At 65.2% G+C, this 54,161-nt stretch carries 61 protein-coding genes and 1 riboswitch (1 of these 62 running past the window's edge); of the genes, 29 read left to right on the top strand and 32 right to left on the bottom strand.

Going from position 1 to position 54,161, the window contains the following annotated elements; genetic code table 11:
• Nucleotides 1–434 carry the 3' portion of a DUF3455 domain-containing protein gene (locus AX729_RS20740; protein ID WP_061026221.1) on the top strand. The gene continues 70 nt to the left of window position 1, outside the view, so only the last 434 of its 504 coding nucleotides appear in the window; the start codon falls outside the window, past its left edge; it ends in the stop codon at nt 432–434.
• 175 nt (nt 435–609) lie between these two features.
• On the opposite strand, the gene AX729_RS20735 is transcribed toward AX729_RS20740, so the two are convergent.
• Nucleotides 610–1,839 (bottom strand): cyclic nucleotide-gated ion channel, encoded by a 1,230-nt coding sequence (locus AX729_RS20735; protein ID WP_061026220.1) that lies wholly within the window; start codon nt 1,837–1,839, stop codon nt 610–612.
• A gap of 6 nt (nt 1,840–1,845) precedes the next feature.
• Entirely contained in the window at nt 1,846–4,524 is a 2,679-nt protein-coding gene (gene alaS, locus AX729_RS20730; RefSeq protein WP_061026238.1) for an alanine--tRNA ligase, read from the bottom strand.
• 221 nt (nt 4,525–4,745) lie between these two features.
• Nucleotides 4,746–4,836: riboswitch (glycine riboswitch) on the top strand.
• A 146-nt stretch (nt 4,837–4,982) separates the two neighbouring features.
• Here alaS and gcvT point away from each other — a divergent pair.
• The 3 genes from gcvT to gcvP all read left to right on the top strand — a co-directional run bounded on the left by gcvT (nt 4,983) and on the right by gcvP (nt 9,540).
• Nucleotides 4,983–6,131, top strand: coding sequence for a glycine cleavage system aminomethyltransferase GcvT (gcvT, locus tag AX729_RS20725; RefSeq protein ID WP_061026219.1), 1,149 nt, complete (start codon nt 4,983–4,985; stop codon nt 6,129–6,131).
• 10 nt (nt 6,132–6,141) lie between these two features.
• Nucleotides 6,142–6,510 (top strand): glycine cleavage system protein GcvH, encoded by a 369-nt coding sequence (gene gcvH, locus AX729_RS20720; RefSeq protein WP_061026218.1) that lies wholly within the window; start codon nt 6,142–6,144, stop codon nt 6,508–6,510.
• Between the two features lie 162 nt (nt 6,511–6,672).
• The gene (gcvP, locus tag AX729_RS20715) at nt 6,673–9,540 is read left to right on the top strand and encodes an aminomethyl-transferring glycine dehydrogenase (RefSeq protein WP_061026237.1); all 2,868 of its coding nucleotides are present in this window, start codon (nt 6,673–6,675) and stop codon (nt 9,538–9,540) included.
• A gap of 89 nt (nt 9,541–9,629) precedes the next feature.
• Here the strand turns inward: gcvP and AX729_RS20710 are convergent, their stop codons facing one another.
• On the bottom strand, nt 9,630–10,634 hold the full coding sequence (locus tag AX729_RS20710) for a hypothetical protein (protein ID WP_061026217.1): 1,005 nt from the start codon (nt 10,632–10,634) through the stop codon (nt 9,630–9,632).
• 102 nt (nt 10,635–10,736) lie between these two features.
• A complete protein-coding gene (gene recA / locus AX729_RS20705; protein ID WP_061026216.1) occupies nt 10,737–11,825 on the bottom strand; it encodes a recombinase RecA in 1,089 nt (362 codons plus the stop codon).
• Nucleotides 11,826–12,235: 410 nt separating this feature from the next.
• Between recA and AX729_RS20700 the strand changes: the two genes are divergently transcribed.
• Both AX729_RS20700 and AX729_RS39795 read left to right on the top strand, forming a co-directional pair.
• Nucleotides 12,236–12,436, top strand: coding sequence for a hypothetical protein (locus tag AX729_RS20700; RefSeq protein WP_061026236.1), 201 nt, complete (start codon nt 12,236–12,238; stop codon nt 12,434–12,436).
• A 159-nt stretch (nt 12,437–12,595) separates the two neighbouring features.
• Nucleotides 12,596–12,760 carry a hypothetical protein gene (locus tag AX729_RS39795; RefSeq protein ID WP_061026215.1) on the top strand — a complete coding sequence of 55 codons (165 nt, stop codon included), beginning with the start codon at nt 12,596–12,598 and terminating at the stop codon, nt 12,758–12,760.
• A gap of 583 nt (nt 12,761–13,343) precedes the next feature.
• Here AX729_RS39795 and AX729_RS20690 read toward each other — a convergent pair.
• Complete coding sequence (locus AX729_RS20690) at nt 13,344–13,580, bottom strand: DUF2798 domain-containing protein (RefSeq protein WP_061026235.1); 237 nt, start codon at nt 13,578–13,580, stop codon at nt 13,344–13,346.
• 227 nt (nt 13,581–13,807) lie between these two features.
• Between AX729_RS20690 and AX729_RS20685 the strand changes: the two genes are divergently transcribed.
• The gene (locus AX729_RS20685) at nt 13,808–14,041 is read left to right on the top strand and encodes a DUF6894 family protein (protein WP_061026214.1); all 234 of its coding nucleotides are present in this window, start codon (nt 13,808–13,810) and stop codon (nt 14,039–14,041) included.
• A 41-nt stretch (nt 14,042–14,082) separates the two neighbouring features.
• On the opposite strand, the gene AX729_RS20680 is transcribed toward AX729_RS20685, so the two are convergent.
• Both AX729_RS20680 and AX729_RS20675 read right to left on the bottom strand, forming a co-directional pair.
• On the bottom strand, nt 14,083–14,337 hold the full coding sequence (locus AX729_RS20680; protein ID WP_061026213.1) for a hypothetical protein: 255 nt from the start codon (nt 14,335–14,337) through the stop codon (nt 14,083–14,085).
• A 107-nt stretch (nt 14,338–14,444) separates the two neighbouring features.
• The gene (locus AX729_RS20675) at nt 14,445–14,741 is read right to left on the bottom strand and encodes a hypothetical protein (protein WP_061026234.1); all 297 of its coding nucleotides are present in this window, start codon (nt 14,739–14,741) and stop codon (nt 14,445–14,447) included.
• Nucleotides 14,742–15,123: 382 nt separating this feature from the next.
• Between AX729_RS20675 and AX729_RS20665 the strand changes: the two genes are divergently transcribed.
• Nucleotides 15,124–15,588 (top strand): PaaI family thioesterase, encoded by a 465-nt coding sequence (locus tag AX729_RS20665; RefSeq protein WP_061026212.1) that lies wholly within the window; start codon nt 15,124–15,126, stop codon nt 15,586–15,588.
• A gap of 115 nt (nt 15,589–15,703) precedes the next feature.
• On the opposite strand, the gene AX729_RS20660 is transcribed toward AX729_RS20665, so the two are convergent.
• Nucleotides 15,704–15,997: an HdeA family protein gene (locus AX729_RS20660; RefSeq protein ID WP_061026233.1), complete on the bottom strand. Its 294-nt coding sequence runs from the start codon at nt 15,995–15,997 to the stop codon at nt 15,704–15,706.
• 181 nt (nt 15,998–16,178) lie between these two features.
• Between AX729_RS20660 and AX729_RS20655 the strand changes: the two genes are divergently transcribed.
• Nucleotides 16,179–16,421: a PilZ domain-containing protein gene (locus AX729_RS20655; protein ID WP_061026211.1), complete on the top strand. Its 243-nt coding sequence runs from the start codon at nt 16,179–16,181 to the stop codon at nt 16,419–16,421.
• A gap of 44 nt (nt 16,422–16,465) precedes the next feature.
• Here the strand turns inward: AX729_RS20655 and AX729_RS20650 are convergent, their stop codons facing one another.
• Nucleotides 16,466–18,502 (bottom strand): pyrroloquinoline quinone-dependent dehydrogenase, encoded by a 2,037-nt coding sequence (locus AX729_RS20650; RefSeq protein WP_061026210.1) that lies wholly within the window; start codon nt 18,500–18,502, stop codon nt 16,466–16,468.
• 10 nt (nt 18,503–18,512) lie between these two features.
• Entirely contained in the window at nt 18,513–18,737 is a 225-nt protein-coding gene (locus AX729_RS20645) for a hypothetical protein (protein WP_061026209.1), read from the bottom strand.
• Nucleotides 18,738–18,892: 155 nt separating this feature from the next.
• Between AX729_RS20645 and AX729_RS20640 the strand changes: the two genes are divergently transcribed.
• On the top strand, nt 18,893–19,297 hold the full coding sequence (locus AX729_RS20640) for a hypothetical protein (RefSeq protein ID WP_061026232.1): 405 nt from the start codon (nt 18,893–18,895) through the stop codon (nt 19,295–19,297).
• A gap of 97 nt (nt 19,298–19,394) precedes the next feature.
• Complete coding sequence (locus AX729_RS20635; RefSeq protein ID WP_061026208.1) at nt 19,395–19,727, top strand: hypothetical protein; 333 nt, start codon at nt 19,395–19,397, stop codon at nt 19,725–19,727.
• A gap of 76 nt (nt 19,728–19,803) precedes the next feature.
• On the opposite strand, the gene AX729_RS20630 is transcribed toward AX729_RS20635, so the two are convergent.
• The 4 genes from AX729_RS20630 to AX729_RS20615 all read right to left on the bottom strand — a co-directional run bounded on the left by AX729_RS20630 (nt 19,804) and on the right by AX729_RS20615 (nt 24,813).
• Nucleotides 19,804–20,160, bottom strand: coding sequence for a carboxymuconolactone decarboxylase family protein (locus AX729_RS20630; RefSeq protein WP_061026207.1), 357 nt, complete (start codon nt 20,158–20,160; stop codon nt 19,804–19,806).
• A gap of 23 nt (nt 20,161–20,183) precedes the next feature.
• Nucleotides 20,184–23,393, bottom strand: coding sequence for an efflux RND transporter permease subunit (locus tag AX729_RS20625; RefSeq protein ID WP_061026206.1), 3,210 nt, complete (start codon nt 23,391–23,393; stop codon nt 20,184–20,186).
• Nucleotides 23,390–24,394, bottom strand: coding sequence for an efflux RND transporter periplasmic adaptor subunit (locus tag AX729_RS20620; RefSeq protein WP_082770490.1), 1,005 nt, complete (start codon nt 24,392–24,394; stop codon nt 23,390–23,392). Before AX729_RS20620 ends, AX729_RS20625 begins: the two co-directional genes overlap by 4 nt.
• 119 nt (nt 24,395–24,513) lie before the next feature.
• Nucleotides 24,514–24,813: an ArsR/SmtB family transcription factor gene (locus AX729_RS20615; RefSeq protein ID WP_197433638.1), complete on the bottom strand. Its 300-nt coding sequence runs from the start codon at nt 24,811–24,813 to the stop codon at nt 24,514–24,516.
• 115 nt (nt 24,814–24,928) lie between these two features.
• Between AX729_RS20615 and AX729_RS20610 the strand changes: the two genes are divergently transcribed.
• Genes AX729_RS20610 through ccoG form a run of 4 tightly spaced genes read left to right on the top strand, consistent with a single transcriptional unit; the run spans nt 24,929 to nt 28,360 of the window.
• Nucleotides 24,929–26,215, top strand: coding sequence for an NAD(P)/FAD-dependent oxidoreductase (locus AX729_RS20610; protein WP_061026204.1), 1,287 nt, complete (start codon nt 24,929–24,931; stop codon nt 26,213–26,215).
• Nucleotides 26,212–26,655 carry a thioredoxin TrxC gene (trxC, locus tag AX729_RS20605; RefSeq protein ID WP_061026203.1) on the top strand — a complete coding sequence of 148 codons (444 nt, stop codon included), beginning with the start codon at nt 26,212–26,214 and terminating at the stop codon, nt 26,653–26,655. The genes AX729_RS20610 and trxC overlap by 4 nt, the downstream gene beginning before the upstream one ends.
• 25 nt (nt 26,656–26,680) lie before the next feature.
• The gene (locus AX729_RS20600) at nt 26,681–26,884 is read left to right on the top strand and encodes a YgaP family membrane protein (RefSeq protein WP_061026202.1); all 204 of its coding nucleotides are present in this window, start codon (nt 26,681–26,683) and stop codon (nt 26,882–26,884) included.
• A gap of 36 nt (nt 26,885–26,920) precedes the next feature.
• On the top strand, nt 26,921–28,360 hold the full coding sequence (gene ccoG, locus AX729_RS20595) for a cytochrome c oxidase accessory protein CcoG (RefSeq protein WP_061026201.1): 1,440 nt from the start codon (nt 26,921–26,923) through the stop codon (nt 28,358–28,360).
• Between the two features lie 88 nt (nt 28,361–28,448).
• Here the strand turns inward: ccoG and AX729_RS20590 are convergent, their stop codons facing one another.
• Nucleotides 28,449–29,312, bottom strand: a complete 864-nt coding sequence (locus AX729_RS20590) for a transglutaminase-like domain-containing protein (protein ID WP_061026200.1) — start codon at nt 29,310–29,312, stop codon at nt 28,449–28,451.
• 179 nt (nt 29,313–29,491) lie between these two features.
• Between AX729_RS20590 and AX729_RS20585 the strand changes: the two genes are divergently transcribed.
• Together AX729_RS20585 and AX729_RS20580 are read left to right on the top strand one after the other, a co-directional pair.
• Nucleotides 29,492–30,430, top strand: coding sequence for a transglutaminase family protein (locus AX729_RS20585; protein ID WP_063817270.1), 939 nt, complete (start codon nt 29,492–29,494; stop codon nt 30,428–30,430).
• A 108-nt stretch (nt 30,431–30,538) separates the two neighbouring features.
• Nucleotides 30,539–31,708, top strand: a complete 1,170-nt coding sequence (locus tag AX729_RS20580; protein WP_061026199.1) for a GNAT family N-acetyltransferase — start codon at nt 30,539–30,541, stop codon at nt 31,706–31,708.
• Nucleotides 31,709–31,713: 5 nt separating this feature from the next.
• Here the strand turns inward: AX729_RS20580 and AX729_RS20575 are convergent, their stop codons facing one another.
• Together AX729_RS20575 and AX729_RS20570 are read right to left on the bottom strand one after the other, a co-directional pair.
• Nucleotides 31,714–32,379 carry a DsbA family oxidoreductase gene (locus tag AX729_RS20575; RefSeq protein ID WP_061026198.1) on the bottom strand — a complete coding sequence of 222 codons (666 nt, stop codon included), beginning with the start codon at nt 32,377–32,379 and terminating at the stop codon, nt 31,714–31,716.
• Nucleotides 32,380–32,448: 69 nt separating this feature from the next.
• The gene (locus tag AX729_RS20570; protein ID WP_061026197.1) at nt 32,449–33,270 is read right to left on the bottom strand and encodes a helix-turn-helix domain-containing protein; all 822 of its coding nucleotides are present in this window, start codon (nt 33,268–33,270) and stop codon (nt 32,449–32,451) included.
• 101 nt (nt 33,271–33,371) lie between these two features.
• Between AX729_RS20570 and AX729_RS20565 the strand changes: the two genes are divergently transcribed.
• Nucleotides 33,372–33,602 (top strand): hypothetical protein, encoded by a 231-nt coding sequence (locus tag AX729_RS20565; RefSeq protein ID WP_061026196.1) that lies wholly within the window; start codon nt 33,372–33,374, stop codon nt 33,600–33,602.
• Between the two features lie 37 nt (nt 33,603–33,639).
• Nucleotides 33,640–34,038 (top strand): hypothetical protein, encoded by a 399-nt coding sequence (locus AX729_RS20560; RefSeq protein ID WP_061026195.1) that lies wholly within the window; start codon nt 33,640–33,642, stop codon nt 34,036–34,038.
• Nucleotides 34,039–34,181: 143 nt separating this feature from the next.
• Here AX729_RS20560 and AX729_RS20555 read toward each other — a convergent pair whose 3' ends face one another.
• Nucleotides 34,182–34,748, bottom strand: coding sequence for an SET domain-containing protein (locus AX729_RS20555; protein ID WP_061026230.1), 567 nt, complete (start codon nt 34,746–34,748; stop codon nt 34,182–34,184).
• 162 nt (nt 34,749–34,910) lie between these two features.
• Here AX729_RS20555 and AX729_RS20550 point away from each other — a divergent pair, with 162 nt between their 5' ends.
• Nucleotides 34,911–35,516 carry a hypothetical protein gene (locus tag AX729_RS20550; RefSeq protein ID WP_061026194.1) on the top strand — a complete coding sequence of 202 codons (606 nt, stop codon included), beginning with the start codon at nt 34,911–34,913 and terminating at the stop codon, nt 35,514–35,516.
• Here the strand turns inward: AX729_RS20550 and AX729_RS39790 are convergent.
• Entirely contained in the window at nt 35,513–36,130 is a 618-nt protein-coding gene (locus AX729_RS39790; RefSeq protein WP_156457094.1) for a DUF6321 domain-containing protein, read from the bottom strand. The two genes, AX729_RS20550 and AX729_RS39790, sit on opposite strands and share 4 nt — an antisense overlap.
• 45 nt (nt 36,131–36,175) lie before the next feature.
• Nucleotides 36,176–36,913: a TetR/AcrR family transcriptional regulator gene (locus AX729_RS20535; protein ID WP_061026193.1), complete on the bottom strand. Its 738-nt coding sequence runs from the start codon at nt 36,911–36,913 to the stop codon at nt 36,176–36,178.
• A 106-nt stretch (nt 36,914–37,019) separates the two neighbouring features.
• Between AX729_RS20535 and AX729_RS20530 the strand changes: the two genes are divergently transcribed.
• From AX729_RS20530 to AX729_RS20505, 6 genes are all read left to right on the top strand, one after another.
• A complete protein-coding gene (locus AX729_RS20530; protein ID WP_061026192.1) occupies nt 37,020–38,417 on the top strand; it encodes a carotenoid oxygenase family protein in 1,398 nt (465 codons plus the stop codon).
• Nucleotides 38,418–38,495: 78 nt separating this feature from the next.
• Nucleotides 38,496–38,759, top strand: a complete 264-nt coding sequence (locus AX729_RS20525) for a hypothetical protein (protein WP_061026191.1) — start codon at nt 38,496–38,498, stop codon at nt 38,757–38,759.
• Between the two features lie 76 nt (nt 38,760–38,835).
• Nucleotides 38,836–39,399, top strand: a complete 564-nt coding sequence (locus tag AX729_RS20520) for a DUF3159 domain-containing protein (protein ID WP_061026190.1) — start codon at nt 38,836–38,838, stop codon at nt 39,397–39,399.
• Between the two features lie 22 nt (nt 39,400–39,421).
• Nucleotides 39,422–39,976, top strand: a complete 555-nt coding sequence (locus AX729_RS20515; RefSeq protein WP_061026189.1) for an inner membrane-spanning protein YciB — start codon at nt 39,422–39,424, stop codon at nt 39,974–39,976.
• A gap of 105 nt (nt 39,977–40,081) precedes the next feature.
• Nucleotides 40,082–40,378 carry a hypothetical protein gene (locus AX729_RS20510; RefSeq protein ID WP_061026188.1) on the top strand — a complete coding sequence of 99 codons (297 nt, stop codon included), beginning with the start codon at nt 40,082–40,084 and terminating at the stop codon, nt 40,376–40,378.
• Nucleotides 40,379–40,397: 19 nt separating this feature from the next.
• Entirely contained in the window at nt 40,398–41,318 is a 921-nt protein-coding gene (locus AX729_RS20505; protein ID WP_061026187.1) for an SH3 domain-containing protein, read from the top strand.
• A 154-nt stretch (nt 41,319–41,472) separates the two neighbouring features.
• Here AX729_RS20505 and AX729_RS20500 read toward each other — a convergent pair whose 3' ends face one another.
• The 3 genes from AX729_RS20500 to AX729_RS20490 all read right to left on the bottom strand — a co-directional run bounded on the left by AX729_RS20500 (nt 41,473) and on the right by AX729_RS20490 (nt 43,772).
• On the bottom strand, nt 41,473–43,128 hold the full coding sequence (locus tag AX729_RS20500) for a fumarate hydratase (RefSeq protein WP_061026186.1): 1,656 nt from the start codon (nt 43,126–43,128) through the stop codon (nt 41,473–41,475).
• 158 nt (nt 43,129–43,286) lie between these two features.
• Nucleotides 43,287–43,556: a type II toxin-antitoxin system RelE/ParE family toxin gene (locus AX729_RS20495; protein WP_061026185.1), complete on the bottom strand. Its 270-nt coding sequence runs from the start codon at nt 43,554–43,556 to the stop codon at nt 43,287–43,289.
• Between the two features lie 6 nt (nt 43,557–43,562).
• Nucleotides 43,563–43,772 carry a hypothetical protein gene (locus AX729_RS20490; RefSeq protein ID WP_245325295.1) on the bottom strand — a complete coding sequence of 70 codons (210 nt, stop codon included), beginning with the start codon at nt 43,770–43,772 and terminating at the stop codon, nt 43,563–43,565.
• Nucleotides 43,773–43,906: 134 nt separating this feature from the next.
• Between AX729_RS20490 and AX729_RS20485 the strand changes: the two genes are divergently transcribed.
• Nucleotides 43,907–44,380 carry a hypothetical protein gene (locus tag AX729_RS20485; RefSeq protein WP_061026183.1) on the top strand — a complete coding sequence of 158 codons (474 nt, stop codon included), beginning with the start codon at nt 43,907–43,909 and terminating at the stop codon, nt 44,378–44,380.
• Between the two features lie 181 nt (nt 44,381–44,561).
• On the top strand, nt 44,562–44,735 hold the full coding sequence (locus tag AX729_RS40555; protein WP_197433637.1) for a hypothetical protein: 174 nt from the start codon (nt 44,562–44,564) through the stop codon (nt 44,733–44,735).
• 193 nt (nt 44,736–44,928) lie between these two features.
• On the opposite strand, the gene AX729_RS20480 is transcribed toward AX729_RS40555, so the two are convergent.
• The 9 genes from AX729_RS20480 to flgB all read right to left on the bottom strand — a co-directional run bounded on the left by AX729_RS20480 (nt 44,929) and on the right by flgB (nt 53,346).
• Nucleotides 44,929–45,636 (bottom strand): glutathione S-transferase, encoded by a 708-nt coding sequence (locus AX729_RS20480; RefSeq protein WP_061026182.1) that lies wholly within the window; start codon nt 45,634–45,636, stop codon nt 44,929–44,931.
• Between the two features lie 245 nt (nt 45,637–45,881).
• Entirely contained in the window at nt 45,882–46,901 is a 1,020-nt protein-coding gene (locus AX729_RS20475; RefSeq protein ID WP_061026181.1) for a Tim44 domain-containing protein, read from the bottom strand.
• Between the two features lie 200 nt (nt 46,902–47,101).
• On the bottom strand, nt 47,102–49,681 hold the full coding sequence (cckA, locus tag AX729_RS20470; RefSeq protein ID WP_061026180.1) for a cell cycle histidine kinase CckA: 2,580 nt from the start codon (nt 49,679–49,681) through the stop codon (nt 47,102–47,104).
• A gap of 154 nt (nt 49,682–49,835) precedes the next feature.
• Nucleotides 49,836–50,915: a flagellar biosynthesis protein FlhB gene (gene flhB / locus AX729_RS20465; protein WP_061026179.1), complete on the bottom strand. Its 1,080-nt coding sequence runs from the start codon at nt 50,913–50,915 to the stop codon at nt 49,836–49,838.
• 13 nt (nt 50,916–50,928) lie between these two features.
• Complete coding sequence (gene fliR / locus AX729_RS20460; protein ID WP_061026178.1) at nt 50,929–51,699, bottom strand: flagellar biosynthetic protein FliR; 771 nt, start codon at nt 51,697–51,699, stop codon at nt 50,929–50,931.
• 14 nt (nt 51,700–51,713) lie between these two features.
• The gene (gene fliQ, locus AX729_RS20455) at nt 51,714–51,977 is read right to left on the bottom strand and encodes a flagellar biosynthesis protein FliQ (protein WP_011088555.1); all 264 of its coding nucleotides are present in this window, start codon (nt 51,975–51,977) and stop codon (nt 51,714–51,716) included.
• Between the two features lie 177 nt (nt 51,978–52,154).
• Nucleotides 52,155–52,463, bottom strand: a complete 309-nt coding sequence (fliE, locus tag AX729_RS20450) for a flagellar hook-basal body complex protein FliE (RefSeq protein ID WP_061026177.1) — start codon at nt 52,461–52,463, stop codon at nt 52,155–52,157.
• A 16-nt stretch (nt 52,464–52,479) separates the two neighbouring features.
• Nucleotides 52,480–52,905, bottom strand: a complete 426-nt coding sequence (gene flgC, locus AX729_RS20445) for a flagellar basal body rod protein FlgC (protein WP_061026176.1) — start codon at nt 52,903–52,905, stop codon at nt 52,480–52,482.
• Nucleotides 52,906–52,941: 36 nt separating this feature from the next.
• Nucleotides 52,942–53,346 (bottom strand): flagellar basal body rod protein FlgB, encoded by a 405-nt coding sequence (gene flgB / locus AX729_RS20440; protein ID WP_061026175.1) that lies wholly within the window; start codon nt 53,344–53,346, stop codon nt 52,942–52,944.
• A 352-nt stretch (nt 53,347–53,698) separates the two neighbouring features.
• On the opposite strand from flgB, the gene AX729_RS20435 reads away from it, so the two are divergent.
• Nucleotides 53,699–54,161 (top strand): flagellar biosynthetic protein FliO (locus tag AX729_RS20435; protein ID WP_197433636.1); only part of this gene is annotated, 463 nt, incomplete at its 3' end.

Below are 54,161 nucleotides of genomic sequence, written 5' to 3'. Positions count from 1 at the left end.
ACCCACTCCCCGACGCCATCGCCGCGCCCGGCGAGACCGTGGTGCTCAGCGTCCACGCCGAGGGCGCACAGGTTTACGAATGCAAGGCGACCGCCGACGGCAAGCTCGCCTGGGCCTTTCGCGAGCCGATCGCCACCCTGCTCTCCGAGGGCAAGACCATCGGCCGGCACTATGCCGGCCCGAACTGGGAGCATGCCGATGGCAGCGCGGTGGTCGGCAAGGCCATCGGCAACGCGCCGGGCGCAACCCCAGCCGACATCCCCTGGCTGAAGCTGGAGGTGACCTCCCGCCGCGGCAGCGGCGTGCTGACGCCCGTCACCACGGTCCAGCGCATCAACACCCATGGCGGCAAGCTCGACGGCGCTTGTGACAAGGCCGGCGAATTCAGGAGCGCGCCTTACTCGGCGGACTACGTTTTCCTGAAGAAGGGCTGAGACCGACGCTCTTCATGGTGATCGAACGCTTCCAGGACCGGGATCCAATTCCGGTCTACCGGCGGGTGCGCGCTGAGGGCGTCAAGCTTCCGGATGGGCTCAATATCTCGGCAGCTGGATCGAGCCCAAGGAGACGCGCGAGGTCGTGGCGCCCTTCCTCGACCAGGCGTGACGGCTACGCGCCGGGTCTCTCTTCCTTCTCCGCCTGCGCCAGTTCGGCGAGCGCGAGATCGCCGGTGTCGGCGAGCCTGGCCTTGGCGGTGGTATGGACGTGGTCGGCGAGCGTCGGCATGCGCTCGATCAGCGCGTGGAAATCCTGGGCGTCGAGCACCAGCAGCCGCGTCTTGCGCGTCGCCGTCACCGTGCCGCTGCGCTTGGTCTTGTGCAGCAGCGCGATCTCGCCGAAGAAGGTGCCGTCGGCGAGCCGCACGTGCTGGTTCGGCAACGCGATCTCGACCTCGCCGGCGGTGATGAAGTACATCGACGAGGCGGCATCGCCGCGCCGCACCAATATCTCGCCCTGCTCGATGGTGCGGGCCCGCAACAGGCGCATGATGTCGGCGATCTCCGCGGCAGACAGATGCGAGAACAGCGGCACCCGCGCCAGCATGCCCCAAGTGACGACGAAGTCGCGCCGCTTCACCTCTTCCGCGAATGCGGTGGAGATGATCGCGACCGGCAGCGCGATCATGGCAAAGCCGGCGATGATAGCGAAAGTGGAGACGAACTTGCCGAGCGGCGTCACCGGCACGACGTCGCCATAGCCGACGGTGCCGAGCGTGACGATCGCCCACCACATCGCCTGCGGAATGGTGCCGAGCTTGTCCGGCTGCACGTCGCGCTCGATGGCGTAGAGCAGCGAGGCGAAGGTCAGGACCGCGCCGATCAGGATGACGATGCAGCCGATCAGCGCCCGCCGCTCGGCATGCACGGCGGCGAGCAGCGAGCGCATCGCCGGCGAATAGCGGATCAGCTTGAAGAACGGCAGCACGCCGAGCGCGGCCAGCGTCGCATGCCCGCCGGTGGCGAGCACGATCGCCGCGGGCAGGAACGCCATGAGATCGATGATGCCGAGCGCGGAGAAGGCGTAGCCGAGCCGGTCGGCCAGTGCTGAGCCCCTGCGCTGGGTGTGCCCCGCCACCGTCCACAGCCGCGCCGCATATTCCAGCGCGAACACGATCACGGACAGAGTGGTGATGCCTGCGAACAGCGTCCCGAACTGCGCATCGAGCTCCGGCACCGAGGCGAGGATCATCGCGGCGACGTTGAGCACGATGACCCCGATGATCAGCTGGATGAAGCGCGACCCGATCGAATAGGCCAGCGGATCGTGCTCCAGCAAATCGTAGAGGCGATCCCGAAAGCCGGGATCGCGAAGCCCACGTCCGCGCGGAACGGGGGCCATCGGGTCTTAAGCGCCTGCCATCGCTTTTTCGATCGCCGCCAGTGCCTCGGACGCCTTGGCGCCGTCGGGGCCGCCGGCCTGCGCCATGTCGGGCCGGCCGCCGCCGCCCTTGCCGCCGAGCGTTTCGGAGGCGATGCGGACGAGGTTCACGGCGTTGAAGCGCGCGGTGAGGTCCTGCGTGACGCCGACCACGACGCCGGCCTTGCCGTCCTCGGTGACGCCGACGATGGCGACGACACCCGATCCGATCTGCTTCTTGCCGTCGTCGGCAAGGCTCTTGAGATCCTTCATCTCGATGCCCTCGACCGCGCGCGCCATCAGCTTGACGTCGCCGACCTCGCGCACGCCGGACGCTGCGCCGTTGCCGGCGGACGCACCGCCGCCCATCGCCAGCTTCTTGCGGGCGTCGGAGAGCTCGCGCTCGAGCTTCTTGCGCTCCTCCATCAGCGCGGCGATGCGGGCCGGCACGTCGTCGATCGAGGTGCGCAGCTCGTTCGCCGCGGTCTTCGCCAGCGTCATGGTCTCGTTGGCGTGCTTGCGCGCATAATTGCCGGTGAGCGCCTCGATGCGGCGCACGCCGGAGGCCACCGCGCTCTCGCTCGTCAGCGTGATCAGGCCGATATCGCCGGTACGCTTCACATGCGTGCCGCCGCAGAGCTCGACCGACCAGCCGAGCGCGTTGGCGCCGCGCTCGCGCGCGGTCCTGCCCATCGAGACGACGCGGACCTCGTCGCCGTATTTCTCGCCGAACAGCGCGCGCGCCCCCGCCTCACGGGCCTCGTCGACGCCCATGACGCGGGTGGTGACCTCGTCGTTCTCCAGCACCACGTCGTTGGCGATGTCCTCGACGCGGGCGAGCTCCTCCGCCGTGATCGGCTTCGGATGCACGAAGTCGAAGCGCAGACGGTCGGGCGCGACCATCGAGCCGCGCTGGGCGATATGGTCGCCGAGCACTTGGCGCAGCGCCTCGTGGATGAGGTGGGTCGCCGAGTGATGGGCGCGGATCGAGGAGCGCCGCGAATGATCCACCTCGAGCTGCAGCGCGGTGCCGAGCTTGATTTCGCCGCTCTCCACCGTGCCGACATGGACGAAGAGATCGCCGAGCTTCTTCTGCGTGTCGGTGACGCGGAACTTGATGCCGCCCTCACCCGTCAGCACACCGGTGTCGCCGACCTGGCCGCCGGACTCCGCATAGAACGGCGTCTGGTTGAGCACGATCGCGCCGGTCTCGCCGGCCTTGAGGCTGGCAACTTCGTGGCCGTCCTTCACCAGCGCGGACACCACGCCTTCGGCGCTCTCGGTCTCGTAGCCCAGGAATTCAGTCGCACCCAGCTTCTCGCGCAGCGGGAACCAGATCGCCTCGGAAGCCGCCTCGCCCGAGCCCTTCCAGGACTCGCGCGCCTTCACTTTCTGGCGCTCCATCGCATCCGTGAACGCCGCCTGGTCGACGCCGATGCCGCGCGACTTCAGCGCGTCCTGCGTCAGGTCCAGCGGGAAGCCGTAGGTGTCGTAGAGCGTGAAGGCGACGTCGCCGTCGAACATGTCGCCCTTCTTCAGGCCGGCCGACTTCTCGTCGAGGATCGCGAGGCCGCGCGACAGCGTCTTGCGGAAGCGGGTCTCCTCCAGCCGCAGCGTCTCCTCGATCAGCTTCTCCGCGCGCATCAGCTCGGGATAGGCCTGGCCCATCTCGCGGACCAGCGCCCAGACCAGCCGGTGCATCAGCGGCTCCTTCGCGCCCAGCAGCTGCGCATGGCGCATGGCGCGGCGCATGATCCGACGCAGCACATAGCCGCGGCCCTCGTTCGAGGGCAGCACGCCGTCGGAGACGAGGAAGGCCGAGGAGCGCAGATGGTCGGCGATGACGCGGAACGAGGCCACGGTCTGCTCGTTCGGCCCGGTGCCGAGCGCGGACGCCGTCGCATCGATCAGGTTCTTGAACAGGTCGGTCTCGAACACGCTCTCGACACCCTGGAGGATGCAGGCCATGCGCTCCAGGCCCATGCCGGTGTCGATCGAGGGACGCGGCAACGGCTGGCGCTCCTCCTTCGTCACCTGCTCGAACTGCATGAACACGAGATTCCAGAATTCGAGGAAGCGGTCGCCATCCTCCTCCGGCGAGCCCGGAGGCCCGCCCCAGATGTGCTCGCCGCGGTCGATGAAGATCTCCGAGCATGGGCCGCAAGGGCCGGTGTCGCCCATCGCCCAGAAATTGTCCGAGGTCGGGATGCGGATGATGCGGTCTTCGGAGAAGCCGGCGATCTTCTTCCACAGGCCCGCCGCCTCGTCGTCGGTGTGGTAGACCGTGACGAGCAGCTTGTCCTTCTTCAGCCCGAACTCGCTCGTGATCAGCTTCCAGGCGAGCTCGATCGCGCGCTCCTTGAAGTAGTCGCCGAACGAGAAATTGCCGAGCATCTCGAAGAAGGTGAGATGGCGCGCGGTGTAGCCGACATTGTCGAGGTCGTTGTGCTTGCCGCCGGCGCGCACGCATTTCTGCGACGTGGTGGCGCGCTGATAGGGCCGCTTCTCCACGCCGGTGAAGACGTTCTTGAACTGCACCATGCCGGCATTGGTGAACATCAAGGTGGGATCGTTGCGCGGCACCAATGGCGAGGACGGCACGATCTCGTGGCCGTTCTCGGCAAAGAAGTTCAGAAAGGTCGACCTGATCTCGTTGACGCCGCTCATGTTCATCCAATCGGGTGTGCTTGGGCCCGCTTCTCGCCGTCCAAACCGGACGTTAAGGCTGATATCTGCGGGCCAAAGCGCTTTTAGACAAGGCCAGCTTCGCTGTCCAGAAACTGTGCAGAGAGATCAGAGGGTTGCCATATCGGCGCAATCCCGTTGATAGGACGAGCGGACTCGTTGACAGGCTTGGCTGGCCTGTGGTCTGTACCCATCTGTATCGTACGGCCACGTCGGGAGAGACCGGCTTTGCTAAGCCGGCGCCGAAGGAGCAACCGCCCCGGAAACTCTCAGGCAAAAGGACCGCGTGGCTTTGACAGCATCTGGAAAGAGGCGCCGACGGGCCTAAGAACCCGGATGGCGTCCGCCGACGGGATAATACTCTCAGGCACAGCGACAGATGGGGCTTCGACTGGTTGGCTCGGGGAATCGTCCCCGGGGAACCGCCGAGGGACCCTGTGATGTCAGTACCCGACGACCAAAAATCTCTCCGACATACCCCGCTCCACGCCCTGCATGTGTCCCTTGGCGGCAAGATGGTGCCGTTCGCGGGCTATGACATGCCCGTGCAGTACCCCGCGGGCGTGCTGAAGGAGCACCTCCATACGCGAGCCGCGGCCGGCCTGTTCGACGTCTCCCATATGGGGCAGCTCGCGCTGCGGCCGAAATCGGGCAAGGTCGAGGACGCTGCCCGCGCGCTGGAACGGCTGGTCCCGCAGGACATCGTGGCGATCGCGTCGGGACGGCAGCGCTACGCCCAGTTCACCAATGCGGAAGGCGGGATTCTCGACGATCTCATGGTCGCCAATTTCGGCGATCACCTTTTCCTGGTCGTCAACGCCGCCTGCAAGGACGCGGACGAGGCGCATCTGCGCGCGAATCTGTCCGACGACTGCGTCATCGATTCTCTTGCCGACCGCGCGCTGATCGCGCTGCAGGGCCCGAAGGCGGAAACGGCGCTGGCGAAATTGTGTGCAGAGGCGCCATCCATGACATTCATGGATGCCGGGCCGCATGAGGTGGCCGGCATCAAATGCTTCGTCTCACGCTCCGGCTATACCGGCGAGGACGGATTCGAGATCTCCGTTCCCGCGGCGGATGCCGAAAGGCTCACCAGGACGCTGCTCGAAAACCCGGACGTGCTGCCGATCGGCCTGGGCGCCCGCGACAGCCTGCGGCTGGAAGCCGGGCTTTGCCTGTACGGCCACGACATCGACACCGCGACCACGCCGGTCGAGGCCGCGCTGGAATGGTCGGTGCAGAAGAGCCGCCGCAGCGGCGGGATGCGCGCCGGCGGTTTTCCCGGCGCCGAGAAGATTCTTGCGCATTTCGACAAGGGCGCGTCCCGCCGCCGCGTCGGCCTGCGTGCCGAAGGCCGCGCGCCGGTGCGCGAGGGCGCGCTGCTGTTTGAGGATCAGGCCGGAGGCGCGCCGATCGGAAAGGTCACCTCGGGCGGTTTCGGCCCGAGCCTGAACGCGCCGGTCGCGATGGGCTACGTGCCGTTGAGCCTGAGCGCGCTCGGCAGCAAGCTCTTCGCCGAGGTGCGCGGCCAACGCCTGCCGCTCGCAGTCGCCGCCATGCCCTTCGTGAAAAACACCTACAAACGCTGAGGACAAGACAATGACCACGACGCTGTACACCTCCGACCATGAATGGCTCGCCATCGACGGTGACGTCGCCACCGTCGGCATCACCGATTACGCCCAGCAGCAGCTCGGCGACGTCGTGTTCGTCGAATTGCCCAAGGTCGGCCGGAGCTTGAAGAAGGCCGAAGCCGCCGCCGTCGTGGAATCGGTGAAGGCCGCCTCCGACGTCTACGCGCCTGTCACGGGCGAAGTGCTCGAGGCCAACGAGGCGCTCGCCGCCGAGCCGGCGCTGGTCAATTCGGATGCGCAGGGTGCGGCGTGGTTCTTCAAGATCAAGATTGCCGACAAGAGCGAACTCGGCGGCCTCATGGATGAAGCTGCCTACAAGGCGCATACGGCGTGAGATGAAGCAGACCCAAGCGATCGTCATGCCCCGCGAAGGCGGGGCATCCAGCAGCCACCGGCAGCACGGATTGAACCGGGAAGCCGCGGCGTACTGGATCGGCCGCCTTCGCGGACGATGACGACGGCGACGACGACAGATGACCTGAAGCGAGGACCCATGATGACCGCGCACCGCAAATCCAACGGCGACACCGCCGCCTCTTTCGTCCGCCGCCACATCGGGCCCTCGGCACGCGATGTCACCGCAATGCTCGAAACCGTCGGCGCGAAAAGCGTCGACGCGCTCATGACGGAGACGCTGCCGGCGTCGATCCGGCAGGCCGCCCCGCTCGATCTCGGCAAGCCGCTCAGCGAGACCGAGGCGATCGCGCATATGGCCGATCTCGCGCGTCAGAACCAGGTCTTCACCTCGCTGATAGGGCAAGGTTATTCCGGCACGATCCTGCCCGCGGTGATCCAGCGCAACATCCTCGAGAACCCGGCCTGGTACACGGCTTACACGCCCTATCAGCCCGAGATCAGCCAGGGCCGGCTGGAGGCGCTGCTCAACTTCCAGACCATGATCTGCGACCTCACCGGGCTCGACGTCGCCAACGCCTCGCTGCTCGATGAAGCCACCGCCGCCGCCGAAGCCATGGCGCTCGCGGAGCGGCACTCGCAGGTCAAGGCGAAGGCCTTCTTCGTCGACAAGGACGTCCATCCGCAGACGCTGGCGGTGATGCGCACCCGCGCCGAGCCGCTGGGCTGGGAGCTGATCGTCGGCGATCCCCTGACCGATCTCGACAAGAGCGACGTGCTCGGCGCCCTGCTGCAATATCCGGGCTCTTCTGGCGCATTGCGCGACCTCAGGCCCGCGATTGCCGCGCTGAAGGCCAAGGGCGCGCTCGCGATCGTCGCGGCCGACCTGCTGGCGCTGACCCTGCTCGCCTCGCCCGGCGAGCTCGGCGCCGACATCGCGATCGGATCGGCGCAGCGCTTCGGCGTTCCCATGGGTTATGGCGGGCCGCACGCGGCCTACATGGCGGTGCGCGATGCGCTGAAGCGTTCGCTGCCAGGCCGCATCGTCGGCCTCTCCGTCGACTCCCGTGGGATGCCGGCCTATCGCCTTGCGCTGCAGACCCGCGAGCAGCACATCCGCCGCGAGAAGGCGACCTCCAACATCTGCACCGCGCAGGTGCTGCTCGCCGTGATCGCCTCGATGTATGCGGTCTATCACGGCCCCGAGGGGCTCTCGCAGATCGCGCGCGTCGTCCACCGCCGCACCGCCGTTCTCGCGAGCGGCCTGCGCAAGCTCGGCTTTGCGCCGCAGTCCGAAAACTTCTTCGACACGCTCAGCATCGATGCCGGGGCCAAGCGCGCCGAGATCGTCGCGCGCGCCGCGGCCGAAAAGATCAATCTCGGCGTCAGCGACCGCGGCTTGCGTATCGCACTCGACGAGACCACGACGTCTGCGACGGTGGAAGCGGTCTGGCGCGCCTTCGGCGGCACGCTCGCCTATGCCGAAATCGACGCCGAGACGCGCGAGGCGCTGCCGGAGGCGCTGAAGCGCACCACTGCGTTCCTCACCCACCCGGTGTTCCACGCGCATCGCTCGGAGACCGAGATGCTGCGCTACATGCGCAAGCTCAGCGATCGCGACCTCGCGCTCGACCGCGCCATGATCCCGCTCGGCTCCTGCACCATGAAGCTGAACGCGACCACCGAGATGATGCCGCTGACCTGGCCGGAATTCGCCTCGCTGCATCCGTTCGTCCCGCGCGAGCAGGCCGCCGGCTATCACGCGCTGTTCGCGCGCCTGGAAAAATGGCTGTGCGACATCACCGGCTATGACGCCATCTCGCTGCAGCCGAACTCGGGCGCACAGGGCGAATATGCCGGGCTGCTCGCGATCCGCGGCTATCACGCCGCGCGCGGAGAGAGCCACCGCAAGATCTGCCTGATCCCCTCCTCCGCCCACGGCACCAACCCGGCCTCGGCCGCGATGGCCGGCATGGACGTGGTGGTGGTCGCCTGCGAGAAGAACGGCGACGTCGACGTCAATGATCTCCGCGCCAAGGCGGAGAAGCACTCCAACGACCTCGCCGCGGTCATGATTACCTATCCCTCGACGCATGGCGTGTTCGAGGAGCACATCCGCGAGATCTGCGACATCGTCCACGGCCATGGCGGCCAGGTGTATCTCGACGGCGCCAACCTCAACGCGCAGGTCGGCCTGAGCAGGCCCGGCGATTACGGCGCCGACGTTAGCCATCTCAACTTGCACAAGACCTTCTGCATCCCGCATGGCGGCGGCGGCCCGGGCATGGGGCCGATCGGCGTCAAGGCGCACCTCGCGCCGTTCCTCCCCGGCCATCCCGCCACCAAGGCAGATGCCCCGGTCGGCCCGGTCTCGGCCGCGCCGTTCGGCTCGGCGTCGATCCTGACCATCTCCTACATCTACATCCTGATGATGGGCGGCGAAGGCCTGAAGCGCGCCACCGAGATTGCGATCCTCAACGCCAACTACATCGCTGCAAGGCTCGATCCGCACTTCCCGGTGCTCTACAGGAACGAGAAGGGCCGCGTCGCCCACGAGTGCATCGTCGATCCCCGTCCGTTGAAGACGACAAGCGGCGTCACCGTGGACGATATCGCAAAGCGTCTGATCGACTACGGCTTCCACGCGCCGACCATGAGCTTCCCGGTGCCGGGCACGCTGATGATCGAGCCGACCGAGTCCGAGTCGAAGGCCGAGCTTGACCGCTTCTGTGACGCGATGATCGCGATCCGGAAGGAGATCGCCGACGTCGAGGCCGGCCGCTTCAAGATCGAAGCCTCGCCGCTGCGCCACGCGCCGCATACCGTGCACGACATCGCGGATGACGATTGGAATCGCGCCTACACCCGCAGCGAAGGCTGCTTCCCCCAGGGCACCTCGCGCACCGACAAATATTGGAGCCCGGTGGGGCGCGTCGACAACGTCTATGGCGACCGCAATTTGGTGTGCTCCTGCCCGCCGGTGAGCGATTACGCGGAGGCCGCGGAGTAGGACGCGGAGTAAGTCGCGACAGAGGTCTCGCAGGGTGGGCAAAACGAAAGCGTGCCCACCATCTGTCTCGGCACAGCGCTTGCGCGCCGCTAAGACGCAACCAACGACCGGCTTTCGCGATCCCACCGCCAGAGCCGTTCATTAGTCAGTAACGTGCCACCCCACCAACGCTTGATCGGGTTGCGACGGCGAAAGTCCTCTCTGCCCTCCAGAAGCGCTTGGCCGAATTCGGTCAGCGCCAGCCGGCTCCGGCGATAGGCGGCGTTGCGACTTCGCGCGTTGTCCGGATCGAGTGTCGCCAACTTGGCGTCGAGACCCGCAATCGCTGGCGTAGGGCCGAATGCGAGCCCTTCGAGCAGCGCGCCCAACTCCCATTGATCGAACACGCGTGTCCCCAGCGCGCCCGGCCGAAACAGCTCATCGGCACGATTGTGCCCTCTCGCGATCAGCTCGATAAGCCGCGTCTCAGTTGCCCCCAGCCCCGTCGTCGTTGAAGGCAACTCAGCGAGCAGGTCTTCCATGGCCGGCTTCAGAAAACGCAAATTGCCGAGCTGCCTGCCGAGCAGCCCGGCGCAAAGCTCTGGCGTCGGCGCACGGTAGGCCTCCCAGGCCATGCTGGCGATCGTAAAATCGCTTTCTGCCAGATCAAACTCCTGCACGTTACGCAGACGAAGCTCGGCCGGATCGGCTCCGCGCAGGTCGAAATCGACATGCCGCAACCGCAGCTTCTCAGTGGCGGATGGTGGTTCGGAACGCAGGTAATCGAGGATCCAGACCAGCTGCAGTTGACTGTTAGGTTCAGGGTCGAACCACAGTTCGATGACGTCGACCCCGTAACTCTCGCAGACCCAGAGCAAGGCGCCAGCTCGATCCTGTCGCCTGATCAGGGGCGAATAGCGGACAGGAACGCAATCCGACCAGTGCATCTCATCGTACCACGTTCTGGACCGGCGCCAGGCGAGATAGCCATCGAGATGGTCAGCTGACGGAAGTGGTCCGGAGACGAAGCGATAGATGAAGGGAATGACCAAGTCAGCACGATCCGCGAGCGCGAGACCGACGCCGGACGAACTCGTCAGGATCACGCGCTTCATCGTCGGCGGGGCCCCCTCACGCAAAACGAAACGGGCACTGACGACGTCGGCAACTCAACGTCTTCAGCGCCCGCTCCTCGCGAAAGGCTTTCGCGTTAAGGCTTACTCGTCCGCCGGCTCCTCGCCGTCGGCGTCGCGCTCGGGCGTACCCGCCAGGATCTGCTCGGCGATCAGGCCGGAGTTCTGGCGGATCGCCGTCTCGATCTTGGCGGTCATGTCGGGATTGGCCTTCAGGAACGCCTTCGAATTCTCGCGGCCCTGACCGAGACGCTGGCTGTCATAGGAGAACCAGGCGCCGGACTTCTCGACGATGCCGGCCTTGACGCCGAGATCGAGGATCTCGCCCATCTTGGAGACGCCCTCGCCGTACATGATGTCGAACTCGACCTGCTTGAAGGGCGGCGCCAGCTTGTTCTTCACCACCTTGACGCGCGTGGTGTTGCCGACCACCTCGTCGCGCTCCTTGATCGCGCCGATGCGGCGAATGTCGAGGCGGACCGAAGCGTAGAACTTCAGCGCGTTGCCGCCGGTGGTGGTCTCGGGCGAGCCGTACATCACGCCGATCTTCATGCGGATCTGGTTGATGAAGATCACCATGGTGTTGGACTTGTTGATGGAAGCCGTGAGCTTGCGCAGCGCCTGGCTCATCAACCGCGCTTGAAGTCCCGGCAGCGCATCGCCCATCTCGCCCTCGAGCTCGGCCTTCGGCACCAGGGCCGCGACCGAATCGATCACCATCACGTCGACCGCACCGGAGCGCACCAGGGTGTCGCAGATCTCCAGCGCCTGCTCGCCGGTGTCCGGCTGCGAAATCAGGAGCTCGTCGATGTTGACCCCGAGCTTGCGGGCATAGACCGGGTCGAGCGCGTGCTCGGCGTCGATGAAGGCGCAGATGCCGCCCTTCTTCTGCGCTTCCGCCACCGTATGCAGTGCCAGCGTGGTCTTGCCCGAGGATTCCGGCCCGTAGATCTCGACGATACGCCCCTTGGGCAGGCCGCCGATGCCGAGCGCGATATCGAGCCCGAGCGAGCCGGAGGACACCGCCTCGATGTCCATGGAGCGGTCGTTCTTGCCCAGCTTCATCACCGAGCCCTTGCCGAACTGGCGCTCGATCTGGGAGAGCGCTGCGGCCAGAGCCTTACTCTTGTCCATGGAAGATCCTTCGACGATACGCAGGGCAGTTGCGGACATTGGGTCGTGCTCCTTATGGCGAGGATTCGCGTGAGGGACAAACAATTGGCGATGCAGCTCGGCGATAAAAGCAATGTACCCCATTTGTTCCTTGTTCGCAATATGTTCTTTTGAGGATATCTGGCCTGTAGCCCCACCGGGACGGCGGCGACAAGGCCCCCCGGCGGGTCTCAAAGCAAAGGGCCGCAGTTCCGGGACAACGGCCCCTCGTGCAACGATTGCGGCCCACCATCTTTGGGCTCCGGTGTGCTGCATCCACTTCCCTGTGTGCGCCCTGGCTTGCGTGCACAACTGAACAGACGTGGATCCATTTATGGATCCTAATCATCTCCGCACGGACCGTGGCTGCCATCGGTGACGAGAACGCCGTTCCTGCGCTTCCGCCTTCCTCGCATGGAAATGAGAGCGCCATGTTCAAGCGGCGACGCTTCAAGCAGCAGCTGACCCTTCAAGACCGGCTTTCCGCATGGGTGAAGCAGGTCCAGGAGCAGGCCTCCAGCCTTCCGCCCAGTCCCGAGCGCGACGCCCTGCTCAAGAAGGCTCGCCAGGCCGACGTCGCCAATCATCTGCACGACTGGGTCAAATCGCCCGGGCTTCAACCTCCGAAATAGCCGGTATTTGCCGGGACCCTCTCCCAAGGCGCTAACAATGACGCGCATCAAAGACGCGCGGCCTGCGCGCCGTCATGATCCCGCCATCCTGGGGGCGCCGAACCTCTTTGGGCTCTCGGGCCTTCTCCAGGATCGGACTGCAACTCTGGGACTTCAGTGATGACGGAACACATGCAAGGCGCCATCAGGCGCAATCACCTGCTCGAAGCGGCGCATGAGGAGATGGTGAAGTTCGAGCGCCAGGAGAACGAGTTCCGCAGGAAGGACCGTGCGGAACGGGCTGCCGAGCTCCATCTTCCCCTGAACAAGATCAAGAGCCACTGAGGGCGCGACCCGGAGAAAGTGCCGGCCCGCGATGCCGCAGCCGCTGGCCGGCGCGACTGCGGGTCTCGATCAGGCATCGCGCATCGAGTGAAGGGCCCGCAAAGGCGGTTCGCGCACGTTTGAGGTATCTAAATACTACTCGTAAGCAATTGGAAAATCACAGGAATTGCAGAGCGGCCTACTGTGCATGGGGTTGTTTTGCGATTTTTGGAATCGAGCCGTCGCGCCATGCGACAGAGGGCATGGCCGCAATTCACCCGATCTGCGCACTTGCTACAGCAGCGCCAGCAGCACCAGGCCGATCACCAGCACCACGAAGCCAGCCGCCGTCGCGGCGGCAAATGACCGCTCTACGTTATCCATGATGCTACCCCGTTTTCGGCGTGCCACGTTTCCCCCATGGCCGCGCCGAACGGACAAAATCTTGCCGACGGGTGTGTCCGCAATTGTGCGAGCGGATGTCGAAATTGGGACGGGTGCGGGGCCAGTCTGCGGCCCTGCGATCACGGCCGTCGCTGCCGATAGGTGTTGCAGCCCGGCGCCTCGGCCTCTGCCCTGCCTGGCTCTGCCCTGGCGGGGACCTTCATGCCTGCCGGCCGGCTCGCGAGTCCCTCTCCTCCTGCGTCAGGCGCAGCGAGAAGGCGCGGATGGCGGGCGCCGCCAGCAGCACGACAGGCAGCATCGCAGCCCATGCGATCAGCCACGACAGCATCCAGTGCCGAACGGGGAAGCTGGCGATTCCCGCCGCGATCAGCGAGGTCAGTCCGGACTGGATGATGCCGAAGACGAAATGAGCGTAGCGGCGGGGAATGCCGAGCATGAGGCGTCCAAGGTTGCGTGCTGCCGTCAGCCAAGCAAGGCACATGCCGTCACGATCAACGATGTCCAGGAACTCCGTTCATGGTCGGAGAACCACGGAGTTGGGCACCGGGTCATGCGGGACGCAGTCCGTAGCCGCCCGGAATTGATCTGACGGTGATTTGGGATTGGACTGTGCGCGCCCGGGGGCCTTTGGGGCAGGCATCATGTGCGCGATCGGTACCAGTCATGCCGCTCTATTTCTTTCGAATCCGCAACGGCCCTTATTCCGGCTGCGCCGAGCAGGCGACTGAATTTGCAGATCGCCATGCGGCCTGGAAGGAGATGACCAGTGTCTGCGCCGCCATGACGGCCGGCATTGCCCGCAAGCTCCAGGAAAATTCCGAATGGCACATGGAGCTGCTGGACGAGGCCAAGACGCCGGTGTTCCGGATCCGGATCGTCGCCGAAACCTTCGATTAACGAGGCCTGCGATTAGCAAGGCCTGCCGGATCGGGCCCGCGTCAGTCCGCGCTGGGCAGCCGCCGCATGGTGAACTCGATGTCGCCGCCGGGCAGTTCGCGCCAGGTCTCGACCGCGCTCATATAGCCGGCCTTGGGATAGCGGGCGAAGAAGGCCTGCGCCTTTTCGCGCGCCGCTGCGCGCGGCAGCGTGAAGGTCTCGCGCAGATAGCCGTCACCGACCGTCTGGCCCGGCTTGCCGGCCATCTTGCGCCGGCGCGCCATCCGCTCGGCGAGATCCCGCGGACGATCGGCCATGTCCCGCCCTCCTCGACGCAATACGCTCAGCCAGATGTAGGGAGCGATCGGATCAGGAGGAGTCCCGATCCAAGGCGTCATCGCCCGCCCGCGAGCGGGCGCTGCGCTCAGTTCGCGGCCGTGCCGTTCTTGGTCTTCTTCGGCGCGCTGGTTGCGGCCGACGCCTTCGGGGCCGCCGGCTGCTTCGGCGGATCGGCACGCATGCCGCCCCAGGGATCGTTGGACGTCTTGGAGTCCGGAATCTTCTTCAGCGTCTCCCTGTAGGCCTTGTCGCGCTCGGCTTCCGCGGCCTTCTCCTCCGGGGTCTTGCTCGGCGCGTCCTGCAGCAAATTGAGATTGGGCATTTGCGCGTAGGCCGGTCCCGCCAGCACGGCCAGCACCGCGGCCAAACGGAAAAGCTTCATCATCCACTCCTTGATCATCCATGAGGCGCGGATCGCCCCGCGCCGTGTCATTTGCTCGGCCCGGCCGCGACCCCGGGGGCCGTTCAAGGCCGGGAGGGCCCGCTAGAGCCGGTCGGATCTGCACGATTTGGGGGCATGCAGCCAGTCGTCCCAGATCGGGCCGCATTTGGTACACCCGCTCAGCGCAAGGCCGAGCGCGGCCATGCAAAAGACGAGGACGCACCGACGCAACATCATCCACCCGTACCCAAGCAAGGCATCATACCGGGCCAAGTCAGGCATTTTCAAGCCGAGGGGGCCGGCGCGAGACCGGGTGACTTTGCCGCGCCGGTGCGGGCACAATGAGGCGAAACATCCGGGAACACAGGAGAGCACGACAGCAATGCAAGTGAAGCCAGAAGCCGAGTTCGGCCTCGCCGACGCCCGACGCATCCTGGGCGAGGTTTTCGCGCCTTGGGTCCAGGACCTCAACCTCGCGGTCGAGCGCATCGAGCATGCGCAGCCGGCGGACGTAGCGGACTGGCAGCCGGGCGCGCTCCTGCGCATGCCGTTTTCGGAGCGGCTGTGCCGGCACGGCGGCGTGGTCTGCGGCCAGGCCCTGATGGCCCTCGCCGACACCGCGATGGTGATCGCGATCCTCGCCGCCAATCGCGGCTACCGCCCGATGACCACGGTCGACCAGACCACGCATTTCATGCGCGCGGTCTCCTCCTCGGACGTGCTGGCGGACGCGCGCGTGGTGCGGCTCGGGCGCACCATGAGCTTCGGCCGCGTCACGCTGATCTCCGCCGCCGACGGCAAGCCGGCCGCGATGGTGTCGAGCGCGTTCGCGATGCTGCCGGGCTGAGCGTCACCCCCAAGAAGAGAGCCGCGTGAGCGCAAGGCGCACGCGGCTCTCCGTCTCGATTTCGCTTCGCTGAAGCGCGATTGCATCCGCGCTTCAGCCGGCACATTTCAGGAAATCACTTGCCGAGCACTTCGTCGGCTGCGGTGACGATGCTGGCCGTCGGATTCTTTCCGCAATAGGAACCGAACTTCTTGGCGTTCTCGATGAAGACGTCGGTATCGATGATCGCGTTGTCTTCGTCGCCCTTGTACCAGCCGTCCATCCAGGTCAGCACGATTTGGATGTTGTCTTCGCCGCTCTCGAGGAACTGCTTGCAGCTCATGGTCGAGAGGTCCCACTTGACGGCGTGGGCGGGCACAGACGACAGCGAGACCGCTGCGGCGAACAGAAGCGAAAGCGTGGTCTTCATCAGTATCTCCATCGGCGCATGGCGCCACAAAAGCAAGGCTCGCAGGCACGTTCGTTGAAACGGCTCTCCGCTTCAACGTCGTAAACAAAGTCTGAAGCGCGGTGCAAGTAGCGCCAGTATTGAGTTTAGTTGGCCGCAATTTCGATGGATTACCTTACAGCCATCAACAGGACCAACGCGAATGATCGAAAAACGCGCAGCGCAACGTCACCGTGTCTTCAAGGGTGGAACGATCACCCTCGAGACAAGCGGCATCCCTTGCACGGTGCGAAACATGTCGGCGGGCGGCGTGGCGATCGACCTCGATACCCCCGTCACATTGCCGCAATCGTTCACGCTATCGATCGCCTGCGATCATTTCGTACGGAATTGTCGCACAGTTTGGCGCAGCGACAAGCGCCTTGGACTCGCCTTTGTGCAATAACGCGCACGATGTGAACCGACGTTCGTATCGCATGCACAACACGGTCATGATCGCGTGATGCGACGGCGGCGAACCCAGCGTACCATGGCGAATGCGAGCGCGACGAGTGCGATCGCGATCGCCGCCGATGCCGCAACGAATCGTCCGCCGGGACGATCTAACGTGCGCGACTGCAATGTCGGCGCCTCTCCCGGCCGCGCCAGACGGAATGCAACGACGCTGTCGCCGATCGAGGTGCCTGCCTCGGAGTGGCCGCCGGCGCCGATCGCGACATATTGCTCGCCCTTCCAGAGATAGGTCATGGGATTGGCGACGCCCGGCACCGGAAGCCGGCCCTGCCACAGCTCCCTGCCGCTGCGCGCATCGAAGGCCCGCAAATAGGCATCCATCGCGCCGGTGAAGACGAGGCCGCCGGCCGTGACAGCGAGGCCGTTGACGAGCGGCGCGCCCCAGGGCAGCGGCAGGCCGAGCGGCGCCAGATCCTCGGTGGTGCCGACCGTCGAGCGCCAAAGCACTTTGCCGGCCTTCAGATCGACCGCGACCATCTCACCCCAGGGCGGCTTGTTGCAGAGCAGTCCGAGCGGCGACGTCATCACCGCCCGCGACACCGCGAACGGTGCACCGCGCTGCGGGCCGAAATCGTGACCGGGCGGCGGATTGAATCCGGCCGCCTCGGCGCGCGGGATCAGCTTGATGAGATGAGCGGCGCGGCTGGTGTTGGCATAGAGGATCTGGCTCTCCGGATCGAACGCGGCGCTGCCCCAGTTCACGCCTCCGCCGGTGAACGGAAACACCAGCGTGCCCTGCACCGAGGGCGGCGTGAACAGACCCTCGTTGCGTGCTTGCGCGAACTGACGTTCGCATGACGAGCGGCCAAGGCCAGGGAATAGCGAGAGCGCATCATCGGTCGAGATCGTCTGCGGCGTCAGTGCCGGCACATGCGTCGGGAATGGCTGTGTCGGCGACAGCGCTTCGCCTTCGGCGCCGCCCTGCGGCACCGCACGTTCTTCGACCGGCCAGACCGGCTTTCCGGTCTCGCGGTCGAGCACGAAGACGAAGCCATGCTTGGTCGGCTGGATCACGACATCGCGCTGCCCATCGCCGGTGTCGACGCGCGTCAGCGTCGGTTGCGCCGCCAGATCGTAATCCCAGACGTCGTGATGCACCGTCTGGAACGCCCACACCAGCTCGCCGGTCTCGATGCGCAAAGCGACCACCGAATTGGCATGCTCATTGTTGCCCGGCCGCCTGCCGCCCCAGAAGTCCGGTGACGGCGAGGTGGTCGGCAGGAAGACGAGCCCGCGCGTCTCGTCGACCGACATCGGCGCCCAGACATTGGCATGGCCGGCTTCGATGCCATCGCGCCGGAGCGGCTCGAAGCTCCAGCGCGGCTCGCCGCTGCGCGCATCGAACGCGCGCACCGCGCCGCTCGGCGCCTCGACACGGCGGTTGTCGGCGATCGCGGATCCGACCACGACGACACCGCGGCCGACCGCGGGCGGCGAGGTGATCTGGAATTCGCCGGGCCGTTCCAGCGGCATGCCGATGTCGATCTTGATCTCGCCGTCCTTGCCGAAATCGGCGCAGGGAAGTCCCGTCTTCGCATCGAGCGCGATCAGGCGGGCATCGTTGGTGCCCATGAAGATGCGCGATCGGCAGACGGCATCCCGGGGTACCCCGTCATCGATCCAGTACGTGACGCCGCGGCAGACATAGCGATTGGCAGGACGTTGATTGGTGGCGATCCCGGGATCGAAACGCCATTTCTGCGCACCGGTGCCGGGATCGAGCGCGATCACCTCATTGAAGGGGGAGCAGAAGACGAGGCTGTCCTCGACGAACAGCGGCGTCGCCTGGAATTTGGTCCGCCGCATCAGCTCGCGTGGGCGCACGGCGAGGTCGCCGGTGTGATATTCGAACGCGCGGACGAGCTGTCCGACATTGCCCGGCGTGATCTCCCGCAACGGCGAGAAGCGCGAGCCGCCGACATCGCCGCCCCAGCTCTCCCAGGCAGAGCACGGCTGCACGACAAACAACGAGAGTGCGAGCCCAACCGAAATCAACAGGCAGGTCCGCAACATCCACCTCACTTCATTTCGGCTTCTTGGCAGGCTCGCTCGGGCGCGCCCCGCCCCACGGGTCGTACTTGTCCTTCGGTTCGGGAATGCGCTCGAGCGCGGCCTTGTAGGCCTTTTCGTCGACCTTGGGGCTGTTGTCCGCCGGCTTGGGTCCGTCATTGGGCTGGCGGCGACCCTGCGCCTCGGCCGATCCAGCTGCCAGCGCCAGAACCGCGGCCGCCATGACCAGAATCCTCATCGGTGCAATCCCCCTCGTGTGGGGTACAAACTAGCTCGCAATCGCCGAATAGCAAATGCCCGGGGGTTCCAGGACTTCAGCAAATCTTGATCGCTCGGGACTTCGCCGGATCGCATTCGTGCCTATCTGTCGGCCCGCAGGGACCTCCAGGGATGTTGTTGCGGATCATTGCTCATACGGCGCTGGTCATCGGCGCGCTCGGACTCAGTGCCTGCGGCTTTGCCGACAGCCGCGCACCGGTGCCGGAATTCATGCGCATGAAGGAGGCGGAGCAGCCGCCGCCCGAACCGCCTCCCGACGTCAAGCGCCTGGTACGCGAGCAGATCGACGTGGTCTTTCTCGCAACGTCCTATCCGCGCGAGGTGCACGTCGCCCCGCCCCATCGCGAGGTGCGAGGACCGGGTTGGACGGCGTGCGTGCGCGCGCAACTCACCTCCGCGACCGGGACGTCGCTCGGCGCCCAGACCTACGTCGTGACGATCAACGGCGGAAAGGTCGTGGACCGCCGGCGGGCGGAAGCCGACGACGTCTGCGGGACGGAGTCCTACGAGCGGATCTAGGAACCCGACGTTGGGTTCCGGGAAATACAAGCATCGCAGCAGGGAACGATCGCCGCCGCCCCTTCTTGTCCCGCCGAGGGCAATCTCGGAGGAGGATATGATGAGGACGTTTACGATTGCGCTGTTGGCCGGCGTCGGTGCTTTGGCGGCCGCGTCGAGTGCGAAGGCTTTCGATATCTACACGACCAGCGAGTACACCAACCCGGATCTTGTCCAGCAGGTACGGCTCGTCTGCGACGACGCCGGCCGCTGCTATCGCACGCGCAGCGGCTCGCGCGTGATCGTACGCGATTCCTACAACTACATGCCGCGCGACCGCTATCACGAGCGCCGGAGCTATCATCGCAATTGGGACGACGGCCCGCGCGCCGGAGTCGGCATTCGCGCGCCCGGCGTCAGTGTCGGCGTCGGTGTCGGCGACCGCTGGTAATCGATCAAGCTTGGTGGCGGGATCGGACGAGACTAGTCGCCCGGTCCCGTTCGTATGATCGTATGGGATGATGCCGCTATACGGCGGCAGATTGCTGCTGGAACTGCTCGAAGGCCGCGATCGCATCGGCGGCGTACATCAGCGACGGACCGCCGCCCATATAGACGGTCATGCCAAGCGTCTCCTCGATCTCTTGCCGCGTCGCCCCGAGCTTGACCAGCGCTTCGGTGTGAAAACCGATGCAGCCGTCGCAATGCGCGGCGACGCCGAGCGCGAGCGCGATCAGCTCCTTGGTCTTCTTGTCCAAAGCGCCGTCGCGCGTGGCGGCTTGCGCGAGCAGCGCAAATCCCTTCATGGTGTCGGGAATGTCGTTCCGCAGCTTCTTCAGGTTGGCCGAGATGTTTTTGGTGATGTCGACGTAGTTCTTGTCCATCGGATCCTCGTTGGCTGACTTGGCTATGGCTGAAGCTCCTCGCGCGGAGCGCGCAGGGCGATGTAGATGGCGGGAATCACCAGCACGGTGAGCAACGTCGACGACGCAAGCCCGAACAGGAGCGAGATCGCCAATCCCTGGAAGATCGGATCGAGCAGGATGGTTGCCGCCCCGATCATGGCCGCAAGCGCGGTGAGCAGGATCGGCTTGAAGCGGACGGCGCCGGCTTCCAACACCACTTCGCGCAGCGACTTGCCTTCGGCGCCGCTGTGCCGGATGAAGTCGACGAGCAGGATGGAATTGCGCACGATGATGCCGGCGAGCGCGATGAAGCCGATCATCGAGGTCGCGGTGAACGGTGCACCGAGGAGCCAATGCCCGATCAGGATGCCGATCAGCGTCAGCGGGATCGGCGTCAGGATGACGAGCGGCAGACGGAAGCTCCTGAACTGGGCGACGACCAGCACGTAGATCCCGAGGATGGCCGCGCCGAAGGCCGCCCCCATGTCACGGAAGGTCACCCAGGTTATTTCCCACTCGCCGTCCCACAGCAGCGTCGGACGCGACTCGTCCGATGGCTGGCCGTGAAGGCTGATTGCGGGCTTCGGCAGCTTGCCCCAATCATGGGCATCCACGCGATCGGCGACCGCGAGCATGCCGTACAGCGGCGCCTCGAAGCGCCCGGCAAGCTCGGCCATCACCATGTCGGCGAAGCGGCCGTCGCGGCGGAAGATCGTCGGCGAGCCCTCCTCCACGGTCGCCTTCACGACCTGGCCGAGTTCGACCACCGTCTTGCTGCCCGGCAGCGTATTGGCCGGCACCGGCGTGGAGGCCAGCGCCTCGTCCCAGACCAGCTCGCGCTTTCCGAGATGCACCGCGATCTCGATCGGGTTGCGGTCCTCGCCGCGATGCGAGTAGCCGATCGAGGTGCCGCCGAACAGCGTCTGGATGGTGTCGTAGACGTCGCGCTGCTCGACGCCGAAGAATTCGAGCCGGTCCTGGTCGATCGAAAGCCGCAGCCGCGGCCGCTTATCGCCGATGGAATCGTCGATGTCGACGATGAACGGCACGTCCGCGAAGATCTTCTTGAGCTCGGCCGTGATCGCCCGGCGCGTGGTCGCATCGGGACCGTAGACCTCGGCGAGCAGGGTCGACAGCACCGGCGGCCCGGGCGGCACTTCGACCACCTTGACGCTGGTGCCGACGGGCGGACCCAGTGCCTTCAGCTTCTCGCGGAGCTCCAGCGCGATCTCGTGGCTCGCGCGCTTGCGTTCGCCGCGCGCAGCGAGGTTGACCTGCACTTCGCCGAGCTCGGGCCTCTCCCGCAAGTAATAGTGCCGCACCAGGCCGTTGAAATTGAAGGGAGCCGGCGTGCCGGCATAGGATTGCAACGAGGTGACCTCAGGCAATTGCCGCGCAATCTCGGCCACGCCGAACAACGTGCGCTCGGTCGCCTCCAGGCTTGCCCCTTCAGGCAGATCGACGACAACGGCGATCTCGGACTTGTTGTCGAACGGCAGGAGCTTGACGGTCACCGACTTGGTCGCGAACAGCGTCATCGACAGCAGCGTCGCGACGCCGACGCCGATCAGGAATATCCAGGCCGACCGCTTGCTCCGCACGATCGGCGCGGCGAAGCGCCGGTAGAGCCGGCCGAGCCTGCCTTCATCGTGGCCCGCATGCGTCGGCGCAACATCGCCCTTCGGCGCGAGCTTGAGCATCAGCCAGGGCGCGACCACCATTGCCACGAAGAACGAGAACAGCATGGCAGCCGACGCATTGGCCGGGATCGGCGCCATATAGGGCCCCATCATGCCCGACACGAACAGCATCGGCAGCAGTGCCGCGACCACGGTCAAGGTCGCGACGATGGTGGGGTTACCGACCTCCGCAACCGCCTCGATGGTCGCCTGCAAGCGCGGCCGGCCGTCGCGCATGGCCCAGTGCCGCGCAATGTTCTCGACGACGACGATGGCGTCGTCGACGAGAATGCCGATTGAGAAGATCAACGCGAACAGGCTGACGCGGTTGATCGTGTAGCCCATCAAATTGGCGGCGAACATCGTGAGCAGGATCGTCGTGGGAATCACGACGAAGGTCACCAGCGCCTCGCGCCAGCCGATCGCGATCGCGATCAGCACCACGATCGAGATCGTCGCGAGGGCGAGGTGGAACAGCAACTCGTTGGCCTTCTCGTTGGCGGTCTCGCCGTAGTCGCGCGTCACCGTCACCTGGATATCTTCGGGAAGAAGGCGCGACTTCAACGCCGCGAGGCGTTCGGCGATGTTCTCGGACACGATGACCGCATTGGCGCCGGCCCGCTTGGCCAGCGCCAGGCTGACGGCGGGCGTACGCGCCCACTGTCCGGCGGCATCGCGTGATTCCGTCCAGACGCGATGCTCCACGGTGCTCGGGCCGACGATGACGGAGGCGACGTCCTTGACATAGACCGGCCGGCCGTCCCGGCTCGTGATGAGCAATAGACCGATATCGGGAATGCCGGACAGCGTCTGGCCCGCCGCAACGCTCCGTACGATGCCGGCATCGCGGACCTGCCCCGCCAGGAACGACCGGTTGGCATCCTTCACCTTGGCTACGAGCTGCTGCAACGTGACGCCGAACAGCGACAGCTTCTCCGGATCGGCCTCGACCCGGATCTGTTGCGCCGCGCCTCCGGATATGTAGGTCAGGCCGATATCGTCGACCTTCATCAGCTCCGCGCGCAGCTTGTCGGCGAGCTCGTAGAGATCCTTGTCGGACCAGCGGCCGGCAGCTTCCGGCTTCGGCGACAGCGTCAACACCGTCACCGCGACGTCATTGATGCCCCGGCCGACGATCAGCGGCTCGGGAATGCCGACGGGAATGCGGTCGAGATTGGCACGGATCTTCTCGTGCACCCGCAGGATGGCGTCCTCGAACTTGGTGCCGACCAGGAAACGCACGGTGACCATCACGCGGTCGTCCTCGGTCTGGCTATAGACGTGCTCGACGCCGTCGATGCCCTTGACGATCGATTCCAGCGGCTTGCTCACCAGCTCCACCGCGTCCGGCCCGCGCAGGCCGTCGGCATTGACGCGGATGTCCACCATGGGAACGCTGATCTGCGGCTCCTCCTCGCGCGGGATCACCACGACGGCGATCAGCCCCACGACGAGCGCCGCGAGCAGGAACAGCGGCGTCAGCGGCGATCCGATGGTCGACTTGGTCAACCGTCCTGAGAGCCCGAGATTCACGGCCGCACCAATTGGTCGCCGGCTGAAATGCCGGACAGGATCTCGAGTCCGTCGGGCAGCGCCGGCGTCGGCAATTCGCGGCCACGCTGCACCGGCACGTCCATCGTTCCGCCCTCCTTCTGAAGCCGAACATAGTCGATGCCGAACCTGGTCGTCACATAGCTCGACGGGATGACGAAGGCCGCGCGCGTGCCGCTGGAGATCCAGACCCGCAAGCGGTCACCGACGAAATATTCGCCGAGACCCTCGACCGTCGCATCCGCAATGACGCGCCCCTCCTCGATCTGGGGATAGACGAGGTCGATGACGCCCGACTTGGCGGCTTCTCCGACGAACTCCGCGCCGTCGATGCGCACCTTGTCGCCCGCCTTGAGGAAGCGCGCGTGCCGCTCCGGCACGCGAAGCCGCAGCTTGAAGTTCTGTTGGGCGACGGTGACGATCGGATCGCCGGCGAGAACGACGGATCCTATCGTGATCAACCGCTTCAACACGCGGCCGTCTGCCGGCGCGAGCACCTGTCCCTGGTTGAGTTGCTCGTTGATCACCGCACGTTCGGCCGTCTTGGAACGCAGGCCGTTCTCGGCGACGTTCAGCGCGGTGCGCTGCTCGTCGAGCTTGATCCGCGGCAGGATGCCGCGCTCGACCAGCCCTTCGGTCCGGGTGAAGTCGAGCTGCGCCTGGTTCGCCTGCGCCTGCAGCGCCTCGATCTGCGCGTCGAGCGATTTCATCTGCAGCCCGAGCTTTTCGTCGCCGATGGTCGCGATCGCCTGGCCGGCGGCAACGCGATCCCCTTCCCTGACCTTGAGCTGAACCACCGTACCGCCGATGCGTCCGCGCGCCGGCACCACGCTGGTGCTTTCGACCGTGGCGAAGACAGCCTTCTGATCGGCGATCGATTGCGGGGTGACCACGAGTGTTTCGGCTGCCGTGGCCGGTGTTCCAGACGAGCCGATCGCCGCAAAGGCGGCCAGCAGGCCTACATATCTTATCATACTTCGCATGGAACTTTTCCGTGTCATGATCAAAACATCACCACGCCGCTGCGCAGCTCATTTCATCTGCATCGGGATGGGGCGTGTTGATCCTGCTCAAGGCGCCCTCACCCGAGCTCTCCTAGGTTTCATCTCGTCCTTGCGGACCTCGGCGCGCAGAACGCCTGATAGAGCGTCTTCAGCACCTCGCGCGCCGGCTCGCTCGCGATCGAATAGAAGATCGTCTGCGCCTCGCGCCGGGCAGACACCAGTCCATCCTTGCGAAGGAGCGCAAGATGTTGGGAAACCGTGGAGTCCCGGAGGTTCAGGAACGCGGCGAGTTCACCGACCGACCGCTCGCCATCGATCAACTGGCAGATGATGAGCAGACGATGTCGGTTGGCGAGCGCCTTCAGCAGCTCGCTCGCCTGATCTGCCGCCCGCTCCATGATTTCAGGATTTATATTCATACTTGCGTATATATGGAATTACGAATATATAGTCAAGCGCCGCACGACAGCCGGAGCTAAACCGGCGGGGCGGCTTGGTCCAACGGAGGTACCCATGGCGGAAGTTGTCGTAATCGGAGCTGGTCTGAGCGGAACACTGATGGCCTATGAATTGCTGCCGCAGTTGAGAAAGGAGGATCGCCTCAGCGTCGTCTCGCAAGGCGCCGTCTATCATTTCGTCCCATCCAATCCTTGGGTCGCCGTCGGCTGGCGCAAGCGCGAAGAGATCGAGATTGATCTGGCTGACATCATGAAACGCAAGGGCGTGCGACTGCTCACGCAGGGCGCCAAGCGCGTCCATCCGACCGAGAACCGTGTCGAGCTCGGCGACGGCACGTCGATCGACTACGACTACCTGGTCGTCGCGACCGGTCCCGAACTGGCGTTCGACGAGATTCCCGGTCTCGGGCCGCAAGGCCATACCCAGTCGATCTGCCATGTCGATCATGCCACGCATGCACGCGAGGCCTTCGAGAAGCTCGCGGCGAACCCCGGCCCGGTCGTCATCGGCGCCGTGCAGGGCGCTTCCTGTTTCGGGCCGGCCTACGAGTTCCTCTTCATCCTGGAGACGGAGCTGCGACGGCGGAAGCTGCGTGACCGCGTGCCGATGACGTTCGTCACCTCGGAGCCGTATATCGGCCATCTCGGCCTCGACGGCGTGGGGGACACCAAGGGTCTCCTGGAAAGCGAGATGCGGGAGAAGCACATCAAGTGGATCACCAACGCCCGCGTCGACAACGTCGCCCCCGGCCTGATGTCCGTGGAGGAGTTCGCCGACGACGGCACGTCCCGCAAGGCCCACGAACTGCCATTCGCCTATTCGATGATGTTGCCCGCCTTTCGCGGCGTCGAGGCGGTGCGCGGCATCGAGAAACTGACCAATCCGCGCGGCTTCGTTGTCGTCGACAAGCACCAGCAGAACCCCGCCTTTCCCAACGTGTTCGCGGTCGGTGTCTGCGTCGCGATCGCGCCGGTCGGCGCAACCCCGGTGCCGGTCGGCGTCCCCAAGACGGGCTTCATGATCGAATCCATGGTGACGGCGACGGCGATGAACATCGGCGCCCTGCTTCACGGCAAGGCGCCCACGGCAGAGCCGACCTGGAACGCGATCTGCCTCGCCGACTTCGGCGACTCCGGCGTCGCCTTCCTGGCGCAGCCGCAGATCCCGCCGCGAAACGTCAATTGGTCCTCCAAGGGCGAATGGGTGCACCTCGCCAAGGTGGCCTTCGAGAAATACTTCCTGCGCAAGATGCGGCGCGGCGAGAGCGAGCCGTTCTACGAGCGCTTCGTTCTCGACAGGCTGAACATCGCCAAGCTCAAGGAGGTCCGAACCGGCACATGAGCACGACACGCCAGATCGTCTGCGGCAGTTGTGGGCGCATCAACCGCTTGCCGGTCGAACGCGCGGCGCAAGATGCGCGTTGCGGCGCCTGTCACCAGCCGATCTTCACCGGTCATCCGATCGAGGTGGACGAGGAGGCCTTCGGCCGCCATGTCGGCAACAGCGACATCCCCGTGCTGGTCGACGTCTGGGCACCGTGGTGCGGCCCGTGCCGCGCCATGGCACCGATGTTCGAGCGCGCCGCGCAGCAGCTGGAGCCGAACGTCCGGCTGTTGAAGCTCAACTCGGACAACGCACCTGCACTGTCGTCGCGCCTCAACATCAGCGGCATCCCGACCCTGCTGTTGATGCGCGGCGGCCGCGAGATCGCCCGGCATTCCGGCGCGATGGATGCACGCAGCATCGTCGCCTGGACCGAAGCCGGCCTGACCCGTTCGTAACTTAGCCAGAAAGAAGGAGCCTGCCATGAATGTCGATAAAGCCGTTCTCGCCTTTGCCGGATGCGTCGTCCTGCTCGGTCTCGCACTCGGCGCCTATGTCAATGCGTATTGGTACCTGCTGACGGCATTTGCCGGGCTGAACATGTTGCAGGCCTCGTTCACCGGCTTCTGCCCGGCGGCGATCGTGTTCAAGAAGCTGGGACTGAGCAGCGGTTGCGCGTTCTCCTGAACGCGTAATCAAGCCTGCGATACGGGGGAACTTGCCATGGCCGACGACACCTTCATCGAGGGGCCTCTCTACGAGAAGCGGAGGAAGGTCTATCCGCAGTCGGTCCACGGCCCTTTCCGCCGTATCAAATGGGCGATCCTCTGCGTCACGCTCGGGACTTACTATCTCCTGCCGTTCGTGCGCTGGGATCGCGGGCCTGGCCTGCCCGACCAGGCCGTGCTGATCGACTTCCCGCATCGGCGCTTCTACTTCTTCTTCATCGAGCTGTGGCCGCAGGAGGTCTACTACTTCACCGGCCTCCTCATCATCGCGGCCATGACGCTCTTCCTGATGAACGCGGTCGCGGGGCGGCTGTGGTGCGGCTACATGTGTCCGCAGACCGTGTGGACCGACCTGTTTTACGCGGTCGAGCGCTGGGTCGAAGGCGACCGGCGCGAGCGCATGCAGGGCGACAAGCGTTACTGGACGTTCGATCACCTCCGGAAAGTCGCACTCAAGCACTTCCTCTGGATCATGATCGCGTGGTGGACCGGCGGCGCGTGGGTGCTCTATTTCGCAGATGCGCCGACGCTGGTGAGGGAGCTCGCAACCTTCCAGGCGCCCTTCATCGCCTATCTCTGGATCGGCATTCTCACCGCCACCACCTACGTCTTCGCCGGCCACGCGCGCGAACAGATGTGCATCTACATGTGCCCGTGGCCGCGGATCCAGGCGGCGCTGACCGACGAATGGGCGCTCAACGTCACCTATCGCCGCGACCGCGGCGAGCCGCGTATGTCGGTGAAGAAGGCGGATGCCGCCCGCGCGCAGGGCAATCTCGCCGGCGACTGCGTCGACTGCCATCAGTGCATCAATGTCTGTCCGACCGGCGTCGACATCCGCAACGGCATCCAGCTCGGCTGCATCCAGTGCGGCCTGTGCATCGATGCCTGCGACAACGTCATGAGCGAAATCGGACGGCCCAAAGGCCTGATCGGCTACGACACCGACATCAACATGCAGCGTCGGCGCGAAGGCAAGCCGCCGATTTACCGCATCATTCGTCCCCGCACCCTGGTCTATGCCGCAGCCATCGCCATCGTCGGCAGCATCATGCTGTACACGCTCGCCACGCGCGCGACGATGGACGTCAACGTGCTGCACGAGCGCAATCCCCTGTTCGTCCAGCTCTCGGATGGTGGTGTGCGCAACGACTACACCGTCCGCATCCTCAACAAGGGCCCGCAACGATCGTTCGCGATCGAAGTCTCCGGCTTGCCCGGCGCGAGCATTCGCGTCGCGGGCGTCGGGCCGAGTTCCGACGGCAAGCCCGTCGTCGAGGTCGGGCAGGATCAGACCAGCGAAGTCCGGCTGTCGGTGCAGGTCGGCCCGGCCGATCTGCCGAAGACTCCGCGCGACATCGATATCGCCATCACTGACACGATCAGCGGCGAACGTGCGGGTGCGCGCGACCATTTCGTCCCGGGTGACAAATAGCCACCGGTGGGACATCGCTGACACTGAGGAGGAATGGACAGGCAGGCCGCTCACGACCGGAGCCGGGACTGCAGGCGCTTTCGCCGGTTCAAGCGAACAGCGGCTGCTCCCGAGCCATCGCAGGTTGGATCGGAATGGCATCACAGTCCCGCACCTCATCGGTGATCACGTTGAAGCGCACGAGCTCCGCCGGGCCAAAAGCAGTCGAAATGGCGACGTCGGCTGCATCCCTGCCGCGCGCGATCACGACGCGGCCGATCCGGGGATGATTGTGCCGCGCATCGAACGTGTACCAACGTCCGCCGATGTAGGCTTCGAACCAGGCGCTGAAATCCATCGGCGCCGGGTCCGGCGGCACGCCGATATCGCCGAGATAACCGGTGCAGTAACGGGCCGGGATGTTCATGCAGCGGCACAAGGTGACGGCCAGGTGCGCGAAGTCCCTGCAAACGCCGATACGCTCCTGGTGGCCTTCGGAAGCCGTCCGGTCGCCTCGTGCGAATTGATAGCCAAACCTGATATGGCCGTGAACGTAGTCGCAGATCGCCTGGACGCGGCGCCAGCCGCCGTTGATGTGACCGAACGTCGACCAGGCCAATTCCGTCAGCCGCTGAGTGTCGCAGTAGCGACTGCCGAGCAGATACACCAGCGCTTCATCGGGAAGCTGGTCCAACGGAATCTGTTCGGCATGAGGCGCAACCTCGTCGGGCAACCCGCCATCCTCGATGATGAACTCGTTTCGAATGTTGATTTGACCGACAGGGGCGACAAGCCGCGTGCAGACGTTGCCGAACCCATCCCTGTAGTCCCTGAGCGCAACGTTGGGCGACACCCGGACGGCATGATCGGTCAGGAGGTCGCCTTGCCGTGACGGATGAACGCTCAGCATCAGCACCATCGGCACGTCCTGGAAACAGTTGAACGCAATGTCGTAGCCTGCCCGGATCTTCAAGATCGTGTCCTCTGCATGCCGTTGATGTCGTTCGACAAGCGCGGGGCGGGATCATTGGTTCCGCGTGCGCTCCTGCGAATCTGCTGAAATGCAAGGCACTTGTGCGGTCTGCACGGACAATTGGGCTCTTGGAACCGATGCAGAAGCAGGCTCATATGGCGCGAGCCCGAGTACACCAGATGCCCCTCTATTCCGTCCACCACAGCACGACCTACCGCTACCGGCAGCCCGTCAGGCTCGGGCAGCACCAATTGCTGTTTCGCCCGCGCGACAGCTTCGATCAGCGCCTGCTCGCTTGCCGAATCGCGGTCCGCCCCGAGCCGTCGGAAATCCGCTGGATCCACGACGTGTTCGGCAATTGCGTAACCATCGTCGATTTTGCGGCCCGGACCGACGTGCTGGAGTTCGACACCATGATCCGGCTGGACCACACGCCCGAGAACGCGCCGGACTTCCGGATCGAGCCGTACGCCCGCGAGCATCCGTTCGCCTACGACGAGACCGAGTTGCCGGATCTTGCACCGTACATGCTCCGGCATCATCCCGGCGACGTCGCCGTCGACGACTGGTTGTCGAAGTTCATTGCGCCCTCGGCGAGCCGGCCGACGGGGCAACTGCTGATGACGCTCAACGAAGCGATCGCGGAAGGTTTCTCCTATCGGAGGAGAACCTCGCATGGCACCCAAACCCCCGCCGAAACGCTCGAGCTGCAGCAGGGAACGTGTCGCGACTTTGCCCTGCTGATGATGGAGGCCGCCCGATCGCTCGGTTTTGCGGCGCGCTTCATCACCGGTTACGTCTACGTGCCAGACCGTGACGGCCCGGCACGGCTGGGCGGAGGCTCGACCCACGCATGGTGCTCGATCTACGTGCCGGGCTCGGGCTGGGTCGAGTTCGATCCGACCAACGGGATCGTCGGAAACCGCGATCTGATCAGGGTCGGAGTTGCCCGCACGCCGGCCCAGGTGATCCCGCTCTCGGGGTCCTACTGGGGGGAGCCGGACGACGAGCTCGGAATGGAGGTCGCGGTCAACGTGAAGACGGAGACCGGGCCGGAGCCCGAGGAAACGGGCACGGCGGCGCCCGATCGGGCTGCAATATCCTCAACGGGACGTTAACAGGACCGCTCGGATTGATTCTGGGTCCCAACGGTATCTTTCCAATCTTTGCGCTAAGGATGGTCCTTCTGAGACGGGCCTTGCCCGCGTAAACGGGGACGACGGGACGTGGTCGACATCGCGCATCAGGCAGCGATCAATCCGGCATCGGCTGAGCACGCCGCGAGGGTGCGCGCGCCTGTGCCGCTGACGGCGATCGAGCCCGGTCAATGGCGCGCGCTCGCACAGCGGGCTGTCGAACCGAACGGATATTACCTGCCCGGCTGGGAGCTCGCCGTCAGTGCGACCGCGCGCGGCCGCACGGACGCCTCGGCGCTGACAGCCTTCGACGGATCCGGGACGCGGCTGATCGGGCTGATGCCAGTCAACTCGCTCTGGCGCGCCTGGAAGATCCCCCTGCCCGCGCTGGCGAGCGCGCATCCCTATGGCACGCTGTGCAGCCCGTTGATCGATCGCGACGCGCCGCTCGAGGCCGCCACGCGCCTGTTGCAGCAGGCGCGCGCGACCGGCGCACATGCGCTCGTCCTGAACGACGTCGCCCTCGACGGCGCGGCGATGAATTCGCTGAAACAGGTCCTGGAGCGCGACGGCCTGCGGCCGCGTGTCCTCTCCTCCTACATCCGCGCCAGTCTCGATGCGACACGGGATGGCGAGACGCTGCTGCGCGAGGCGCTCGGCACCAAGAAGCTCAAGGAGCTGCGGCGCCAGCGCAATCGTCTCGAAGAACACGGCGCCGTCGTGTTCGAGGTTGCGCGCAGGCCCGACGAGATCGGGCCGGCGCTCGAAACATTCCTGCAGCTCGAAGCCGGCGGGTGGAAAGGCAAGCGCGGCACCGCGCTGATCCAGCATGCGGGCGATGCGACCTTCATCCGCCGCGCCGTGCCGGCGCTGGCTGAGACCGCGCAGTGCGAGATCGTCTCATTGCGCGCCGGCCCGACGCCGGTCGCCGCCGGCATCGTGCTGCGCCACCAGGACCGCGCCTTCTTCTTCAAGCTCGGCATCGACGAGCACTTTGCAAGATATTCGCCGGGCGTGCAGCTCACGCTCGACCTCACCCGCCATCTCTGCGCCGATCCCGCCATCGCCAGCGCGGATTCGACGGCGAGCGCCGATCACCCCATGATCAATCCGATCTGGCGCGGGCGCTTCGCGATCGGCGATGTGCTGATCCCGCTGCGGCGGTACGATCCGGTCGTGACGCTGGTTCATGCCGCATTGGCGGCACACGGCGCCGCCTACGCCGCAGCACGCCGCGCAGTTCGCCTGCTCCGCAAGTAGACCAGCTACTCCGCCGCCTGCGCGTTGATCTCCGCCGAGACCTGGCGGATGGCGCGGGCGAGCAGGTTCGGATCCTGCGCGCCCGAGACGGCGTATTTCTGCGCGAAGACGTAGGTCGGCACGCCGGAGATGCCCTTCTCGGCGGCCTCCTGTGCATCCGCCGAGACGCGCGCGACGTCCTCGTCGGTGGCGAGGCGCTTGCGCACGTCGTCGGCATCGAGACCGACATCGGCGGCCGCCTGCACCAGCACGTTCACATCGGTGAGATCGCCGCCGTCGCGGAAATACAGCTCCATCAGGCGCTGCTTCATCTCCGGCGCCTTGCCGATCGCCTCGGCCCACAGGATGAGGCGGTGGCAGTCGGTCGTGTTGGGCTGGCGCGCCACCAGCTCGGGCTTGTAGACGAGGCCCTCCTCGCCCGCGGCCGCGACGACGCGCCCGGCAATGCCCTTGTAGGCTTCGACCGAGCCGAACTTCTGGGTGAGATAGGCCTCGCGGCTGATACCCTCGCGCGGCACCCAGGGATTGAGGAAGAAGGGACGGAAGTTGAGCTTGACCGGAACGTCGGGCACGAGCGCGAGCGCGCTCTCGATCCGGTGCTTGCCGATGTAGCACCAGGGGCACACCACGTCGGAGACAACGTCGATCTGCAGCGGTTTCAGCGTGCTCATGTCAGGCGCCTCCTTCGGGCGGTGCGGGTTCGCCCAAAGATACGCAGAAGCCGCCCCGAGGCAAGAGCGCTAGGTCATGGCTGCTGCCATCTGCTTCAGCCGTTCGGCCGTGCGTTCGTCCGCCGGAAAGAACGTCTCCAGCGCCAGCTCCGACAGCGTGATGTCGACGGGCGTGCCGAACACCATGGTGGTGGAGAAGAAACTAAGTATCTCGCCCTCGTGCCGCAGCTTGAAGGGGATCGCGACATTGTCGCTCGACAACGGCGCCGAACGCGCCGGAATGGGATATCCCTTCAAATCATTGTAGAGCTTGATCAGCTCGGGATCGGCGGTGGCCTCGCATTGCCGGTGCAGCCGCTCCAGCAGGTGCCCGCACCATTCCGCGAGGTTGACGGTGCGAGGCGCCAGCGCCTCGGGATGGAAGGCGAGCCGCAGCACGTTGAGGGGCTGGCCGAGCAGATGCGGCGGGATCCCCGCGAGCAGCGGTGCCACCATGCGGTTGGCGGAGACCAGATTCCAGTGCCTGTCCACTGCAAGCGCGGGATTGGGCTCATGCGCTTTGAGCACGAGGTCGATCGCCTGGCGGGCTGACTTCAAGGCTGGATCCTCCAGCGTGCGTTGAGGGAACGCCGGCGCGTAACCTGCGGCGACCAGCAGCACGTTGCGTTCGCGCAAGGGCACGTCGAGGCGCTCGGCGAGCCTCAGCACCATGTCGCGCGAGGGCGCGGCGCGGCCGGTCTCGACGAAGCTCAGATGCCGCGCCGAGATCTCGGCCTCGCCGGCGAGATCGAGCTGGCTCATGCGGCGGCGCTGCCGCCATTCGCGCAAATGGTCGCCGATATGGACGGACTGGCTGCGTTCGGTTCGCGCCGTGGATGCATGTGCGTTCATGGTCGAAAATCTAGCATGCGGATTTCGGCCCTTCCATTACCCGCGAGGTAATCGAAATGGGGCGGTAGCGCGCGCATCTTCGGCAGCAACAGGAGACGACCATGATCGCACTGCTGCTTTACCGGACCATTGCAGACCACCTCGTTCCCTGGGCCATGACGTTCGCAACGCGGATGCTCGCGCGCGGCCTCAACGTGCCGGAGCCGCTGGTGCATTCGACCGGCGACTATCTCGTGGCGCAGGTCACGGCCTTCGAGCACGGCGTCGGCAGGAGCCTCTGCTCGTTCCGCCTCGCCCGCCTGCTCCGCGCCCGGTGGCGCGGCCGGCGTTGAGTTCCACCCAGAGCCCACCCAACCAAGGAGACCCAAGATGATCGAAGCATCCACCTTCCTGCGCCGCGCCCTGCTCGCCGACGCAATCTTCAGCGGCATCGCCGCGCTCGGCTTCACCTTCGGTGCAGGCGCGTTCGCGAGGCTGTTCAATCTGCCGGAAACGCTGCTGCTTGAGACCGGCCTGTTCCTGATCGCCTACGGCGCGCTGGTCGGCTGGCTCGCCTCGCGCGCCTCGGTGCCGAGATTGCTCGTCCTGCTGGTCGTCGTCGGCAATGCGGCCTGGACGGTCGGCAGCATCGCATTGCTGCTGTCGGGCGCGGTGTCGCCGAACCTCGCCGGCGAGCTCATGGTCGTGGCGCAGGCGATCGCAACCGGCGTGTTTGCCGAGCTGCAATATGTGGGATTGCGGAAGAGCGGGAGCGTGGTGGCGGCCTGAGACCGCACCACGCGCCATCGTCGCCCGGCTCGGCCGGGCGACGATGATATTCCAGAGACGATCAAACTAGGCGGACAAGCTGCGGCGCGCAGAATTCCCCGCTCCCGGCTCCGTGACACCAGATCAGGAAGCGTCAGCTTGCGCTATGCCCTCGCGCGGCCGACCTTGCCGGCGAAGTGCTTGCCATTCAGCTTCTTCTTTTTCGCTGACCCGCCCTTCGCACCCGCTTTCGCGGCCTTGCGCTCGGTCCGTGCCTTCACCTTGGCGCGTTCGGCCCTTTCCTCGGCGCGCAGCTTCTTGCGCTTCCTTTCGCAGGAGTCGCACTTGCAGCCTATCGGCTTCAGATAGGCTTTGAAATAGTCGGTACCGTAGTCGTAGTTGATCTCGTCGCCCGGCTCGATGTTCTTGATGGCGCGGATATAGACCTTGCGCTCGCGCGGGCGGACGTCCGATTCCGCGTTGGGACGGCAGGAATGGTTGATGTAGCGGGCGAGGTTCTTGCGCACCGAGCCATCGATGGTCCAGCGCCCGTTGAGCTCGAAAAGGTATTTGTTCTCGATCTCCTCGTGCGCGGGAATCCTGGAATCCAGGATCGGTCCGAAATAGCGGATGATCCGGCTGCCCTTCTTGATCGGCTTGGTGGCGAAGAGACCAAGCCCTGTCTTGGAGCGGCCGACGCGATAAGGTTTGTTCGAGGATGTGGCTGGCATGATCAGAAGAACGAGGACGCGAACCAGGCTGGATGAGCCCAAGCGAAGCCGCTCTTCTAGAACGATTCCGCGCCGCTGTCAGGTATGTCGGGCCCCTGTTTGAACCTTGCCCACAATCAAGACGTCTGATGGGGCGGAGTTCCCGCTACCGCAAAGCTTCCAATGGACCATATTACCCGCATAACCATGGCTATCCTGATGGCCTGCATCGGCCTGAACGGCGCCAACGCCCAATCCGTGGTCAGCAGCTACACCTCGACGGCGCCGAAGGACTGCCGCCAAATCGGCAAGCCCAGCGACCTCGACGGCGGCACCACGCGTGTATGCCCGGGCAAGGACGGGCTCGTGGTGCTGATCGCCGAGGATGATCTGCGCGAAATCGTCTCCGTCGGCCGCAATCGCAAGCAAGCGGCGGAGCAACCGGCAGCCGACGTCTGGTTCGCGCCGTTCAACTCATCGGAGAGCACCGTCGAATGGCGCAGTGCGGGGGACAAGCCGTTTGCGATCATCCAGCGCTGGCACATCGCGGACAATGCCGATCCCGACAAGCAGGGACGGCCGAAGACCAAAGCCATGCTGGTCGTGACCCGGCTGCCGCCATGTCCGGTCTGCCACGTCGCCTATGTCGATGCGATCGCCAACCCGAACGCCAACGAGCTCGCGCGCAAAGCCGCGGACGATCTCGCCCGGGGCTTCACGTGCGGCAAGGACGAGGTGAAGATCGTCGGCACGCGCGGCCGCGCCGTCGAGCTCGCGACGATGCGCTAGCCCTTCGACTTGACGCGGCGATAGCGTGCCAGCAGGCGCTCTCCCCTCGCCGCGATACGCCTCGCCGCGGCGACCGTTTTCGGAACTGGTTCACCCCAGGCATGCGCCGACAGCGCGTGCCGGGTCGGCCGCCCTTTCGCATCGACCAGCGGCGGCAGCTTGGCGCGGCCGTAGAAGCGCACGGCCCAGCTTCCCTTTCGCCGCATCTCCTGCGGAGTCATCTCGGATTGCTTCTTGGTGACGCCCGGCCGCAAATGCGCGCCCTGCTTGCGCGCTAACGCCTTGCGGCCGGCCGCGGTGAGCCCACCGCGCGGATCCTTCTCCCGCACCGATGCGCGGCGCTTGCGGGAGGATCTGGCTGTCTTCTTTGCGGTGCGCTTGCGGGTCGTTCTCGCCGATGTCTTCGCCGACCTCTTTGCCTTCGACGATTTCGCCTTCGACGTCTTCTTCGTAGCCATGCGCATGTTGTCCACGAGGTTGGGGTAGCTGCGGCCCGCGCGCCGGGCGCGCGCCTTCGCGGCCGATTTCTGCGCAGGACTGAGATGCTTGGACGCCTTGCCTGCGCGCTTGCGTGGGTTGCTGCGTTTCCACGGGGAGCGGGATGCTTTTGCCATCGGCATCAACGCCTGATGATGGCAGGGGTTGCGTCACCGATCGGATCAAAGGCCCGGCAGCCTGCCTGCCATCGGCGCCGTCAGCATTGCCTCGAACAGGCTTTCGGCAGTGGTCCCCTCGGGCAAGCGATCGAGGATGTCCTCGAGCCGTCCATCGAGCAGCAGCATGGTGAAGCCATGCACTAGCGACCAGGCCCGGGCGATCGCCGCGCCCTGGTTCAGCGTCAGCGCGTCTCCGCTGATCTGTTCCTGCCGCATCGTGCCGACTGCATTCGCAAGTCCGGCGAACGAAGCTTCGGCGGCCTCGTGCAGCGAGGGCCGCGAATAGTCGAGCCGTTCGGTTTGGAACATGATCCCGTACATGCCGGGATGGGCCTGCGCATAGGCGACATAGGCTTTCGGCCGCGCCAGCGCCCGCTCGAGCGGCGTGGAGGCGGCCGCGCACGAGGAGGCCATCGCCGCGTTGAACTGACGAAAACCGACGGCTGCGAGCTCGCTGAGCAGGCCGGTCAGATCGCCGAAATGATGGGTGGGTGCGGCGTGCGAGACGCCGGCTTCGCGTGCCACCGCGCGCAATGTGAGCCCGGACAGCCCGTCGCGTTCCAGCACCCGTTCGGCGGCCTGGAGCAGTGCCTCGCGCAAGGCGCCGTGGTGATAGGGTGCCTCGGTCTTCGCACTGGCCGGACGGCGCGCGGGACGAGTCCGCATCCCCCCCGACGACAATGACTTTCGCGGCGTGCGCGCGCCGCGCGCGGATTCGGTCCCGGTTTCGCTCTTGCCCATGGGAGAAGCTATAGAGCGCAATATTGACAGTGTAAAGATTTCACTTGACCGCAACGGCCATCGGCGCTATGTGATCTTTACGATGTAAAGATAGGGAGGGATAGCCGTGCAGCAGGACGCGATCGCCGAGCGCCGCAACAATATCGCGCCGATCCCGTTCGAGGCCGACGCGCCTTTCCTGAAGATCGTCGGCGAATTGCCGCGCGAATTGAACGGCACGCTCTATCGCAACGGTCCCAATCCGCAGTTCGATTCTCCCGGCGCGCACTGGTTCGTGGGCGACGGCATGCTGCACGCCTTCCACCTCGAGAACGGACGCGCGAGCTACCGCAACCGCTGGGTCCGCACGCCGAAATGGCTGGCCGAGCACGACGCCGGCCGCGCGCTGTTCGGCGGCTTCGGGCGCAAGCTGCCTGATGCACCGGCTGATCTCACCGATGGTGGCGTCGCCAACACCAACATCATCTTCCATGCGGGCAAACTGCTCGCGCTGGAGGAGGCGCACCTGCCGACGGAGATCGAGCCGGGCACGCTGGCGACGCGCGGCTATCACAATTATCAGGGCCGCGTCGCCGGCAGCTTTACCGCTCATCCGAAGGTCGATCCCGTCACGGGCGAGCTGGTGTTCTTCGGCTACAACGCGGCGGGACCGCTGACGTCTGCCCTTTCCTACGGATCGATCGACGCATCCGGCAGGGCGACGCGCTTCGAGCGGTTCGAGGCGCCCTATGCCAGCATGGTGCACGACTTCATCGTCACCGCGAACCATGTGCTGTTCCCGATCCTTCCGATCACCGGCAGCATGGAGCGCGCGATGCGCGGACGGCCGCCCTATGCCTGGGAGCCGGACAAGGGCTCCTATGTCGGCGTGATGAAGCGCAGCGGCACTGCGGAGGACATCGTCTGGTTCCGTGCCGAGGCCTGCTACGTCTTTCACGTCATGAATGCGTGGGAAGACGGTAACCGCATCATCGCCGACGTCATGCAGTTCGAAGAGGCGCCGCTGTTTCCGCATCCGGACGGCCGGCCCACCGATCCGGAGAAGTCGCGCGCCCGCCACTGCCGCTGGACGTTCGATCTCTCGGGAAATACCGACCGTTTCCAGCAGACCTATCTCGACGATATCACCGGCGAATTCCCCCGCATCGACGATCGCCGTGCCGGGCTGAAGAGCCGTCACGGCTGGTACGCCTGCGCCAATCCGAAACTGCCGATGTTCGGCGCGCTGTCGGGCATCGTGCATGTCGATGGCAGCGGCCGAAGGCTGGGCCATTATCTCCTGCCCGCAGGCGACACCATCTCCGAGCCCGTCTTCGTCGAGCGGTCGAAGGATGCGGCCGAGGGCGACGGGTGGCTGCTGGCGGTGATCTGGCGGGCACGGGAGAACCGCAGCGACCTCGCCGTGTTCAATGCCACCGATATCGAGGTTGGCCCCGTCGCGCTCGTGCAACTCGGGCACCGCGTGCCCGACGGTTTCCACGGCAATTGGGTGGGAGCGGCGTAGCTCTCTATCCGTGATTCCGGGACGCACGGAAGCCGCGAGCCCGCAATGACATCGAACATCTCATCAATGAGGCCTCGCATGTACGTGCCCTCGATCACCGCAGACTCCCTCGCCCTCCTCGTCATGACATGCGCCACGCTCACACCGCAGATGGTCCGGCTGCGGCAGAGCGGGCAACCCAACTTCAATGGCGGCATCCTGCTGTTCGCCGGTTTCCTGATCGCCTGGACGCTGCCGGCTCTCGCCCGCCTCCCCTGGAGTGAAATCGCGGAAGAAGCATCCGAGCAAGGGCTTGCTGCAATTGAACTTTTGCAGGCAGCCTACATCATTTTGACACTGTAAAGATTTTGCTTGACCCGATCTCGGCCCTGAATTACAAATCTTTACATTGTAAAGATTGGCCTGACCGAGGTGGGCAATGGCGATTTTCCTGATCCTCGCGCCCTACGGCGCCTATACGTTCCTGATGCTGGCGACCTCTGCCACGATCAGCGTATTCGCGGCCTCTGCAATCTGCCTCGCCGCCGTCGTCATCGACATCGCGCGCGGCCGCTCGGTGAAGATCCTGGCCGCAGGGTCGGCAATCGTGTTCGCTGCAATCGGACTCTATCTCGCGCTGATCGACCCCGCGCTTGGCACACTCGCCGTCAAGCTGTCGGTCGATGCCGGCATCTTCGTCATCTCGCTCGGCTCCATGCTGGTTCGCCGCCCCTTCACGCTGCAATATGCGCTTGAATCGGTTCCGGCGGAGACCGCGGCCATGCCTGGCTTCCTCCGCGCCAATTACATCATCACGGGGGCCTGGACAGCGGCCGCGCTGTTGATGGGGGCCGCCAACCTCGTGCTGCTCTACGTCCCCGGCCTGCCGCTCTGGTCGAGCCTTGCGGTCGCTTTTGCCGCCCGAAACAGCGCGATTTACTTCACAAAGTGGTATCCTGAATATTGCCAGATCAAGTACGGTACGCCTGCCCGCAATGCCTAGCGCGCGCTGAACAGGATTGACGATGAAGGACGTATTCTCCCGCCTCGCCTCCGACCTCTTCTCCGCCATCCTCTTCCTGGTCGTCTATCTCATCACCGACAACGTCATCCTGGCAACGTCGGTAGCGATCGCCGGCGCGTTCGCGCAAGTGGTCTACGCCCGCATCAAGGGACAGCAGCTCAACTACATGACGTATGCGAGCCTCGCGCTCGTCGTCGGACTGGGCGCGATCACGTTGCTCACCAATGATCCCCGCTTCATGCTGGCAAAGCCCGCGATCGCGCATTTCGCGATCGGCCTCATCATGCTCAAGCGCGGCTGGATGCTGCGCTACATGCCGCCGATCGTCACCGAGACCGTTCCGGAATATGTGACGGCTGCGGGCTATGCCTGGGCGGTGCTGATGTTCGTCATCGGCTTCGGAATGATCGCTGTCGCATCGACCGGCGATCTGAAGCTGTGGGCGTTCTACCTCACGGTGGTCGCAGGCGGCGGCAAGATTCTGGCCTTCGCGCTTCAATACGTCGTTCTGCGCCTGATCGTCACCAGCCGCCGTCGTGCTGCCGCCCGCGCCTAAATGCCCTATCGCGGGGTTAGGCAGGAACCGCAAGTTGGGCTATAGCCTCGCTCAGGACGGGCCGCGGATCGTCGCGGACCGCCGAAATCTGTTCGGGAGACGGGAATGGCCGTAGACGGCAACTGGAATCTGACCATGACCACGCCGATGGGCGAGCGCCAGGCGACGCTGACCCTGTTGAGCTCCGGCGGCACGCTGACGGGCACGCAGGGCGCCGATGGCAACACCGCCGAGATCTTCGACGGCACCATCAGCGGCGACGCCGTCAACTGGAAAGTCTCGATCACCAATCCGATGCCGTTGACGCTCGAGTTCATCGGAAAGGTCTCCGGCGACAGCATGAGCGGCGAGATGGGCATCGGCCCGATGGGCAGCTTCCCGTTCACGGGCACGAAGGCGTAGAGCCGCGTATCAGGCAACCATGCGCATTCTCCGTCTCATCGCGGCAACGGCTCTGTGTGTCGCGACACAGGCGGCGCGCGCGGACGACACCGAACCGGCGTGGCGCGCAAGCGCGCTCGCCATGGTTCCTGCGGGCTATGTCGCTGGCGCCGCCTACCGGACCGAAGGCACGACGGGATATCTCGCCGTATATCCGGCGGCATCGAACGATGCGAAGATACCGGGAAGCGTCTTTGCTGCGCGTCAGGCCCTCGTGGTCACGCTGACGGCGGATAAGGCACGCGCGGTCTCGGCGGAACTGAAGCTGCGCACCGAGCCGCCTCCGAACGGCGATGACACCGATTTCACTGAGCTGCATGCCGAACTCGCCGCCAAGCGCGCAGCCCTGCCCGAAGGCACCGAACCCTGCGCTCTCGGCGCCTGGTCCATCGACAAGGACCCGAACGGCCTCAACGTGCGCGCCGAGCCCTCGGTGAAAGCGCGCGTGCTCGGCACCCTGCCGCCGCCGTACCGGCTGAAGCTGGGCGGCAGCGAGAACACGCCCGACGGCGGCTGGCTCACCGAATTTCGCATCATCGGATTCAAGGACGGCTGGTTCCTGATCGAAGGCGCGCAGCCCCCCGGCAAGGACTATGAGGACGAGAAGAGATATCCGCGCAGCGCGCCGAAGCCCTATGCCGGGCGCGGCTGGGTCGCAGCCAACAAGGTGGGGGCGGCCTATGCCAATGGCGCCACGCGCATGGGCGGGCTGTTCCAGGCCCCCTTCGTCGACGCCAAATGGATGCCCGCCCGGCACGAGCTCGGCGGCCCGATCGAAGTCGACGGCGGTCCCAAGCGGCTCCTCGCCTGTAGCGGATATTGGGGCCTCGTCGAGAGCCATGACGGCGTCCGCGGCTGGTGGCGCGCGCTGTGCTCCAACCAGGTCACGAATTGCAGCTAGGCTAGGGCCGCGGAAGCTTCCGAATTGTCATGGCCCGGCCATCCGCGCCTTGCTCGCAGCACTAAGAACGTGGATGCCCGGGACAAGTCCGGGCATGACGGTCTCCTGCGAAGGTCCATGCAACATCTCTGCGCGCGTGCGCGGCGATGTAAAGCTAGCCCAGGTTCAACTCCTTGAAGAAGTCGTTGCCCTTGTCGTCGATGATGATGAACGCGGGGAAGTCGACGACTTCGATGCGCCAGATCGCTTCCATGCCGAGCTCTGGATATTCGAGCACCTCGACCTTCTTGATGCAGTGCTCGGCGAGATTCGCGGCGGCGCCGCCGATCGAGCCGAGATAGAAGCCGCCGTACTTCTTGCAGGCCTCGCGCACGGCCGGCGCGCGGTTGCCCTTGGCCACCATCACCATCGAGCCGCCGGCGGCCTGGAACTGGTCGACGAAGGAATCCATGCGACCTGCGGTGGTCGGGCCGAATGCGCCGGAGGCGTAGCCTTCGGGAGTCTTGGCGGGGCCGGCATAGTAGACCGGGTGGTTCTTGAAATAGTCCGGCAGCGGCTCGCCCTTCTCCAGCCGCTCGCGCAGCTTGGCATGCGCGCTATCGCGCGCGACGATCATGGTGCCGGTCATCGAGACCCGGGTCTTGATCGGATACTTCGCGAACGTCGCCAGAATGTCCTTCATCGGCTGGTTGAGATCGATCTTGACGACCTCGCCGCCGAGCGACTGCTCGACCTGCGGCAGATATTGCGCCGGATTGTGCTCGAGCTCCTCGAGATAGACGCCGTCCCTGGTGATCTTGCCGAGCACCTGGCGGTCGGCCGAGCAGGACACGCCAAGCCCGATCGGCAGCGAGGCGCCGTGCCTGGGCATGCGGATCACGCGCACGTCGTGGCAGAAATACTTTCCGCCGAACTGCGCGCCGACGCCGAGCGATTGCGTCATCTTGTGGATTTCCTGCTCCATCTCGAGGTCGCGGAAGGCGTTGCCGTCCGGCGAGCCGTGCGTCGGCAGCGCGTCGAGATAGCGGGCCGAAGCGAGCTTCACCGTCTTCATGCAGAGCTCGGCCGAGGTGCCGCCGATCACGATGGCGAGGTGATAGGGCGGGCATGCCGCGGTGCCGAGCGTCAGGATCTTTTCCTTCAGGAAGGCCAGCAGCCGGTCCTTGGTCAGGACGGAGGGCGTGGCCTGGAACAGGAAGCTCTTGTTGGCGGAGCCGCCGCCCTTCGCCATGAACATGAACTTGTAGGCGTCGTCGCCCTCGGCGTAGATCTCGCACTGCGCCGGCATGTTGTTGGCGGTGTTCTTCTCCTCGTACATCGAGAGCGGCGCGACCTGCGAGTAACGCAGGTTGCGGCGGAGATACGCATCGCGCGCGCCTTCCGACAGCGCCGCCTCGTCGTCGCCGTCGGTGATGACGTTGCAGCCCTTCTTGCCCATGATGATCGCGGTGCCGGTGTCCTGGCACATCGGCAGCACGCCGCCGGCCGCGATGTTGGCGTTCTTCAAAAAGTCCAGCGCGACGAACTTGTCGTTCGGGCTGGCCTCGTCGTCCTCCAGGATCGCGCGGAGCTGCTTCAGATGGCCGGGCCGCAGGTAATGGTTGATGTCGCCGAAAGCAGCCTCCGACAGGGTCCGCAGCGCCTCGCGCGACACCACCAGCATCTCCTTGCCGAGGACCTTCTCGACCCTGACACCCTCGGACGAAATCTTCTTGTAGGGCGTCTCGTCCTTGCCCAGCGGGAACAGCGGAGTGTGCTTGTAGGGCGGAACGGGCTTCGACTGGTCGGGAAAGGCGGTGGGAGCGTTCATGGGCGGCTCGTCGGTTGGGGAGCGGAACCCTCGGTTCCGGCGTTAGAGCCGTTCTAAGCATTTTTGCCGCAAAGGGAAGTGAGCGGATCGCATGAAAGGGAGTTGCCGGCCAATCCGCCGGGAGACAGACGCAAGCGCTCCGCTCAGAGATCTCGGGACTACGCGCCGTGAAATACCGCAGTGACGACAACTCGTGCGCGTACCGCGTCGACTTCATAGACGACGACATAGGGCAACCGTGGCACGACCCACTCAAATGTCGCGGGGTCATGCCCCACGTGCCCCATGAAGGGAAAGGAAGTCGGCAGCTCGATGCTCTGGAGCAGCCGGTCGGTCACCTTACGGGCGGCGGCGGGGCTATCCTGCGAAATCCAGGTGAAGATGCCTTCGAGGTCAGCGACCGCCTGATCATCGAAGATCAGCTCCATCGTGCATCAAGAACCAAAGCGTTCGACGCGCGCACGCACCTCAGCGAGGGAGAGGAGTTTCCGATCCGGATCGGCCCGGCGACGGCGCACCTCGGCAATCTGCTCATCGGTCAGCTGGATTGCCCGCATGTGCTTGACATAGTCGAGCAATGCTCCGGCGGCGGCATCCTGTTCGCCTTCGGAAAGCTGCGCCACCTGACGGATGGCCTCGTCCATGAGCTTGGTCATGCGGGGCAGTATAGCACGTTGCAGGCGAGAGAACAGTCACGCCGCACGTGGAAAGGCCGTTCCCCGCCCTTGCGCTTCGGGCCCGCCGACGCTTGAATGCGCGCACTAAGGGGCTTTTCATCATGACATTGAACTTGAACGTCCGCGGCGCGATCCTGGTCGCCGCCGCCACCGCCGGCCTTGTGGCCCTCGTCTCTCCCGCGCGCGCCGATCGCTGCGACGACAGCGCCAAGGAGCTGGCAAACCAGGTCGATCGCCTCAAGGTGAACTTCCGCGCCGCCAACGTCGTTTACCTGACGCATCCGGCGGCCAAGGAGCTATCCGTGGGTTGCCGCGGCGACAAATATTCCATCGAGCTCTACGCCAAGGGCGATCGCAAGCCCAAGCCGGAGTTCTATGCGCTGGTGGGATCGATGGCCGCGATCGTCTTCACCGTGACGAAGGACGATACCACGACGGGCGCGACACGCTGCCTGAAGCGGATGGGCCTGCTCCGCGGCGACAAGGTCAGCATGCGCTATCGCCGGCTCAACATGGAATGCACCCGCACCAAGACGGAGGCGTCGATCGCGATCACGCGCGGCAAGGACGAATAGAAGCGCTCGCTGTTTCCGCATGACGGTGGAGGGAGCGGCTCTTTTCTCAAATCTTGCGCGCACGGAAGCTGACGACGGCGCATCGATCCGCGCAAATCCCTCGCATTTTAGCGATTGCCTTGAAGGAAATTTCGCTCCTCACAGGCCACGCTCGATTGTTTCCATATGTGAGGATTTGCGAATGAAGGTTTCCACCGTTGCGCCCCCACCGATCGCGATCGTGGTTCCGAACTACGATTCGACCAAGCAGCAAGACGTTCAGACCAAGGTCAAGGACGAGAGTCCGACCTATAAGCCGCAGCCGCCTGCGCCGCTGCCGCCGGGTCAGGGCACGCGGATCGATCAGATCGCCTGACCAGACTTGCCGGCGCCAAAGCGTCCGATCCGGTCGATCGGGCCTTTCGCGCGTCTGGCCGCATCTTTGCCGGATAGCAGCACCATGATTGCCATCCCGGGATCCCGCGCGTGATCGCGCGCTTGCTGTGGCACAAAACGATCTTCGTTTTCCCGACGTCTGGTCAGGGCTGACCACTCTCAAATCGGACCGGCTAGCCGTCGAGCTCGCGATAGCGGCGGAAGATGCCCTGCTCGTTGAAGGGAATGCGTCGCTCGCTTGCGAGATAGGCCTTGATGTTCGGCCGCGCGGCGATGCGGTCGTGCAGGCCGACGAGGCCCGGAACATCCGATTCGAACGCCTTCATGCGCTTCGGGAAGGCATAACGCAGACCATCGACGATCTGGAATAGCGAGAGATCGACGTAAGTCAGGCGGCGACCGGTGACGTAGGTACCGCCGCTCTCGGCGAGAAGCTGCTCGAAATAGCCGAGATATTTCGGCACGCGCTCGTCCCAGAACTCGGCCGTGCGCCTCTTCGCCGGCGCCTTCTGGTCCTCATAATAGAGCGACGGCCCGAGCGGATGATGGGTGTCGTGGATCTCGACGACGAGGTCGGAGATGGTGAGCTGAAGCTGGTGCACCCAGAGCCTGCCGCCTTCCGTCTTCGGCGCGAGGCCGTGGCGGGCGCCGAGGTAGAGCAGGATGTTCGCAGTCTGGCCGATGACGAGCTTACCCGCTTTCAGGAACGGCGGCGCAAAGGGCGGCGTGCCCTTGTGCGCGTCCATCATCTTCATCATCGCAGCCGTCCCGCGCGGGCCGCGCGCGACATCGACGTAGGCGGCCGCCGCCTCCTCCAGCGCCAGCCGCACATATTCGCCGCGGCCCTGGATTTCGGGCCAGTAGTAGAGCTCGTATTTCATGGGAGGGGTCCGTGAACGTGGTGCGACGAAGCCAATGTATCACCCGCCGCAAGGTTCCGTCAGCGTCGCTGCGACGGCTATCGCTAAACCCTCCGTCATTGCGACCGCAGCGGAGTAATCCAGAGACGTTCGGCGGAGGGCTTTCGGATTGCTTCGCTGCGCGCGCGATGACGCAGAGAGATGGGCCCAACGAAAAAGGGCGCCGTGCCTGAGCACGACGCCCTTCCTTGCCAAATCGCTTGCGATCAGTTGGTCTGCTGGATCGCCGACAATTCCCAGCCGGCGCCCGGCCTGCGGGCAAACGTCCAGATCTCGGTGGCCTCGCCCGGCTGCTCGCTGCCGGCAACGACTGCGCCGGTGTTGCGATCGAGCGTCTTGTCGGTGAGCGCGAAGCGCAGCGCCACCGTGGCGTAGTCGGTCTCGCCTTCGCGCCAGGCTTCCGCGAGGTCACCCTGCAGCAGCTTGACGTTGGTCACCTTGTTGACGACGTTGCGCGCACGGTTCTGGGTGAGGTCCTGCTCGAAATAGGAAACCATTTCCGGCGTCGCGAGCGTGTGCAGCTTGGCCACGTCCTCGTTCGACCAGGCGGCCTGAACCTCGCCGAGCAGGCGCTCGAACGCCTCATAGTCGTCCGGCTTGATCTCGAGCGGCGCGTTGTTGGCACCGAAGCCGAAGCCGCCAAGACCACCGGCAAGACCACCGCCGCCAAGACCGCTGCGATAGTTGGTCTGCGGTCCGGGCGCCGGGCCTGAGTCAGCGTTGGCGTTGGCGTTGGCATAAGCCGCCCGTGGGGCGTGACGGCGCTGCCACCACGACATGGCCAGCCGCACCACCAAGACCACCAGCGCGATCTGGATGATCAGGCCGAGGATCGAGGACAGGCCGCCGAGGCCGCCGAACAGGCCGCCGCCGAACAGCATGCCGAGCAGGCCTGCACCGAGGAAGCCGGCCGCCAGGCCGCCCATGAAGCCGCCGGCGCGACCAAAGAGGCCGCCGCGGGCGGGCGCAGCCGCGGCAGAATTCATGCCTGCGCCCGGCTGGGTATAGGTGCGGTTGAACTGCGAGGTCGAGCCCGGCGCCGTCGTGGTCGAAGGAGGCGCCGAATAGGTGCGCGAGCCGCGCGACCCCGACGAGAAGCCACCGCCGGCGCGGGCGTCGGCGGACGAAATCGTCAGCGCGGTCGGCAGCGCAAGCGCCAGCACGACGGCAAGCGTCTTGAAGAGACTGCGGGAGAAAGTCATGTGCGTTTCCCAAATCCCCGGCATGGGGACGTGCGCTTAAGATGGGCAGACTTCCCGAAAAGTGAAGCCGGTTTCGGAAACCGTGGCTGCGGCCCTCAGTCGCGGGGATGTGGCAAAAGCCCATATTTGGCGGGGGCTTGACGGGACGTGGGCGGGAACCGAAGTCGCGGGTTACCGGCGCTCTCGCGAGGATGATTCCGCTTTTTCCTTGTCATTGAGGCTCCTCAGCCCTGCTTCGTCATCGTCTCCTTCACCGCCGCCACGAGCTGGCTGAGCGTGAATGGCTTCGGCAGGAAGTCGAACTGCTGGCCTTCGGGCAGGCTCTTCTCGAACGCGTCCTCGGCATAGCCCGAGACGAAGATGAACTTGATGTCGGGGTTCTTTTCCCGCATCGCCTTCAGCAGCGTGGGGCCGTCCATCTCGGGCATGACGACGTCGGAGACGACGAGATCGATCGCCCCGCTCTGCTCCTCCAGCACCTCCATGGCCTCGACGCCGTTCTCGGCCTCGACCACGGTGTAGCCGCGCGAGCGCAGGCCACGGGCGTTGAGCGCGCGCAGGCCTTCTTCGTCCTCGACCAGCAGAATGGTGCCCTGCCCGGTGAGATCGGTTCGCGGCTTGGTCTCGGCCGGCGCGGCTTCCTTCGCGGCGCCGTTGGCCGCGCTGGCGACGGCCGCGGGCTGCTCGACCTGCGCTTCCTGCTCGGCGTGATGGCGCGGCAGGAAGATATGGAACGATGTGCCCTGCCCCGGCTCGGAATCGACGTAGATGAAACCGCCGGTCTGCTTGACGATGCCGTAGACGGTGGAGAGTCCGAGCCCGGTGCCCTTGCCGACTTCCTTCGTCGAGAAAAACGGCTCGAAGATCTTGTCGCGGATGTCGGCGGGAATGCCTGTGCCGGTGTCGGCGACCTCGATCCGGACGTAATCCGCTGCCGGCATGCCCTTGTAGGCGAGCTTGCCGGCCTCCTCGGTGGCGACGTTGGCGGTGCGGATGATCAGCTTGCCGCCGTCCGGCATGGCGTCGCGCGCGTTCACCGCGAGGTTGACGATCACCTGCTCGAACTGGGAGACGTCGACCTTCACCGGCCAGAGATCGCGGCCGTGGACGAGGTCGAGCTTGACCTTCTCGCCGATCAGGCGGCGCAACAGCATGGTGAGGTCCGACAGCGCGTCGCCGAGATCGAGCACCTGGGGCCGCAGCGTCTGCCGCCGCGAGAACGCCAGCAGCTGCCGCACCAAGGTCGCGGCGCGCGTCGCGTTCTGCTTGATCTGCATGATGTCCTGGAACGACGGGTCGGTCGGCTTGTGCGCATTCAGCAGGAAATCGTTCGCCATCATGATGGCGGAGAGCACGTTGTTGAAGTCGTGGGCGATGCCGCCGGCGAGCTGGCCGACCGTCTCCATCTTCTGCGACTGGTTGATCTGGTTCTCCAGCGCGCGCCGTTCGGTGGTTTCGAGCATGTGCACGATGGCGGCTTCCGCGTCGTTCTCGGCCGAATCGACCGGTGTGACGAAGAACTGGCCCCAGCGCTCCTTGGCCCCTTCCAGCGCCACCTCGACCGGCGCGATGTCGGCCTTGCCTTCGGCGGCCTGGTTGATGGCCGCGATCAAGAGGTGCCGGTCGCGCGAATTGACCGCGCGGAAGATCGACTTGGAGGCGTTGTCCAGCCCCAGGGCCTGTCCGAGCTTGGCATAGCGCGCATTGGCGCGCACGACGTTGCCGGCGCGATCGACGGTCGCGATCGCCATCGGCGTGTGGTCGAAGAAGCGCATGAAGCGCACTTCGGCGGCACGGTCGGGATCGCTGCGCTCATCGCGGGCACGGCTGATCACGAGCGTGCGCGAGGGCCCCGGCGCGCCGTCGGCGCCGAAGGCGAGCTTGTGATAGAGCCGCACCGGCATGGTCTTGCCGCTGCGCATGCGCAGGTCGATGTCGAAGATTTCCGTCTTCACCTCGCCCGGCACCGCCACGATCGAGGTCAGCAGCGAGGCGCCGTCGCCGGAGACGATGTCGGTGAGCTTCAGGCCGCCCGAGCCGATCTCGGCGAGGTCGTAATCGAGCCAGTTCGCCAGCGTCGCGTTCACATAGGCGAGCTCGCCGGCCGGATTGACCGAGAAGAAGCCGCAGGGCGCGTGGTCGAGATATTCGATCGCGTGCTGCAGCTCCTGGAACACGTCCTCCTGGCGCTCGCGGTCGCGCGTGATGTCGGCGATCGACCACACCGCATATTTCGCCTCGCGCTTGCCGGTACCGAGCGGGCGCACCCGCATCCGCAACCAGCGGCCCTGGCTGCCGTCATGGCCGGAGATCCGCACCTCTTCCTGCTGCCGCTTGCCTTCGCGGGCGGCCTTCAGCAGCCGGAACACCGCTTCGGAGACGTCGGGGTTGCCGATGAAGACGCGCTCCACGGGGCGCACGTCCTGCGGGCTGGTGGCGCCGGTCAGGGTCAGATAGGCGGCATTGGAATAAACCACGTGGCCGCGCGCATCGGTGACTGCAAGCCCGTCGAACGAATGATCGGAGATACGGCGAATGATCGGATCATCGAGATTGCGGTCGGCGAAGCGGATGATGCCGGCGGCGAAGGCGAACAGATTGAACAGGCCGACCATCGCCAGCACGGCGAGGATGCCGAGGATGTAGGGCTGCGCCTGCGCGCGCCCGAGCGTCATCAGCCCGATGGCGACCGCAACGAGACCGGCGGCCACCAGCAGCACCAGCGCGATGCTGCCCGAGCGCTGCGACGGCTCGTGCGCCGCAACGGGCTCGCGTGTGAGGTCGTGGTCGGTTTCGACGGTCATATCAAGCTGGCGCAGCCTGTCGGCAGAGAATCAACGCGCTACGGGGCGCATGGGGTCCTCCCTGCCTCAATCGGACCCTGAGGTGCAAGGGCAGCAGGGGCGAAAGGTACGCTGATTCCCAGAATACGGCCATTTCCGGTACCTTTCGGGAGTTTTATCCCCGCCCGGCGCTGAATCCGCGCTTCAGCCGCATGACGTAGCCGATGACCTCGGCGACCGCATGATAGTGCTCGGTCGGGATTTCCTGGTCGATGTCGACGGTGGCATAGAGCGCGCGGGCCAGCGGAACGTTCTCCACGATCGGGATGTCGTGCTCGCGCGCGATCTCCCGGATCTTGAAGGCGAGATTGTCGACGCCCTTGGCGACGCAGATCGGCGCGGTCATGCCGCGCTCATAGGACAGCGCCACGGAATAGTGGGTCGGGTTGGTGATGATCACGGAGGCCTTGGGAACCTCTGCCATCATGCGCTTCTTGGCGCGCTGCTGCCGCAACTGGCGGATCTTCCCCTTGATGTGCGGGTCGCCTTCGGACTGCTTGTACTCTTCCTTGATCTCCTGGAGCGACATCTTCTGCCGCTGGAACCAGCTTCGGTACTGGAAGAAATAATCGGCGATGGCGACGATCGCGAGCGCTGCGACCACCGCGCCGAGCAGATGAATGGTCAGGGTGGTCGTGGCGCCGAGCATGGCGGCCGGATCGAGCCTGACCATCGCCTCCATGCGATGCCGCTCCGGCCACAGGATCATGGTCATGACCGCGCCGAGCAGGACCAGCTTGCCGATGCCTTTGAGGAAATTGGCCGCGGCCTGCTTGCCGAAGATGCGCTTGAAGCCGGCGCCGGGCGATATCTTGTTGAACTTGGGTTTCAGGGATTCGGCCGACCACACCAGGCGGTGCTGGAGCATGTTGCCGGCGATGGCCGCCAGCATCAGCATGAAGAGGGGCACGCCGATCGCCGCGAGAACGGCGAATTCGATCTGCTGCATCAGTGCGATCAGGGCCTTGCCGTCGGTCTTGATCATCCAGGAATTGGCGAGCAGGTTGCGCATCGGCGTCAGCAGGCCGCTGCCGACCGAGCCCGAGAAGGTCGAGACCACGAGCGTGCCGCCCGCCATCATGAACCAGGTGTTGATCTCCTGGCTCTTGGCGACGTCGCCGCGTTCGAGCGCATCGTCGAGGCGCTTTTGCGTCGGGTCTTCTGTTTGACTTTCGGGATCGTTGTCTTCCGCCATCGATCGACCCCTGTCACTTGAGCGGCGTCATCTGGTGCATGACACCGATGAAGTAATCGAGATAGGTGCCCATCATCGCGGTGAGCACCACGGCGAGCACCAGGAAGCCCGCGAAGATCGACAGCGGCACGCCGACGAAATAGACCTGCATCTGCGGCATCAGCCGCGCCAGCACACCCAGCCCGATGTTGAAGACGAGGCCGAACACCAGAAACGGCCCGGAAAGCTGCAAGCCGAGGCGGAACGCTGCGGAGAAGGCGCGCGTCGCCAGCGAGGCGACGTCGCCGCTCGAGACGGTCTCTCCCGGCGCGAAGATCGTGTAGCTGTCGTTCAGCGCTGCTATCACCAGATGATGGCTGTCGGTGGCGAACAGCAACGTCACCCCCAGCATGGTCAGGAAGTTGCCGACCAGCACGCCCTGCTGTCCCTGGGTCGGATCGACCGAGGTGACGAAGCCGAGCCCCATCTGCTGCGCGATCACCGATCCCGCAACCTGGAGCGCCGACAAGGTCACGCGCGCGGTCGCGCCCAGCACGATGCCGATCGCGATCTCATGCAGCATCAGGACCAGCAGCGGCGCGAGCGAGCCCATGTCGACCTGGTAGGCGTTTCGATGCAGGGGCAGGATGATCAGCGTGAGCAGCAGCGCGATCGACAGCTTGATCCGCGTTGGAATGTTGGTCTCGCCGAGCCCAGGCAGCAGCATCACCATCGCGCCCACCCGGGCGAAGGCGAGCATGAAGGAAGCGGCGAGCGCCGGCAGCAGCGAGACGTCGATGCGCATTTACGCATTGTGCCTCAGCCACCGATGATTCGCGACGAGATCCGCAGCATGTGGGCGTGGAGCGAGTCGGCCATGAACGGCAAGGCCAATAGCATCGTGGCGAAGATGGCCAGGATCTTCGGCACGTAGATCAGCGTCTGCTCCTGGATCTGCGTCAGCGCCTGGAACAGCGACACGATGACGCCGACGACCAGGCCGACCACCATCAGCGGCGATGACACGATCACGATCGTCCAGATCGCATCGCGCGCGACGTCGAGGGTCTCGGGTCCAGTCATTTGCAGAATTCCTTGTTCAACTGTCATCCCGCCACCGCGGCGAGGATTGTCCGGTCCCTCCTCGCCATTGCGAGGAGCCCTTGCGACGAAGCAATCCAGACTGCCGCTGCGGAAAGATTCTGGATTGCTTCGCTGCGCTCGCAATGACGTTTGGGGCAAGCGCCAGCGGCCCAAGAATCAGATCGGCATCTTCATGATGTCTTCATACGCCGCGATCACGCGGTCGCGGACCGAGACCAGCGTGGACACCGCGACGTCGGTGTCTGCGACCGCCGTCACGACGTCCATCACGTTGGCCTTTCCGGCGGCCATCGCGACCGTCTGCGCATCGGATTTGCGGCCGGACTCCATGACGCTGCCGACGGCGTCCTTCAGCAGCGAAGCAAAGGATTGCCCGCTCGGCTCGTTGCCCTTGCCGGCGCCGCTGTTCTCCAGCACGCGGGCGAGATTGGCGTAAGCATTGGCGGCGATTGTCGGTGATGCCATGGCTCAAATGTCCTGTTCAGCTCTTGAGGATGTCGAGCGTGCGCTGGATCATCCGGCGCGTCGCACTGATGATGTTGAGATTGGCCTCGTAGGACCGCTGCGCGTCGCGCATGTCGGTCATCTCGACCACCGAATTCACGTTGGGATATTTGACGTTGCCGCTCGCATCCGCCGCCGGATTGTTCGGCTCGTACCTGACGCGGAAGTTGGACTGGTCCGGCTTGATCCTGCCGAGGGTGACGACCTGCGCGTCGAGCGTGCGGTCGAGCGCGGAGGAGAAGGTCGGAACCTTGCGCCGGTAGGGATCGCCGCCGGCAGTCTGCGCCGTCGAATCGGCATTCGCGATGTTTTCCGAGATCACCCGCATCCGCCCGGCCTGCGCGCGCAGTCCGGAGGTGGCGATCGCCATCGAGCGGGCAAAGTCGCTGCTGTCATTCGCCATGATGCACCTCTGGCTCTCCTGGTTCCCCGGTCACGCCTAGCCCTTGCCGATCGCGGTCTTGAGCAGGCGCAGGCTCTTCGAATAGAGCGAGGTGACCGCTGCGTAGTCCATCTGGTTGCTGGCGGCCTTCATCATCTCCTCCTCGAGATTGACGGCATTGCCCGCGGGGCGGGTCTCGAAACCGGCGTCCTTGTTCTGGTCGAACGCGGAGGCCGCGCCGGATGGCGTCATGTGCGAGGCGCTGGTGCGGGTGAGCGTCAGGGGCCCCATCGAGCCCGTGACCGCGCCGCTCTTGTCGAACTTCGGCTCGACCAGGTCGCGCGGCCGGAATTTGGGGGTATCGGAATTGGAGACGTTCTCGGACAGGACGCGCTGGCGCTCCTGGTGCCACTGCATCTTGGTCCGAAGCACCGAAAGCTCCGGGATATCGTTGATGGACATCGTCGCGGCTCCTTCCGCCTCTTGCGGACCCTGACCGTCCGAAGCTAGGCAGAATTTGCCGCCTGTATGGTTAACAGCTGGTTAAGAACGCCGGCCATGCATGTCCCGGGTCGGGACATGATTTCGCCCCCCGTGATTCTACGCGGCGAAAAGCAGCATTAACCCAACCGTTTGGCCGCGCGTGCACAGGGCAAGAAGTCGTTTTGGATCGGGCGATTCATAGGTTATTAAGAGTTGGGGACGGCAAAACTTGCCGTGGAACGTTAAGAAATCGCAGTTTGGGGCATCGTATGCCGGTGGTTGGCGAATCTGACCGCGGGCACGAGAGAAGCGCCATTTGTCGGGGACAAGCATGCAAGGCAGCCCTATCACCTTCATCGTCGCGTTCATCGTCGTTCTGGCGTTGATCGGCGTCGCTGCTTGGCTGGTTCGCCGATTCGCCAGCAGCCGGATCGGCTCCAATACCCAGCGTGGCAGGATGCCCCGCCTCGCCGTGATCGACGCTGCCGCGGTCGACGGCCGGCGCCGGCTGGTGCTGGTCCGGCGCGACAATGTCGAGCACCTGCTGATGATCGGCGGCCCAACGGACATCGTCGTCGAGCCCAATATCGTTCGCGCCGCGCCCAGCCGCGACCAGCTCCCGCAACGTCCGAACGCCGCCGAACCGCCGCGTCTTGCCCCCATGCCCGATGCCGGCGGCTGGGCCGACGAAGCGCCGCGTCCGGAACTGCTCGATCATCCCGAGCCGCATATGCCCGAGCCGCCGCCGCGGCCCGCGCGCCCATCCTTCGCCGACGAGGTGCGCCGCCCGGCCC

The organism is Bradyrhizobium sp. CCH5-F6 (genome assembly GCF_001556045.1).
In the GTDB taxonomy this organism is placed as follows: domain Bacteria; phylum Pseudomonadota; class Alphaproteobacteria; order Rhizobiales; family Xanthobacteraceae; genus Bradyrhizobium.
The sequence above is the reverse complement of the archived record's forward strand: the minus strand, read 5'-3'. Positions and strand labels throughout refer to the sequence as shown.

Coding starts and splice junctions, on each gene's coding strand:
- AX729_RS20735 (WP_061026220.1), bottom strand. CDS start 1,839: ATGGCCCCCGTTCCGCGCGGACGTGGGCTTCGCGATCCCGGCTTTCGG.
- alaS (WP_061026238.1), bottom strand. CDS start 4,524: ATGAGCGGCGTCAACGAGATCAGGTCGACCTTTCTGAACTTCTTTGCC.
- gcvT (WP_061026219.1), top strand. CDS start 4,983: ATGTCAGTACCCGACGACCAAAAATCTCTCCGACATACCCCGCTCCAC.
- gcvH (WP_061026218.1), top strand. CDS start 6,142: ATGACCACGACGCTGTACACCTCCGACCATGAATGGCTCGCCATCGAC.
- gcvP (WP_061026237.1), top strand. CDS start 6,673: ATGACCGCGCACCGCAAATCCAACGGCGACACCGCCGCCTCTTTCGTC.
- AX729_RS20710 (WP_061026217.1), bottom strand. CDS start 10,634: ATGAAGCGCGTGATCCTGACGAGTTCGTCCGGCGTCGGTCTCGCGCTC.
- recA (WP_061026216.1), bottom strand. CDS start 11,825: ATGTCCGCAACTGCCCTGCGTATCGTCGAAGGATCTTCCATGGACAAG.
- AX729_RS20700 (WP_061026236.1), top strand. CDS start 12,236: ATGTTCAAGCGGCGACGCTTCAAGCAGCAGCTGACCCTTCAAGACCGG.
- AX729_RS39795 (WP_061026215.1), top strand. CDS start 12,596: ATGACGGAACACATGCAAGGCGCCATCAGGCGCAATCACCTGCTCGAA.
- AX729_RS20690 (WP_061026235.1), bottom strand. CDS start 13,580: ATGCTCGGCATTCCCCGCCGCTACGCTCATTTCGTCTTCGGCATCATC.
- AX729_RS20685 (WP_061026214.1), top strand. CDS start 13,808: ATGCCGCTCTATTTCTTTCGAATCCGCAACGGCCCTTATTCCGGCTGC.
- AX729_RS20680 (WP_061026213.1), bottom strand. CDS start 14,337: ATGGCCGATCGTCCGCGGGATCTCGCCGAGCGGATGGCGCGCCGGCGC.
- AX729_RS20675 (WP_061026234.1), bottom strand. CDS start 14,741: ATGAAGCTTTTCCGTTTGGCCGCGGTGCTGGCCGTGCTGGCGGGACCG.
- AX729_RS20665 (WP_061026212.1), top strand. CDS start 15,124: ATGCAAGTGAAGCCAGAAGCCGAGTTCGGCCTCGCCGACGCCCGACGC.
- AX729_RS20660 (WP_061026233.1), bottom strand. CDS start 15,997: ATGAAGACCACGCTTTCGCTTCTGTTCGCCGCAGCGGTCTCGCTGTCG.
- AX729_RS20655 (WP_061026211.1), top strand. CDS start 16,179: ATGATCGAAAAACGCGCAGCGCAACGTCACCGTGTCTTCAAGGGTGGA.
- AX729_RS20650 (WP_061026210.1), bottom strand. CDS start 18,502: ATGTTGCGGACCTGCCTGTTGATTTCGGTTGGGCTCGCACTCTCGTTG.
- AX729_RS20645 (WP_061026209.1), bottom strand. CDS start 18,737: ATGAGGATTCTGGTCATGGCGGCCGCGGTTCTGGCGCTGGCAGCTGGA.
- AX729_RS20635 (WP_061026208.1), top strand. CDS start 19,395: ATGATGAGGACGTTTACGATTGCGCTGTTGGCCGGCGTCGGTGCTTTG.
- AX729_RS20630 (WP_061026207.1), bottom strand. CDS start 20,160: ATGGACAAGAACTACGTCGACATCACCAAAAACATCTCGGCCAACCTG.
- AX729_RS20620 (WP_082770490.1), bottom strand. CDS start 24,394: ATGCGAAGTATGATAAGATATGTAGGCCTGCTGGCCGCCTTTGCGGCG.
- AX729_RS20615 (WP_197433638.1), bottom strand. CDS start 24,813: ATGGAGCGGGCGGCAGATCAGGCGAGCGAGCTGCTGAAGGCGCTCGCC.
- AX729_RS20610 (WP_061026204.1), top strand. CDS start 24,929: ATGGCGGAAGTTGTCGTAATCGGAGCTGGTCTGAGCGGAACACTGATG.
- trxC (WP_061026203.1), top strand. CDS start 26,212: ATGAGCACGACACGCCAGATCGTCTGCGGCAGTTGTGGGCGCATCAAC.
- AX729_RS20600 (WP_061026202.1), top strand. CDS start 26,681: ATGAATGTCGATAAAGCCGTTCTCGCCTTTGCCGGATGCGTCGTCCTG.
- ccoG (WP_061026201.1), top strand. CDS start 26,921: ATGGCCGACGACACCTTCATCGAGGGGCCTCTCTACGAGAAGCGGAGG.
- AX729_RS20585 (WP_063817270.1), top strand. CDS start 29,492: ATGCCCCTCTATTCCGTCCACCACAGCACGACCTACCGCTACCGGCAG.
- AX729_RS20575 (WP_061026198.1), bottom strand. CDS start 32,379: ATGAGCACGCTGAAACCGCTGCAGATCGACGTTGTCTCCGACGTGGTG.
- AX729_RS20570 (WP_061026197.1), bottom strand. CDS start 33,270: ATGAACGCACATGCATCCACGGCGCGAACCGAACGCAGCCAGTCCGTC.
- AX729_RS20565 (WP_061026196.1), top strand. CDS start 33,372: ATGATCGCACTGCTGCTTTACCGGACCATTGCAGACCACCTCGTTCCC.
- AX729_RS20560 (WP_061026195.1), top strand. CDS start 33,640: ATGATCGAAGCATCCACCTTCCTGCGCCGCGCCCTGCTCGCCGACGCA.
- AX729_RS20555 (WP_061026230.1), bottom strand. CDS start 34,748: ATGCCAGCCACATCCTCGAACAAACCTTATCGCGTCGGCCGCTCCAAG.
- AX729_RS20550 (WP_061026194.1), top strand. CDS start 34,911: ATGGACCATATTACCCGCATAACCATGGCTATCCTGATGGCCTGCATC.
- AX729_RS39790 (WP_156457094.1), bottom strand. CDS start 36,130: ATGGCAAAAGCATCCCGCTCCCCGTGGAAACGCAGCAACCCACGCAAG.
- AX729_RS20535 (WP_061026193.1), bottom strand. CDS start 36,913: ATGGGCAAGAGCGAAACCGGGACCGAATCCGCGCGCGGCGCGCGCACG.
- AX729_RS20525 (WP_061026191.1), top strand. CDS start 38,496: ATGTACGTGCCCTCGATCACCGCAGACTCCCTCGCCCTCCTCGTCATG.
- AX729_RS20520 (WP_061026190.1), top strand. CDS start 38,836: ATGGCGATTTTCCTGATCCTCGCGCCCTACGGCGCCTATACGTTCCTG.
- AX729_RS20515 (WP_061026189.1), top strand. CDS start 39,422: ATGAAGGACGTATTCTCCCGCCTCGCCTCCGACCTCTTCTCCGCCATC.
- AX729_RS20510 (WP_061026188.1), top strand. CDS start 40,082: ATGGCCGTAGACGGCAACTGGAATCTGACCATGACCACGCCGATGGGC.
- AX729_RS20505 (WP_061026187.1), top strand. CDS start 40,398: ATGCGCATTCTCCGTCTCATCGCGGCAACGGCTCTGTGTGTCGCGACA.
- AX729_RS20500 (WP_061026186.1), bottom strand. CDS start 43,128: ATGAACGCTCCCACCGCCTTTCCCGACCAGTCGAAGCCCGTTCCGCCC.
- AX729_RS20495 (WP_061026185.1), bottom strand. CDS start 43,556: ATGGAGCTGATCTTCGATGATCAGGCGGTCGCTGACCTCGAAGGCATC.
- AX729_RS20490 (WP_245325295.1), bottom strand. CDS start 43,772: ATGGACGAGGCCATCCGTCAGGTGGCGCAGCTTTCCGAAGGCGAACAG.
- AX729_RS20485 (WP_061026183.1), top strand. CDS start 43,907: ATGACATTGAACTTGAACGTCCGCGGCGCGATCCTGGTCGCCGCCGCC.
- AX729_RS40555 (WP_197433637.1), top strand. CDS start 44,562: ATGAAGGTTTCCACCGTTGCGCCCCCACCGATCGCGATCGTGGTTCCG.
- AX729_RS20480 (WP_061026182.1), bottom strand. CDS start 45,636: ATGAAATACGAGCTCTACTACTGGCCCGAAATCCAGGGCCGCGGCGAA.
- AX729_RS20475 (WP_061026181.1), bottom strand. CDS start 46,901: ATGCCGGGGATTTGGGAAACGCACATGACTTTCTCCCGCAGTCTCTTC.
- cckA (WP_061026180.1), bottom strand. CDS start 49,681: ATGACCGTCGAAACCGACCACGACCTCACACGCGAGCCCGTTGCGGCG.
- flhB (WP_061026179.1), bottom strand. CDS start 50,915: ATGGCGGAAGACAACGATCCCGAAAGTCAAACAGAAGACCCGACGCAA.
- fliR (WP_061026178.1), bottom strand. CDS start 51,699: ATGCGCATCGACGTCTCGCTGCTGCCGGCGCTCGCCGCTTCCTTCATG.
- fliQ (WP_011088555.1), bottom strand. CDS start 51,977: ATGACTGGACCCGAGACCCTCGACGTCGCGCGCGATGCGATCTGGACG.
- fliE (WP_061026177.1), bottom strand. CDS start 52,463: ATGGCATCACCGACAATCGCCGCCAATGCTTACGCCAATCTCGCCCGC.
- flgC (WP_061026176.1), bottom strand. CDS start 52,905: ATGGCGAATGACAGCAGCGACTTTGCCCGCTCGATGGCGATCGCCACC.
- flgB (WP_061026175.1), bottom strand. CDS start 53,346: ATGTCCATCAACGATATCCCGGAGCTTTCGGTGCTTCGGACCAAGATG.